The organism is Bacillus sp. LQ16, from assembly GCF_057784645.1.
The window spans coordinates 3595031-3652701 of record NZ_CM173491.1 but is presented as its reverse complement, the minus strand read 5'-3'; the positions used below and the strand labels follow the sequence as shown (position 1 = coordinate 3652701).

Genomic DNA, 57671 nt, shown 5'->3' with positions numbered 1-57671 from the left:
TTAACTTTGACTGCAAGAGCGTTTCCAAGGCCAAAGAAAATTAATCCTAAGAAAAAAAGAAAATAGCGAAAGAGAGTTAGCCTCATCTTTACAACCTCCCATATTTTATAATTATGTATGTTACCTGTTACGGTTTTAATGTACAAATATTATGTCTTTTTATCATTCGTTTAAAAATGTTAACAATGTAAATGAAATATACATCTTCACAGTCAAAAAAGTTAAAATATTTCGTTTTAAGGATTATAATGGAGAGAGAAACATAAAAGGGAGTGAATGAACTTGAAGCAAGAACTTATTGAAAGATTTACGAGATATGTAAAAATTGATACGCAATCGAATGAAGAAAGCCATACAGTACCAACAACACCAGGACAAATTGAGTTTGGTAAGTTATTAGTGGAAGAGCTAAAAGAGATTGGGTTAACAGAAGTAACGATGGATGATAATGGCTATGTAATGGCAACACTTCCAGCTAATACGGACAAGGATGTTCCTGTAATCGGATTTTTAGCTCATTTAGATACGGCAACAGACTTTACAGGGAAAAACGTCAAACCACAAATTCATGAAAATTTTGATGGTAATGCAATTACGTTAAATGAAGAGCTAAATGTTGTGTTAACACCAGAGCAGTTCCCGGAATTACCATCATATAAAGGACATACCATTATTACAACTGATGGTACAACACTGCTAGGAGCAGATGATAAAGCTGGTCTTACAGAAATTATGGTTGCAATGAACCATTTAATACATAATCCGCAAATTAAGCACGGGAAAATAAGAGTAGCATTTACACCGGATGAAGAAATTGGTCGTGGGCCAGCGCATTTTGATGTAGAAGCGTTTGGTGCATCATTCGCTTATACGATGGATGGAGGTCCATTAGGTGGTTTAGAGTATGAAAGTTTTAATGCTGCAGGTGCTAAGTTAACGTTTAACGGAACGAATACACATCCTGGAACAGCGAAAAATAAAATGCGCAATGCAACTAAACTGGCTATGGAGTTTAACGGGCATTTACCAGTAGAAGAGGTACCAGAGTATACTGAAGGATACGAAGGGTTCTATCATTTACTCTCTTTAAATGGTGATGTTGAGCAAAGTAAAGCGTATTATATTGTTCGAGACTTTGATCGTGAAAATTTTGAAACACGTAAAAATACCATTGAAAATATTGTGAAACAAATGCAAGAGAAGTATGGGAAAGATGCAGTCGTTTTAGAAATGAATGATCAATACTATAACATGCTTGAAAAAATTGAACCGGTAAGAGAAATTGTTGATATTGCATATGAAGCAATGAAAAGTTTAGACATTGAACCAAATATTCATCCGATTCGCGGAGGCACAGATGGATCACAATTATCATATATGGGATTACCGACGCCGAATATTTTCACTGGTGGTGAAAACTATCACGGTAAATTTGAGTATGTTTCGGTAGATACTATGGAAAAAGCCGTTCAAGTTATTGTGGAAATTGCAAGACGTTTTGAGGAGCAAGCGTAAAAAAGAACCAAGTAGTACGAATGTGCTACTTGGTTCTTTTAATATAGTACTCGCCACAAATAAAAAGTCGCATAAGACTCCCAATTAGCCCAGTTTGCCGCGAAATCTTTTATTTCATTTTTTGTCGGTTTATTTGCGGAACCTGTTATAAATTTAATTGCATTATGCAGACCAACATCATCAATTGGAAAAGCCGAAGGAAATCTTAAACAACGCATTAAAACATAGTTGGCAGTCCATGGTCCTATACCATGGATAGCAGTTAATTGTTTCTCAGCAACCTTTACATCTTGTGTTTGCAGTAAATCCTCTTTTGATAATTTTCTCTCTGTAATAAGCTTCGCAATACCGATTAAATATTCACATTTTCTAGTCGTCATTTTTAATTGTTGAAGATTTTCTACATGTAGATTTGCAATTGTTTCAGGTGATGGGAATATCCAATGTTTTCTACCGTCCCATTCTACATAACTTCCAAATTGCTCAACTAATCTCCTTTTTAGCGTATAAGCATATGTTAGGTTAATTTGTTGACCGATAATTCCCCAGGAAAGTGTCTCAAATAAGTCTGGAATGCCTAAAGTACGAAGGCCATAATATTGTTCAATTGGTCCTTGAAGGAGTAAATCATGTTTAGCTAATGTATAAAATGGGGCTAAATCAGTAGTTAAATCAAACCATTCTTTTACATAGTTAACTACAGCTTCACGTATCGATTTTTCAGATGTATATGGTTCTTCTAAACAACGTATTTGAATATTTCCATCTGTATTCACACTAATTTCAACTAAAGGATTTACATCTTGAACAGGGATAACTTTATAAATTTTGTTATCTTCAATATGGAACATACATTCATTGTTAGAACGTGATAGATAACGTAAATTTTCTTGGAAACAAAATTCTTTTGGAACTGCTATAGATAATGCGCTATTATATTCTGTTGTCATATGAATTCCACCTGCAACTTTTCTAATGTAAGCAATTTTTTCTTCATTTCTAATCCGCCCCTAAATCCGGTTAGTTTCCCATTCTTCCCAATAACGCGGTGACAAGGAATGGTAATAAGAAGAGGGTTAGCAGCAATAGCAGAAGCAACGGCGCGCACAGCTTTAGGTTTTTGAATTCTTTCAGCAATTTCTGTATAAGAATATGTCTTTCCATAAGGAATTTCACGTACCGTATTCCAAACAGATAATTGAAAATTAGTTCCATAAGCATCGATAGGAAATGTGAAAGTTTCTCGCTTGTTTTCTAAATACTCGATAACTTCTTGCGTATATATTTGCAAGTAATCTGGACTATGGGTCAATATATGTTGGGGCAGTTTTTTTCTAGCCCATATATTTAATTCTTCAAAGTTTTCGTCTTGTGATCCAATGAAACATAGTCCATTTTCAGTTGCAGCAATATGAAATCGCCAATTTTTATGTGTAAGTAGCGTCCAATATATATAATTATTTTTGTAGGAATTCATTATCGTATCCCTCTTTCATTTCGTTCTTTTTTCGATATTCAGTAGGAGTAAATCCGGTTTTCTTTTTAAATAAAGTTGCGAAATACTCTGGGTTTTCTATCCCGACAGCAGTACTAATTTCTTTAATAGATTGATTTGTGTGTAAAAGGTATTCGGTTGCTTTAAGAACCCTGAATTGTTGTATATATTCTATAGGAGTTAACCCTATTATTCTTTTGAAAGTACGTTGTAAATGAAAAGGGCTACCGTGACACATTTCCGCAAGCATGTCGAGAGTTAAGGATTCGTCATAATGCTTTTCGATATAGTCTTTAATTTGTTCTACCCACTCTTCATTAGGTAAAGTGATCCCATTTGGCTTACAACGTTTGCACGGGCGAAAGTTCTCACTTAATGCTTGCTCTGCATGATGAAAAATTCGTACATTGTTTCTATTCGGTATTCTTGATTTGCATGATGGTCTGCAAAAGATTCCAGTTGATTTCACAGCATAAAAGAATTTGCTATCATAGGAAGAATCATTATGAATAATTGCTTGCCAATACTCATTTGTTAATGTAACTCCTTCATTGTGCATAGAACATCACCTCTGAAATTAGTATAACCTGAATAAAGTGCGTATGTATGTATTCATAAATGTAAGAGCAAGATTACAAAGGTGAAAATATGATTGTTTTCTATTTTGTGATAGCATGAAATTTGGAAATAAACATCAAGAGGAGGGCTAAAAGTGAAGTTAATTTCATGGAATGTAAATGGTTTGCGAGCAGTTATCGCGAAAGGTGGATTTTTGGAATATCTTGAGGAATCAAGTGCTGATATATTTTGTCTACAAGAGATTAAATTACAAGAAGGGCAAATTGATTTAAATCTAGAGGGATATTATACATACTGGAACTATGCTGTGAAAAAAGGATATTCAGGAACAGCTATTTTTTCGAAAAAAGAACCGCTTTCAGTTACATATGGTTTAGGCATTGAAGAGCATGACCAAGAAGGGCGACTTATTACTTTAGAATTCGAAGATTTTTACATGATAACGTTATATACACCAAATTCAAAACATGGATTAGAACGATTAGATTACAGAATGAAATGGGAAGATGATTTCAGGTCCTATATCAAACGATTAGGTGAGAAAAAACCAGTAATTTTTTGTGGAGACTTAAATGTTGCTCATAAAGAAATCGATTTAAAAAATCCAAAAAGTAATCGTAAAAACCCTGGATTCTCTGATGAGGAACGAGAGAAATTCACATGTATTTTAGAAGAAGGATTTGTTGATACGTATCGTTATCTTTATCCTAATCAAGAAGGTGCATATTCGTGGTGGTCGTATCGTATGGGCGCGAGAGCGAAAAATATCGGATGGCGTTTAGATTATTTTGTTGTTTCGGAAAGAATGAAAGACCAAATAACAGAAGCGAAAATTAATAGTGAAGTAATGGGATCTGACCATTGTCCAGTTGAATTACATATAAATTTCTAAAAAAAGAAGTATCCATCTAACATTAGGCGGATACTTCTTTTTTAATTCAGTTTGTTAAAATTTTTCAAATCTTTCTTGAAATAATTGCATATTAAATATATACTTAGTAACGATAATCATTATCAATGAAAAATATTATCAATGGATGAGGTATAAAAGAATTATAGCTTAGGGGAAGTGAACGAGAATGAGTTCTGGATAGAATTATTAATCTAATGAAATATATATGTAAGACAAGTTTCATATAGTTAAATTTTATTGAGAATATAGTTTGGAAAATTCGAGAGGAGATATATAAAGATGAATAAGAAGTTATTTACATTAGGGATGGTTACAGTTTTAAGTGTAGGTTTAGCGGCATGTAATAGTGCGGATAAAACTTCAGGCGAGCAAAAACAACAGACAAAAGCTACGGAAACGAAAAAAGATGAAAAACGTAAAATTACATATTTAGGTAAAGAATATACAGTGCCAGCAAAAGTAGATAAAATTGCGACAGCTAGTTTAGAGTCAATGGAAGATGCGGCAGTACTTGGAATTAAACCAGTTGGTGCCATTACTGTTGGTGGTAAATTACCGAAGTATCTTGAGAAAGATTTAGAAGGTGCGAAATCTGTTGGTGAGAAAATGGAACCAAATTTCGAAACATTACTTCAATTAAAACCAGACGTTATTACATCAAGTACGAAATTCCCAGCAGAAACAGCTGAAAAGTTTACGAAAGTAGCTCCTACATTCCCGGTATCACACGTTTCAACAAATTGGGAAGATAACTTAAAGTTAATGGGAGAATTAACTGGTAAAAAAGATAAAGCAGAAAAAATTATTAAAGACTACAATTCGGACGCTGAAAAAGCAAAAGCAAAACTAGGAGATAAGTTAAAAGATAAAAAAGTACTTGTCATTAGACTAAGAGCAAATGACTTATTCCTATACCCAGAAGGAGTATACTTTAACCCTGTAATTTATAAAGATCTTGGACTAACTGCTCCAGAACAACTTAAAACGGTAAAAGCACAAGAAAAAATTTCTTTAGAAAAATTAGCTGAAGTTAATCCTGATTATATCTTCTTGCAATACGAAGCAAGTGAAAATAATAAACCGAAAGTGCTAGAAGATATTGAAAATAATCCAATTTGGCAAAGTATGAACGCTGCGAAAGAAAAGAAAGTATTTGTAAATGTTGTAGACCCAATGGCACAAGGTGGTACAGCTTGGAGTAAAACAGCATTCTTAAAAGAAGCAGTGAAAAATTTATCTAAATAATACAATAAGTAAGGTGCGTTGAATGATATGCAGAAAACAAATGCAGTACCAGTAACTATATTATGTATAGCACCCATACTCATCTTATTTACAGTTATACTTTCGATTTTGTATGGGGCAAAAAGTATTGACGCTGAAACAGTGTGGAACGCATTATTTCATTTTGATTCAAGCGATGTAAATCATAATATTATTATTACTTCACGTTTACCAAGGGTAGTTGCAGCTCTTTTAGTCGGAGCATTTCTAGCCATATCAGGAGCACTTATGCAGGGGATGACAAGAAACTATCTTGCATCCCCTTCTATTATGGGTGTGACGGATGGCGCTGCCTTTGTTATTACACTTAGCATGATTTTTCTTCCGGGAATGTCATCAATTGGTATGGTTTTATGTTCAATGATTGGTTCTGCACTAGGAGCCGGTATCGTGTTTGGTTTTGGTTCGCTCCTTCAAAATGGCTTATCACCAGTTAGGTTAGCGATTATAGGAACAGTTATTGGAACATTTTTAAGTAGTGTATCGGCTGCAATGGCTTCGTATTTCCAAATTTCTCAAAATGTTAGTTTTTGGTTTAATGCAAAGTTAGATCAAGTAGATCCTAATATCATTAAAATCACGATACCGTTTGGGATAATTGGAATAATTTTAGCACTGTTAATATCAAAATCTATTACCATTCTTTCATTAGGCGAAGAGGTTTCTATTAATTTAGGGCAACGTACAAAACTAGTTAAAGCGATGGCAATTTTATCGGTAATTTTCTTAACAGGAACAGCAGTTGCTTTAGTGGGGAAAGTTGGTTTTGTAGGTTTAATTATTCCGCACATTACCCGCTTTATAATTGGGGTAGATTATAAGTGGATTTTGCCATGTGCAGGTGTTATTGGTGGCGTTTTCTTAGCGTTATGTGACGTTTTGAGTAGATTTGTAAACTATCCATTTGAAACACCTATTGGAGTCGTTACCTCTTTAATTGGAATTCCTTTCTTCCTTTATTTAATCCGTACTAGAGGAGGAGAGCGACATGCCTAAAAGTTCAAGTCAACGTTTCGGAATGACGATGGGGATTATTATATTTTTAATACTATGTGCTATTTATATTAGTTTAACAAATGGTACGTTCGATATTACGATTATAGATGTATTTAAAACACTGTTTAGAATTGATCCAGTACCAGAACATGATTTAGTTATTTTTGAGTTTCGCCTTCCGCGCATCGTAATTGCTGGATTAGTAGGATTAGGCCTTGGTGTTGCGGGTGCCGTTATTCAAGGGATTACGAGAAATGGGTTGGCGGACCCAGGTATTTTAGGCGTAAATGCCGGAGCAGGAACAGCGATTGTCATTTTTATGTTTTTCTTTCAAGGGCAATTAAAAAGCACAGACTGGGTTTCTATTATGATGATGCCAATGTTTGGTTTAGTAGGCGGATTAGGTGCAGCTATCATCATTTATCTGTTTTCTTGGAAAAACGGTAAATTAGATTCGCAGCGACTTTTATTAACAGGGATTGCAATTGGATCAGGATTTGGAGCCTTTTCTATGTACTTATCACTCAAAATGAAGTCAACTGATTTTGAAATGGCCGCAGTGTGGGTGTCTGGAAGCATATATAGTGCGAACTGGAAGTATATTGTGGCTATGTTACCATGGCTTATTATCTTAATTCCGCTTATACAAAAGAAAGCTTATTTATTAGATTTATTTCAATTGGAAGAAACGAGTATTACAAGTTTAGGTGTTTCAGTAGAAAGAGAGAAATCGATTTTACTATTAAGTAGTATCGGGCTTGTGAGCGCATGTGTTGCTGTTTCAGGGAGTATCGGTTTTATTGGCTTAATGGCACCGCATATAGCGAAAAGGCTTGTCGGTATTCAACATAAGTATATAATTCCTACGTGCGGCGTAATCGGAATGTTTCTTGTAATTGCTTCAGACTTTATTGCGAAAACAGTTTTTACACCTGTAGAGCTACCAGTTGGAATCGTTATTTCTATTGTCGGTGTACCGTATTTCTTATATTTACTTTATAAGGCGAAAGCGTAAGAGGAGGAATAAAAGTGAGTATTTTAAGTGCAAAAAATTTAGAAACAAGTTATGAAAAGCTTACAGTGTTTCGCGATTTAAATGTGGAAATACAAGAAGGAAAAGTAACGACAATTATAGGTCCAAACGGTTGCGGTAAATCGACATTGTTAAAAACAATGGGAAGAATTTTAAAACAAAAAAGCGGTAAAGTATATTTGCAAGGACAGGATTTACATACAATTCCAACGAAAGAAATTGCGAAGCAGTTAGCTTTACTCCCGCAAACTCCAATTGCACCAGGTGAACTTAAAGTGGAAGAATTAATTTCTTATGGACGCTATCCACATCGAAATAACGTAAATAAGTTAACGACAAAAGATAAAGAAATGATTGATTGGGCATTAGATATAACGAAAACTTCTGAATTTCGAACGAGACAAATTGCAAATTTATCAGGTGGCCAAAGACAGAAGGTATGGCTAGCGATGGCATTAGCACAAGAGACAGAAGTGTTGCTATTAGATGAGCCAACTACATACCTTGATATGTCTCATCAATTAGATGTATTACAAATTGTGGAGAAGTTAAATAAAGAACATAATTGTACGGTTGTTATGGTATTACATGATATTAACCATGCAGCAAGATTTTCAGATGAAATTATTGCAATGAAGGAAGGAGAAATTGTTACAACTGGTAGCCCAGAAGAAATCATTACAAATGAAGTGTTAAAAGAAGTATTTCATATTGATGCACGTGTCATGATTGATCCGTATAACGGGGCTCCTGTTTGTTTCGGTTATGATAGCGTTGTATCTCAAGAAGAAAAAATCGAAATATATGTAACAAGTTAAAAAGGGGGGGGATAGGGTGAATACTACAGTTGAAAAACAGCAGATTATAACATCTAATACAGAGCAGTGGAAAATGTATTCAAAATTAGAAGGTAAGGAATATCAAATTCATATTTCAAAGCCGAAGCAACCAGCACCGGATTCAGGATATCCTGTCATTTACGTATTAGATGGCAATGCCTTTTTTCAAACATTTCATGAAGCAGTTAAAATACAATCAGTAAGAGCGGAAAAAACCGGTGTTTCACCAGCTATTATAGTAGGAGTGGGTTATCCAATTGAAGGCGCATTTTCAGGGGAAGAAAGGTGCTATGATTTTACGCCTAGCGTAATTTCAAAAGATGCCCCTTTAAAACCAGACGGTAAACCGTGGCCTAAAACAGGAGGAGCACATAATTTCTTTACTTTTATTGAAGAAGAACTGAAACCACAAATTGAAAAGAATTTTGAGATTGATAAAGGTAAGCAAACTTTATTTGGGCATTCTTTAGGTGGCCTATTCGCTTTGCATATACTATTTACAAACTTGAATGCTTTTCAAAATTATTTTATTAGTAGTCCATCTATATGGTGGAATAATAAATCCGTTCTTGAAAAAGAAGAGAACCTTATAATTGAATTAAACAATGCTAAGTTTGAAACAGGAGTGTTCCTTACAGTTGGATCACTTGAACGAGAGCATATGGTTGTAGGTGCAAATGAATTATCAGAGCGCCTTCTCCAAGTAAACCACGATAAACTTAAATTTAAGTTTTATGAAGCTGAAGGGGAGAATCATGCATCTGTTGTGCCGACGTCTTTAAGTAAAGGATTGAGGTTTATTAGTTACGTATAGGAAAAAAGGTAAGCAATTGCTTACCTTTTTTCCTTATTGTTTAAAGGCAATGTATCCATCAATTAAAAAACTAGTGAAAAAGCGAGTCATTTGAGTAAAGTCACATTCCTTCATGATAGTTAATAAATTAGCTTCGGAAATAGGGAATATTTCTGTTTCAAAAGAATTTTCAAATCGGTCCCAATCTTCTAATGGAATTTGATTTTGCATCATATGGTTGCGCCAAGCATGTAATTGTGTAGAAAACATACTCGTATGGGGCACACCATTTATTGAAGAGAGAAAGAATGGCGCACCAGGCTTTAGGCGACTACTGATGTCATTAATAAGTTCTTTTTTCTCCTTATTAGTTGGAATGAAGTGCAGGACAAGCATACAGGTGGCAGCGTCAAATAACTGATTTGGTAATAATGTGTGGATAGTTCCATGTACAAGATGAACATGATTTTGTATGCCTTCGTTGTTAATTCTTTTTTTAGCTAACTGTAGCATGCTTTCAGATGGATCGACACCTGTAAAATATAAATTACTATTTTGTTTGCCTATTGAGAGAATTTCTTGTCCGCCACCAGCACCTATAACTAGCAAATTGGGATTGATATTTTCTTTAGGGAGTGTAGTAAACAAGAAATGATTCATCATTTCATATAAGTGGTAGTAGCCTGGGATTTTACATGGAATTCTTTGTTCATATGAATTTACGGTAGTATCATTCCAATTCATTTTAAACCTCCTAAGTATGTGTTTTATAGGTTTATTATGAAATGAAATTATGAAGGGGAACAATCCCGTAAATCTGGGGGGGAAGAGGATGCATGAAAAAACAATGAAAGAAATTACAATGGTGGCGAATCATATAAGTTCTATAAGGTCATTTCAAGATTCATTTCTCCACTTGATACGTAAAGTCATTGATTTTGACGCCGCTTGTTTTACAACTATAGACCCGATTTCTTTTTTATCTACTGGGGCATTTACCGATGAGAGTGTTGAAAAGATTCATCCACAATTGTTTATGAATGAATTTTTAGAAGATGATTTTAATAAATTTAAATGTTTAACAGAACACTCTCCTCATGTTGCTTCTCTAAGTATGGCGACAAATGGTGAACAAAAGAAAAGTTCGAGATACCGAAATATTTTAAAACCAGCAAATTTTGGAGATGAATTAAGGGGCGTTTGTATGAGTAAGGGAAAATGTTATGGCCATCTTAGTTTATTTCGAGGAAGTACAAGTCCCGCGTTTCATATCGATGATTGTAAGTACTTAGCAACGATAGTCCCAATTGCTGGAGAGGCTTTAAAGAAGGCAGTTCCTATACCTTTTTCAGAAGAGAAGGTGATAGGCACAGGCACGATTATAGTAAGTGAGGAATTTAATGTATTATATTGGAATCAAGATGGCAGCGAGTGGCTTGCAAATCTTAGAAAGTATGAACAGTTAAATATAAAAGAAATACCAAGACCAATACGTGCAGTTTGTTCAAAAGTAAAGGCTAACGAGTATAATGTAGGGTGTATGAATAGAGAAGAAAAAGTTTGTCTACCTTTAGCCTATGGCCATTTTTTAATCATTCGGGCTAGTAAGTTAGAACATACAAGTAGTTTTCAAGATGGTTATATTGTTCTATTCGAAAGAGCAAGACCGGAAGAGATTTTTCCACTTATTATGAAAACTTATAGTTTTACAATGCGTGAGAAGCAAGTAATACGTAAAATTCTTACAGGTATGTCGACAAAGGAATTAGCCCAAGAATTTTGTATATCTATATACACGGTACAAGATCATTTAAAATCCATTTTTGAAAAGACTGGGGTAAGTAGCAGAAATGAACTTGTGTGGGAAGTATTTTCGAAGTTTTGCTTTGATGCCACTGAATGAAAATAAAACAAGTCTACAAAGATCACATGAAGTACGGTGGATGAGTTGTAGAATTGAGCTTAAAAAGGTTATGGATGAGACATTCCATAACCTTTTTAATATGTAGAATTGTCCTTTTTGAAAGTTTTGTTTCAACTTTTCGTCTAAAGAGACAAAAAGTTGTCACAATTCGGTCACAATTAGCATAAACATAAAATAGACGAAATGAACTTATTTCCAAAAGGCTTGGTTTATTACAATCAGGATTCGTAGAGCTGAAAAAGCATGGATGAAAAGTTCACTATATTCCCAAGGAGGTAGATCGTATGAAAACAATTCTTGCTATCGCTGGACTTATTTGGGTTCTATCGCATGGCATCCCAATTTATGAAGGAGAACAAATTCGCAGTGCTCTGAATAAAAATTTTAATGAATATCATATCATTGATCGGCAAGATAATGTTGTGACAGTTCGAGTGAATGATTGTTTTCATACGGTAACCGTTGAAGGAACTTCAGTAGTGAATGATACAAAAGTATGTGATCAGCAATAATTATATATGGAAAGAAAAATTCTAGGGTTAAATATCTGAAAATTAAAATTAAAACATTATAGACGAAGAATAAGCGGGGGCGGGTAATCCCCGCTTATTCTTGTTTCACTTTATTGAATTTTGATGAGAGATATAATGATTTTTTGACAAAAAGGAAAGGGTATACTGAAAATTGAGATTAAGAAGCTAATGAGTTGTTAAGAATAATCATAAAGTGAAAATATACTCTTATGGGGTATCATGCGTAGATATTTAATGCTATAATTGGTATACTCATAAAAAACAATTATTTTATTGGATGAAGAGAAACTTTAAGAAGGTGATAATATGGATCATAAAGAGCATGAAGCAGTAACACATAGATCAGAAAAAGAAAAAGAACAGATTATAAATAGATTAAAGAGAATTGAAGGACAGGTCCGCGGTATTCAAAACATGATTGAAAATGATCGTTATTGCGTAGATATTTTAGTGCAAATTTCAGCGATTAATGCAGCGATGAAAAAAGTAGGAATGGGCGTTCTCAAAAATCATACGAGTCATTGTGTTTCAGGAGCTATTAAAAATGGAAATGGTGACGAAGCAATTGAAGAATTAATGACAGTATTTGAACGTTTTTCAAAAGCGTAAAAACAAGCTAGTATTTAACTGGCTTGTTTTTTTGTTTACCCTCATATTGGATTTGGGTGTATTGTAGTGAAAAAGTGTGTGTAAAATAAACTTTTAGAAAATAATTGAAAAATCATGATACAAAACCATTGATTACCTTAGGGGGGTATGGTAAGATGTAATTGTGATTAACAAACAATGAATAAACAAGAGGAGGATTTTAAATGGAACAGTTAACATTACAAGTTGAAGGTATGTCTTGTGGACATTGTGTAAATGCTATCGAAAGCAGCGTGAAAGAGCTAAACGGTGTTGAACAAGTGAAGGTTCAATTAGCAGAAGGAACTGTTGAAGTTACTATCGACTCGTCTGCTGTAACATTAAAAGATATCGTTGCTGTAATCGAAGATCAAGGATACGATGTTCAATAATTATTTTTAGATATGGAAATAAATCGTACTTTAAATGAAGTACGATTTATTTTGCTAATAATTATACCTCATAAGGGTATATAGAGGTGAGAGACATGAATGAAAAAAAAGAGGCCAATCTTCAAATATCAGGAATGACATGTGCGGCATGTGCAAATAGAATTGAAAAAGGTCTAAAAAAAGTAGAAGGTGTTCATGAGGCAAATGTAAATTTTGCGCTTGAAAAAACAAAAATAATGTACGATCCAACTAAAACAAATCCGCAACAATTCAAAGAAAAAGTTGAATCATTAGGATATGGAATTGTAAGTGATAAAGCTGAATTTACTGTTTCAGGAATGACATGTGCAGCATGTGCAAATAGAGTTGAAAAGCGTTTAAATAAGTTAGATGGTGTGAACAAGGCGACAGTAAATTTTACTTTAGAATCAGCCACAGTAGACTTTAACCCTGATGAAGTTAATGTAAATGAAATGAAGAGCGCGATTACGAAGCTAGGATATAAATTAGAAGTGAAACCAGATGATCAAGATGCATCAACTGATCATCGATTACAAGAAATTGAAAGACAAAAGAAGAAGTTTATTATTTCGTTTATTTTATCTTTCCCATTATTATGGGCAATGGTTAGTCATTTCTCATTTACGTCATTTATTTATTTACCAGATATGTTAATGAACCCTTGGGTGCAACTAGCACTTGCAACTCCTGTTCAATTTATCATTGGTGGACAGTTTTATGTTGGGGCTTATAAAGCGTTACGCAATAAAAGTGCTAATATGGATGTTCTCGTGGCACTTGGAACGTCGGCCGCGTATTTCTATAGTGTATATTTAAGTATTCAATCTATTGGTTCTTCGGAACATATGACAGATTTATATTTTGAAACGAGTGCGGTACTTATTACATTAATTATTTTAGGTAAATTATTTGAAGCGAAAGCAAAAGGGCGCTCATCAGAAGCAATTAAAAAATTGATGGGTTTACAAGCGAAGACAGCTACAGTTGTGCGAGATGGAACAGAAATAAAAATTTTGATTGAAGAAGTAGTAGCTGGTGATATCGTCTATGTAAAGCCTGGTGAAAAAATACCAGTAGATGGTGAGATTGTAGAAGGAAAATCAGCGATTGATGAATCGATGTTAACGGGTGAAAGTATTCCTGTTGATAAGTCAATTGGGGATGTAGTAATAGGTTCGACAATAAATAAAAATGGTTTTTTAAAAGTGAAAGCAACTAAAGTAGGCAGAGATACTGCATTAGCTCAAATCATTAAAGTAGTAGAAGAGGCACAAGGTTCAAAAGCTCCTATTCAAAGGGTAGCGGATCAAATTTCAGGTATTTTTGTACCGGTTGTAGTTGTGATTGCGATTATCACATTTGCAGTATGGATGATATTTGTTACACCTGGTGATTTTGGCGGAGCACTTGAGAAAATGATAGCAGTACTTGTTATCGCTTGTCCATGTGCATTAGGTCTTGCAACGCCTACATCTATTATGGCAGGATCAGGAAGATCGGCTGAGTATGGTATTTTATTTAAAGGTGGAGAGCATTTAGAAGCAACGCACCGATTAGATACAGTTATTCTAGATAAAACAGGTACTGTGACAAACGGAAAGCCTGTGTTAACAGATATAATTGTAGCAGATGGATTCCATGAAGAAGAAATACTACGTTTAGTAGGTGCGGCAGAAAAAAATTCTGAACACCCACTTGCAGAAGCGATTGTGGAAGGAATTAGAGAAAAGAAAATTGATATTCCAAGTTCAGAAACGTTTGAAGCGATTCCTGGATTTGGTATCGAATCAGTCGTAGAAGGAAAACAATTATTAATTGGCACACGTCGATTAATGAAGAAATTCAATATTGATATTGAAGAAGTTTCAAAATCAATGGAAGAGCTAGAACGAGAAGGAAAAACAGCAATGCTTATTGCAATCGATAAAGAATATGCTGGTATAGTTGCCGTTGCAGATACTGTGAAAGATACTTCAAAAGCAGCTATCGCAAGACTGAAAAAAATGGGTCTAGACGTTGTGATGATTACAGGGGATAATACACAAACTGCTCAGGCAATTGCAAAGCAAGTTGGTATTGATCACGTAATTGCAGAAGTATTGCCAGAAGGAAAAGCAGAAGAAGTGAAAAAACTGCAAGCAAATGGTAAGAAAGTAGCGATGGTTGGAGACGGGATAAATGATGCTCCTGCTCTTGCTACAGCGAACATTGGTATGGCAATTGGAACGGGAACGGATGTAGCGATGGAAGCAGCGGATATAACGTTAATCCGCGGTGATTTAAATAGTATTGCTGATGCGATCTTTATGAGTAAAATGACGATAAGAAATATTAAACAAAATTTATTTTGGGCATTAGCTTATAACGCGTTAGGAATTCCAATTGCGGCATTAGGTTTCTTAGCCCCTTGGGTTGCTGGAGCAGCGATGGCATTTAGTTCTGTATCCGTTGTATTAAATGCATTACGATTACAAAGAGTTAAATTAAAATCTTAAAAAGCTACATTAAGTAATTGAATAGAATTAAAAAACAATACTTTGAATAAGTATTGTTTTTTTGTTCGTATAGAAATTAAAACGATATAATAAAGAAGAATTATTGAATCGTATGTAGTAGAAAAGTTAAGAGGTAGTTTGGTAAGGAGACTTATATATGTTAAAAGATATTATAATTAGAACATTTCAGAAAGAAGATTTAAAGCAAGTATTACAATTGTTCTATGAAACAGTTCATACGGTTAATGCAAAAGATTATAATGAGTTACAGCTACAGGCATGGGCACCAGATCGACTAGATAGAGAAAGCTGGTTAAAGTCTTTAGAAAAGAATATTAGTTATGTAGCGGATCATAACGGTGTGATAGTCGGATTTGGAGATTATAATGAGGATCATTACGTAGATCGTTTATTTACACATAAATATTATCAAGGGAAAAGGATAGCCTCATCGATATTACAGAAGTTAGAAAAAGAAGCAGTGAACCTAGGGCATAGGGAAATCTATACAGAAGCGAGTATTACAGCAAAACCTTTCTTTGAAAGTAAAGGTTTTATTTGCATAAAGGAACAAAAGAAACAGCATAATGGTCAGATTTTTATTAATTATGTTATGAAAAAAATATCCTTCTCATAAATGAGAAGGATATTTTTCATTATTTTACAGCTTCTTTTAGTTCTTTACCAGCTTTGAAAGCAGGTACTTTAGAAGCTGCGATTTGCATTTCTTCACCAGTTTGTGGGTTACGGCCTGTACGAGCAGCTCTTTCACGAACTTCGAATGTACCGAATCCGATAAGTTGTACTTTTTCACCAGCAGCTAAAGTGTTAGTGATTGATTCTACTACAGTTTGTACAACTACAGTAGCTTCTTTTTGAGAAATCTCAGCATTTTGTGCTACGTTTTTAATTAATTCTGTTTTGTTCATGTTTTTCACCTCATATGTAAATAATGCTATTTAAGTTGTTATTATAACGTATAAAACATTCGAGAACAAGTGTACGTACATATATTCGCAAAAAAAATGAAATTTGTAATATTTTTTAGGGCACTTTATAGACATTCCATTTAAGCGGACAGAGATTTGTTTTTCATTTCAGTCTTCTCTTGATAAGAAGGTAGTTTCTTATTATAAGATATGAAGTAAGGTAGTGCTACAAATAACATACCTCCTACTAAATTTCCAAAGAAAACAAAAATAAAGTTTGGAAAATATTCAGCCCAAGTGAAATGACCGGCAAAAATCGCGGCTGGGATGACAAACATATTGGCTACAACGTGTTGAAATCCAATCGCAACAAAAGTCATAACCGGGAACCAAATACCGATAATCTTTCCGATAAATTCTTTACTTCCCATACTGAGCCAAACAGCTAAACAAACGAGCCAATTACATCCGATTGCAGAAATAAATGCTTGCAATGGTGTATCTTGTAGTTTCGCTTGAGCGATAGAAATAGTTTTCGCTAAAAAAGCTCCTTCAGTTAAGCCAACGATATGACCGAAAAAGTAGGCTACAAATACAGCCCCTATGAAATTGCTACATGTAACAATAACTAAATTTCGTATGAAATAAAATAAAGTAATTTTCTTTTGGAGCCAGGCCATAGAAACTGTCATCATGTTACCGGTTACTAGTTCACCGCCTGCAAGAATAACGAGAATAAGACCAATAGGGAATACAGCAGCGCCTAGAAAACTAGTAAATGATCCCCAATATTTTGGCATTGTTCCAATAACATGAATATCGAGTAAATACCCTAATGCGATAAAAGCACCGCCAAATAAACCGAGAATTAGCATAGGGAGTAATGATAAATGAGCTTTTTTCCTTCCGGAATTCGCAGCAAGTTCCGTAATTTCTTCTGGTGTAAATACAGACATGAATAACCCCTCCGTAATAAAATGATGGAATGAATAGAAAAAATTCAAAAATCTACGTATTATAAAAATATGTTATGACTTCTGTATAAAATTGTCAAAGTGAATAGGGAGGGAATTACATATTAAGAACATTGTTCATGTTGTCACATTAATGTAACAATAAGGATTTAAAGTGTTTCTAGAGGTGAAAACATGCATACGAATCATGTAAAAAAAGAACGAAAAAAATCAATCATAAAGATATTTATTATTAGTTTTATAAGTATATTAATGATACCAGTAAGTTTGTATTATTATGCGACAGAAATAGAAAGAAAATTAGTAACAGTTACATGGAATGAAATAGAAGCTTCTACAATTCCTAAAGAGTTTAATAATAAAAAAATATTGCAGTTTTCAGATGTACATTTAGGACCAGAGTTTACACTGAAACAACTTGAACATTTAGTGGAGAAGATGAATGAATTACATCCAGATATAGTAGTTTTTACCGGAGATTTAATAGATAAATTTGGGTCTTATAGTGCGGAAAGAGAAGCAGCGAAGGCTATTTTGCAGAAAATTTACGCTCCCTTAGGGAAATATGCTGTGTTTGGGAATCATGATAGGGGCGGGGGCGGTAGTTTATTTTACAAAAAATATATGGAGGAAGCTGGTTTTTCTGTATTAGTAAATGAAGTGCAGAAAATTAAAGTGGAAAACGGCAAATATATTACAATATCAGGTTTGGATGATTTTCTATTAGGGAAGCCGCAAATAGATTCAACTTTAAAAAACTTGAAACAAGATGATTTCAACATGTTATTAGTACATGAGCCGGATGTTGTAACCAAAATAAATCGTTACCCAGTGGATCTTCAACTGTCAGGACATAGTCACGGAGGACAAGTCCAAATTCCTTTCGTAGGTCCATTAATTACTACCAAACTAGCTGAGAGCTATGTTGAAGGTATGTATGAAGTAGAGGGGAAGAGTAAGCTGTTATATTTATATGTAAATCGAGGTATTGGGACAACCCGAATGCCTGTTAGATTTTGGAGTGTACCAGAACTTTCAGTATTTGTATTGAAGCAAAATAGTAACTAATGTATTCAATTCCACATCATCATTCTCAATTTGATTTTGATGAACGAGATATGGTAATTTACGGTAAATAAAAACAACAATAGGTCCTATAACCTATTGTTGTTTTTTATTATTTTTGCAAGGGAAGAGTATCAAAATATGTTCTGTAATTATTAGAGAATTCAAAGTTGTTTTTTGCATCCCAATTAATAGACCAAGACATTAGGCCGCGGAATGCAGGATAGCCACTCTGGTTAGAAAGTTTATACTTTCCTCCGAACGGAACTCCTTTAATGATATAATTTAAAGCTTTTTTCATTTCAGTTGGCGAAATGTATCCACCACTTGGAGCGGCCGCTGGTGCTGCTGGAAGCCCAATCATAACTTGATCTGAGCGAAGAGCTGGGAAAATGTTATTTGGATTACCACCTACAGGAAAACCATGTAAGAGCATATCTGCCATAGCGACTTCGTAGTCTGCAGTACCTTGATTGTAGTTATTACCGTCCATTCCAACCCCGCTGCCAGCGTTGTAGTGTTGAACGTGAATGTATGTTAGTTTATCTTTCACTCCGTAAATAATTGGTAAATATGCACCCCAGATACTTCCGTATGCGCTATAACCGCCTTGAACATAAGCTGTTTCAGGAGCCATGCTTAATAGAAAATCTGGACCATAATGATCTGAGATTGTTCGAATAGCTGATATAAGATTTACGATTTGGGGAGTAGTTGGGTTTTTGAAATTAATGTCATTTCCGTTTAAGTAAATACCTGATTCAAGGTCAATATCTATTCCATCAAAACCGTATTTATCGATTAGAGATTGTATGGAATTAATAAAACGTTGCTTAGCGGCATTGTCAGGAAGTAAAACGACTCCATTTTGTCCTCCTATTGAAAGAACTACTTTCTTTCCTTTACTTTTTAAATAAGAAATATCTGATTTGAAGTCTGCATCTGTACCATACACAGGAGAAAATTCAACAGTGGAACGATCACCACCAGTTTCACCAAAAGATACATTGATTACATCCCATTTTGGTGAAACGTCTTTTAATTTAATAATGCCAGTACCGTTATCAAAGTTATGCCAGTATCCAACGAGTAATTTTGGACCTAAATTGTTTGCTGCTTGTGCTTGGAAAGGGGATAGCGGTAGAAGTATGAACATTACTAAAATACAACAAAAAAATTTGAACTTGTTTAACATATCAACACTCCTATACAAAAAGTTGTCTAGATGTATAATCTTGTTTATTTAATAATATCTGAAAATTCTCTCTTTCGTAAGAGGACTATAATTTTCTCAACAATTGTGTGTGGGAAAGTATTAAACCTAATGAAATAATTTTTGAAGGAGATTGAATTGCAATTGTTAAATTCAGAATATTTTGATATATTTTAACGTATAGAACAAAATCTTTCGCACAGTACTCTTACATAAATTTCAAAATTTAGTTTGGAAGGGGATGTACAAGAGTTGGATAAAAATCTAAAGAAAGATCTCAAAATACGCCACATTACAATGATCTCAATTGGCGGCGTAATAGGGGCTGGTTTGTTTGTTGGAAGTGGTGCCGTTGTACATTCGGCAGGACCTGGTTCTATCGTTTCATATGCATTAGCAGGACTTCTAGTCATTTTCGTCATGAGAATGCTAGGAGAAATGGCAGCTGTAAATCCGACAAGTGGTTCATTTGCAACGTATGCAAGAGAAGCAATTGGTCCATGGGCGGGTTATACAATAGGCTGGTTATACTGGTTTTTCTGGGTAATTGTTATTGCAATAGAAGCCACAGCAGGTGCTGGTATTATCCAATATTGGATTCCACAAATACCGCTATGGTTATTAAGTTTAATATTAACAATTTTATTAACGCTGACGAACGTTTTTTCGGTGAAATCATTTGGAGAGTTTGAATATTGGTTTTCTTTTATTAAAGTAATAAGTATTGTTTTGTTCCTTTGTCTAGGTCTTGCTGTTATTTTAGGATTTGTTCCAGGAACAGAAGCACCCGGCACTTCGAATTTAATTGGACAAGGTGGGTTTATGCCAAACGGTATAAGTTCGGTCTTGCTTGGAATTACTGTTGTTATATTTTCATTTATGGGATCAGAGATTGTAGCAGTAGCGGCTGGTGAATCTGCAGAACCTGTAAAAGCAGTAAAAACAGCAACAAACAGTGTGATTTGGCGTATTCTTGTATTTTTTATTGGGTCTATAGCGGTAGTTGTTACGCTACTGCCATGGAATTCAGCTAACATATTAAAAAGTCCATTTGTAGCTGTACTTGAACATATAGGAATACCAGCGGCAGCACAAATTATGAATTTTATCGTTTTAACAGCTGTACTTTCTTGCTTAAATTCAGGCTTATATACAAATTCAAGAATGCTTTTTTCAATGGCAGAAAGAGGAGATGCGCCAAAGTCATTTTTAAAATTGAACAGTAGTGGTGTTCCTGTTCGAGCGGTTTTATTTGGAACGGTCTTCGCTTATATTGGAGTTGTTTTTAGTTACATTTCTCCAGATAAAGTCTTTTTGTTTTTAGTGAATGCATCTGGCGGGATTGCGTTACTAGTTTATCTCGTTATTGCAGTTTCGCATTTAAAGATGCGTAAAAAAATGGGGAAAGTAGAACAAAAAAATTTGAAAGTGAAAATGTGGCTTTTTCCGTATGTAACGTATGTTACAATTGCTGCTATTATAGCAGTTTTAGTTGCGATGTTCGCAATTGATACTTTACGTTCACAAGCACTTTTAACAATGTTTGTTACAGTTCTTATCATACTTTCTTATTTTATTTTTAATAGAAATAAAAATAGCACAGTTTTGAATCCTAAAAGTAAGAATGAGGAATCTGTTCGATTCTAATTTTCTAATTTTCGAAGAGAGTTACACCCAGTCATTGCTATAAAAGAATCATATATAATCATAGAAACAAGTAATTACTATTGTCATAGTGGATATAAACTTTTTTCTTGACTTTTTATACGAAGGCGAGCAAAATGGTAAAAAAGGAAGGGGGGATGATGATGGAAGAGTACGTATTAGAGCTGTATAACCTGTTATATACGACAGAATGGCAAGATATTGTTTCGTTTCTAGGAATAGTATTTTGCATGAAAATTGTAATTGTATATATGGAAGAGCAAGGTATGTTCTATTCCTTCTCATCTCCGTTCGATGTGCAGCGCGAGCCGTTGCTAAACTATGCCAATGTGAATTACGAACAATTTCCTTTTGTAGTTTTCTTTATGATTCGATTTATTACAGCAATTGTAAAGAAGAAGGAAAGTGATGATGAAGAGTGCCACGCAACTTGTAAGGTAGCTAACGTTTTTTAAGCTAAATACAAGGAGGAGATTTATATGTGGTTTCGATTTCTTATGATTGGTTTCTTTTCATTAACAGCAATTTCATTAATGGGATATCAAGTGTCTGAAATTTTTCAAGCATATAGCGATACATTTTTTAACAAAAATTAATCGCGTTGCTATTTGAATAATAAAGCGATAAAATCCTTCTTAAGAAGTTTTATTAAGAAGGATTTTTTTCTTTGTTTTGTCTTGCTGTGTCAAACTATTGTCACATTTACACTGTGAATAATATGTTAAAATAGTGAGGTTACGTATACATACTTGAAGGAAGAGGGAGTGACCATTTTGGTGGATCAATCAACAAATCAGAAAAGCTATGCTCCTATTGTGATAACGCTTTCTGTAATTGTAAATGCGATTATTTTATTTTTGTTCTTTGGACCTGTTGGCTATGAAGGAGAAGTACATTTTGATGTAACGATTTTACCAATGTTAAACGCGATTTTTAATAGCTTTACGTTCGTATTTTTATTAGCAGCGTTATTCTCTATTATTAAAAAGAATGTGAAAATGCATCGTGGTTTCATCCTTGCAGCATTTACGACAACTTTACTATTTTGTGTGTCGTATTTATCGTATCATTACTTAGCACCGGCAACACATTTTGGAGGAGAAGGATTCATTAAATATGTGTATTTCATCATTTTAATTACACATATTATCCTAGCAGCAATTATCGTACCACTTGCATTGTTTGCACTTGTATTTGGTTTTACAAATCAATTAACACGTCACCGTAAAATTGTACGTTGGACAATGCCAATTTGGTTATATGTAAGTTTATCTGGTGTTATTGTGTACTTAATGATCTCACCTTATTATCAATAAAAGTCTCAGCCTTTAGGCTGGGGCTTTTTTGTTAAGCAAATCTTTTTGTGAAATGAAAAAAATATGGTATACAAAAGTATAGTTGCTTTTCAAATAGAAGGGATGGTAAAGAAATATGCAAAATTTTGTATTTCGTAATCCAACGAAACTTATTTTCGGTAAAGATCAATTAGAACAGTTAAAAACTGAAATTCCACAGTTTGGTAAGAAGGTTCTTCTCGTATATGGAGGAGGCAGTATTAAAAGAAACGGTATTTATGATAATGTGATTTCTATTTTAAAGGATATTAATGCAGAAGTATTTGAATTGACGGGTGTTGAACCGAATCCTCGTGTATCAACTGTAAAGAAAGGGATTCAAATTTGTAAAGATAATGGAGTCGAATTTATTTTAGCAGTTGGTGGAGGAAGTGTAATCGACTGTACGAAAGCGATTGCTGCTGGTAGTAAATATGATGGAGATGTATGGGATATTGTAACGAAAAAAGCATTTGCTAGTGAGGCATTACCATTTGGTACTGTACTTACTCTTGCTGCGACAGGTTCTGAAATGAATGCAGGCTCGGTAATTACAAATTGGGAAACAAATGAAAAGTATGGATGGGGAAGCCCAGTTACATTCCCGCAGTTTTCAATTTTAGATCCAGTTCATACTGCATCTGTGCCGAGAGATCAAACGATTTATGGTATGGTAGATATTATGTCACATGTATTAGAACAATATTTCCATCATGGAACGAATACAGAACTACAAGATCGTTATTGTGAATCTGTTTTAAAAACAGTAATTGAGACAGCTCCCAAGCTTTTAAGTGATTTAGAAAATTATGAGCATAGGGAAACAATTTTATATTGCGGAACGATGGCGTTAAATGGTATTTTAGCGATGGGAGTAAGAGGTGACTGGGCAACTCATAATATTGAACATGCAGTTTCTGCTGTTCATGATATACCGCATGGAGGCGGCTTAGCAATTCTATTCCCTAACTGGATGAAGCATGTCGTAGATGAAAATGTAAGTCGTTTTAAACAGTTCGCTATTCGTGTATTTGAAATAGAAACAGATGGAAAAACAGATAAAGAAGTGGCGTTAGAAGGAATTGAGGCACTGCGTCAATTTTGGACTTCGATTGAAGCGCCAGCAACATTAGCTGATTACGGTATTGGAGAAAATGAAATTGATATAATGGCTAATAAAGCGATGGCGTATGGTGAATTTGGTAACTTTAAAAAATTAAATAAAGATGATGTTCTAAGTATATATAAAGCTTCTTTATAAGTGAATTTAGAAAAGAAACCTATTTGATTGTTTGATCGAATAGGTTTCTTTTTTTGCTTTTTATAAACGTTTATGAATGTTTGTGATTATTTTTGATTGTTTATGGTTGATTTTTGTGACCGTTTTCATTATACTGTAATCAAAGAAGAGGTGAATAAAATGTTAACTCCTGAACGTCATCAAATGATATTGCAACTTGTAAAAGAACAGAAAGTTGTAAAATTACAGCAATTAGTTGAAAGAACAGAAAGCTCTGAGTCGACAATTCGCCGTGATTTAGCACAATTGGAAAAGCAAAGGTTATTAAAAAGAGTTCATGGTGGTGCCGCTGTTTTAACAGGAAAAGGGCAAGAACCAACGATGGTTGAAAAATCATCCAAAAACATTCAAATAAAACAACAAATTGCTAATTATGCGGCTAGCGTTGTTGAACAAGGTGATTGTATTTATTTAGATGCAGGGAGTACAACATTTGAAATGATTCCATTTTTAATCAATAAAGATGTTACTGTCGTTACGAATGGACTTATGCATATTGAAGCTTTAGTTGAAAATAATATTCGTGCGTATTTACTAGGCGGAATGATGAAGAGTAGGACGAAAGCTTTAATCGGTGCTATGGCACAGGAAAGTATGCAGAAGTATCGCTTTGATAAATGTTTTTTAGGTGCAAATGGTGTACATGAACAGCTTGGCTTTACAACGCCAGATCCAGAAGAAGCGCTCCTAAAACAAATGGCACTAACATTAGCAAACGAAGGATATTTCTTAATTGATGAAAGTAAGTTTTCAGAAGTTGCGTTTGCGAAAATTGCAAATGTTGAAGATGCAAATATTATTACAAACCATTTAGAAATTGATTTAGAAAAATATAAAAAACAAACCAATGTAATTGAGGCTGATAAACAATGATCTATACAGTTACTTTAAACCCATCTATTGATTATGTAGTGCAAGTTCCTTCTTTTGATTTAGGAACAATAAATCGAGCGGAGAAAGATATGAAGTTTCCTGGAGGAAAAGGAATTAATGTTTCTCGTGTTCTTCAGCGTTTAGGTGTTAAAAATATAGCACTTGGATTTACTGGTGGATTTACTGGTCAATTTATTAAAGAGGTATTACATGACGAAGGTGTAACAACAAACTTCGTCCAAGTAGATGAAGATACTCGCATTAATGTGAAAATAAAAGGGAAAGAAGAAACAGAATTAAATGGCCAAGGTCCTATTGTAACAAAAGAGCAGTTCGAACAGTTAATGAAAAAAATTGAGAGTATGCAACCTGGAGATTGTGTTGTACTCGCTGGGAGTGTACCGATCTCTATTCCAAGTACTTTTTACGAATCAATTGCTGCGTTTGGAGCTGAAAAAGGTATTCGTGTAGTAGTAGATGCAAGTGGAAGTGCACTGCAACATGTAATTAAAAATAAGCCATTTTTAATTAAGCCAAACCATCATGAACTTGGTGAGTTGTTTGGAGTGGAGCTTTCAACAGTAGAGGACGTTTTACCTTATGGAAGAAAATTAATTGAACAAGGTGTAAAACACGTTATCGTATCGATGGCTGGAGAGGGAGCTTTATTATTTACGGCAGAAGGTATATATGAAGCGACTGTTCCAAAAGGTGTTGTAATTAATTCAGTTGGGGCCGGAGATTCTCTTGTTGCAGGGTTTGTAGGCAAATATGAACAGACAAAAGATATTGAAAAGGCATTTCAATACGGCGTTGCAACAGGGAGTGCAACAGCATTTTCAGCTGATTTATGTAAGAAGGAAAAAGTAGAAGAATTATTGTCGCAAGTAATTGTAGCTAAGCGATAGGGGGAAGCAACATATGAAAATTACAGAACTATTAAAAAGGGATACAGTCATTATGGATTTGACAGCTTCAAATAAAGAAGCTGTCATAGATGAATTAGTTGAGAAATTAAACGGGGCAAATCGTTTAAATAGTAAAACGGAATTTAAAGAAGCTATTTTAAAGCGGGAGTCCCAAAGTACGACTGGAATAGGGGAAGGTATTGCAATACCTCATGCGAAGACAAAGGCTGTTAAACAACCATCGATTTGTTTTGGTAGAAGTGTAAGCGGTATCAATTATGAGTCGCTTGATGGACAACCGGCACACTTATTCTTTATGATTGCTGCAAGTGAAGGAGCGAATAATACTCATTTAGAAACGTTGTCTCGTTTATCGACATTATTAATGGATGAAGGGTTTCGCAAGCAACTATTAGAAGCGAAGGATGAAAGTGAGCTTCTTCAACTATTTGATGAAAAAGAGAATGAAAAAGAAGAAGAGATTGAAGTCGCAAAACCAGAAGGAAATGAACCGTACGTACTTGCTGTTACAGCTTGCCCAACTGGAATCGCTCACACATATATGGCGGCGGATAGCTTAAAAGCAAAAGCGACAGAGTTAGGAATAGCGATTAAAGTTGAAACGAACGGATCAACAGGTATTAAAAACGGTTTAACGAAAGAGGATATTGAACGTGCAACAGCTATTATTGTTGCGGCAGATAAACAAGTAGAAATGAATCGTTTTGCTGGTAAACATGTCATTCAAGTGCCAGTTGCTGATGGGATTAGAAAAACGGAAAATCTGCTTAAACGAGCTGTCAAACAAGATGCACCAATCTTTAAAGGTGTAAAAGAGGATGGGAAAACAGAAAGTATTGAGAGAGAAAAAGGATTAGGAATTTATAAGCATTTAATGAGCGGTGTAAGTAATATGCTTCCATTCGTTGTTGGTGGCGGGATTTTAATAGCGCTAGCATTTTCGTTTGGTGGTATAAAGGCGGAAGGTCCTTTAGCTGAATTGTTCATGTCAATTGGTGGAGGAAAAACAGGTGCATTTTTATTCCTTGTACCAATTTTAGCTGGATTTATTGCAAGCTCTATTGCTGATCGTCCTGGTTTTATGCCTGGTGTTGTAGGTGGATTTTTAGCGGCGAATGCGAATGCTGGATTTTTAGGTGGATTAATTGCTGGTTTCTTAGCTGGATATGTTGTTTTAGGGTTAAAAAGATTATTTTCAGGACTACCAGTACAATTAGAAGGAATTAAACCTGTTTTGTTATATCCAGTCTTTGGATTATTGATTACAGGAGTTGTAATGCAAAAAGTAGTAATTCCGCCTGTAGTAGCATTAAATGAAATGTTGACAGGGTGGTTAAATGGTTTAAATGGTACGAATGCTATATTACTAGGTCTTATTTTAGGTGGTATGATGGCAATTGATATGGGTGGTCCAATTAATAAAGCGGCATTTACGTTTGGTATTGCTGCAATAGAAGCACAGAATTTTGGAGTGCACTCAGCAGTTATGGCTGGTGGTATGGTACCGCCACTTGCGATTGCATTCGCAACTACATTCTTTAAATCAAAGTTTACAGAAGCGGAACGTAAATCTGGTTTAACAAATTATATTATGGGGGCATCGTTCATTACAGAAGGTGCGATTCCGTTTGCAGCTGCAGATCCGGTTCGAGTAATCGTAAGTTGTGTTGTTGGTTCAAGTATTGCAGGTGCGTTATCTATGTTATTCCAAATTACATTACCGGCACCGCATGGTGGATTATTTGTAATAGCGTTAGTAAATAAACCGTTACTATATATTTTCTCTATATTAATTGGAACAATTGTCTCGGCTATTATGCTAGGTGTTTGGAAAAAGAAAGTTCAATAACAAATAAAAAGAGAGTAGCTTTTAGTAGCTGCTCTCTTTTTATTACAAAAAAATAAGTTAACAATGGAATATTGATGTTTTTTGGTAAAAGATGTAACGAATTGTGAATTTTTTGTAACAAAAAAGTAACACTGTAATTTTTTCTGGAAAAAAGTTCTTGTGCTCGTATATGAAAAATATATGAAAACCACTGGAGATTGTATGAGAAATACATTTTATTAATATGGAAATTTATGTTACAACTCGTTAATTGTATATTACGAATGCTTTGTAATTGTGTGATTTCTAAAAATTCTAAAAATCTGTTGCTATAATGAAAATACGAAAACAAAGCAAATGGAGGCTATTCATGAAAAAATTATTAAGTATAGCAACAGCAGCAGTTTTTGGTCTTGGGATTTTTGCGGGTTCTGCTAAAGCGGAAACAATTGTAACAACAGACGTATTAAATGTTAGAGAAAACCCAAATGTAGAGTCAAAGCTTGTAGGTAAAGTGTTAAGTGGGAATACACTAGATGTTATAAATACAGAGAATGGATGGACAAAAATTAAGTTAAACGGTAAGGAAGCGTTTGTAAGTGCTGATTTTACAAAGAGCACATATTATGTAACGGCGGGCGTATTAAATGTTCGTGCTGGAGCGAATACTGATTCTGAAATTTTAGGTAAACTTAATAAAAATGATGTGATTGAAACGACGAATCAAGTTCAAAATGAATGGTTACAATTCGACTACAATGGAAAAGTCGGATATGTTCACGTGCCATTTTTAACAGGAACGGCACCTGTAATTGAAAAGAAAGAGGTTGTAGCTCAAGAAGAAGCGCCGGTTAAAAATAATACAGCAGTTAAGAATAAAGAGTCTGTTAAGAGTAACGATTCTATTAAGAATGTAGAATCAAGTAAACCTGTGGTAAAAGAAAAGCCGGTTGCAAAACCAGTTGCGAAATCTACTGAAACAAGTGCGCCTACTGGTGGTCGTGAAATTACAGTAGAAGCGACGGCATATACAGCAGATCCGAGTGAGAATGGTTCGTATGGTGGTCGTGTATTAACTGCAATGGGGCATGATTTAACAGCAAATCCAAATATGAAAGTAATTGCTGTTGATCCGAAAGTAATTCCGCTTGGATCAAAAGTATGGGTAGAAGGATATGGAGAAGCGATTGCTGGAGACACTGGTGGTGCGATTAAAGGAAATCGTATTGATGTATTAGTCGGTTCAGATGGTAGTGCTAATAGCTGGGGGCGCAAATCTGTAAAAGTGAAAGTTATACAATAGGTTATCGATATTAATATAAAAAGCGGTTGCTTGAAATTATGTAAGCAGCCGCTTTTTATGGATTATTGAAAGGGATAAATAGTTTTACCTGTAATAATTTTATATGCACTGCAAAATTGTGTTTGTATATATTCTGTATTTTTATTTTCTGGATGTGATGTTGTTTCATGGAGAGTAGAATGAAAAGCCCGTAGTAAACAATTTAGGGCGAAGTATAATTCCTCTTGTGAACAATTTTGTTCTTTTGTAGAAGTAGCTAAAATGAGGTCTTTTGTCAAAGATGAAAAATTGATGGTGGATTGTTTCATAGTTAACTCATCCTCTCGAAACTATTTTTATCATGTATATGCAGAATTGGACAAACTATGTTCTTTTTTATATGTAATTTCATGTACCGAAATGAAAGAACTTGCAATCATGACGTTAAAATTGGTAAGATTGGGTATAATCAATAGATGGAGTATATTACATAAAGAGAGTTGAATGCTATGGGAGAAGTGCAACGTGAAAAAGTTGCTGTCATCATTGGACCAACAGCTGTTGGAAAGACGAAGTTAAGTATCGATCTTGCCAAAGCGTTGAACGGTGAAATTATTAGTGGTGATTCCATGCAAATCTATCGAACGATGGATATTGGAACTGCAAAGGTAACACAAGCAGAGATGGACGGAATTCCACATTATATGGTCGATATAAAAAATCCGGAAGATTCATTTTCTGTCGCGGAATTTCAAGAACGTGTTCGCAAACATATTCGAGAAATTACAGAACGTGGTAAATTACCAATTATAGTTGGTGGGACCGGTCTTTATATACAATCTGTTTTATTCGATTATCAGTTTACAGATGATGCTGGTGATGTGATATACCGAGAGCAAATGGAAAAGTTAGCTTTAGAACGCGGTGTGGAATATGTACATAAAAAATTGCAAGAAGTAGATCCGGAAAGTGCGGAGCGTATTCATGCAAATAATGTACGACGTGTCATTCGGGCGTTAGAAATTTTCCACACGACGGGTGAAAAAATGAGTGACCAAATTGAGAAACAAGAAAAAGAGTTACTCTATGATGTTTCATTAATTGGCTTGACAATGGATCGAGAAATGCTATACGATCGCATTAACTTACGAGTGGATTTGATGATGGAACAAGGCCTATTAGAGGAAGTAGAAGGTCTGTATAATAGAGGGATACGAGATTGTCAATCTATTCAAGCGATTGGATATAAAGAAATCTATGATTATTTTGAGAATCGAGCCCCTTTAGAAGATGCGGTATCACAATTAAAGACGAATTCGCGTCGTTATGCAAAGCGTCAATTAACGTGGTTCCGTAATAAAATGGATGTCACGTGGTTTGATGTTACAGACGGTGAAAAAACGTCAGAAATTTTACGATACATAGAAGGAAAGTTACAAGTAAAGTCGAATAATAGTAAGTAGAGAAAAAGAGGAGGATTCGACATGAAGCAATCAATCAATATTCAAGATCAGTTTTTAAATCAACTCCGTAAAGAAAATACGTTTGTTACGCTGTACTTATTAAATGGTTTCCAGCTTCGTGGACTAATTAAAGGATTTGATAATTTTACAGTCCTGCTGGAAACAGAAGGTAAGCAACAGCTTATTTATAAACATGCAATTTCTACATTTGTACCACAAAAAAATGTTTCAATTGAATTAGAATAGTAATGAATTATTGTACATAACAAAAAAAGAGCGAGTTTCCTCGCTCTTTTTTTATTTGTCATAAACAATATATGATGAAATTTAAGCGATTCTAAATACAGTAAGGCGGATGTTAGTATTTCCTGTCGCAGGGATCGTAATCTCATTAAGAGTAGATTGAACAGAAATTCTTGCACCAGCTGCTAATGTTTCGATTGTAGTAAATGAAAGTGAGTCGCCTATTAAATTTGAAGAGAAATTATCAGTTGCGACTGCTCCATTAATTGAAATTCCTACTCCGAGTGGAGCGCATCCTGGCGCAGTTGTAGAAATGGATACGCTAATTACATAAATACCACCGTTAATAACAGTAACTGTATCTGTGCCGTTGAAGATAATATTGTTTACGTTAATTGCAGTACTAAAAATAAAGTTATTAAATTGCAGTACTGTTTGCTGAATATTGTTTGTTACAACAATTGTTGCTATAGGGAAGCTAGGTCCAGTTGGCCCAGTAGGTCCGGTAGGTCCACCAGAAGGTCCAGTAGGTCCAGTAACTCCTATACCAGTAGCGCCGGTAGCACCCGTTGGTCCTTGAATGCCTTGAGGTCCGGTAGCGCCTGTGTTACCTTGAACACCTTGAGGTCCAGTAGCGCCGGTAGCACCTGTGTTACCTTGAACGCCTTGAGGTCCAGTAGCGCCGGTAGCACCAGTAGCACCTGTGTTACCTTGAGCACCTTGAGGTCCAGTAGCACCCGTGTTACCTTGAACGCCTTGAGGTCCAGTGGCACCGGTAGCACCTGTGTTACCTTGAGCACCCTGAGGTCCAGTAGCACCCGTGTTACCTTGAACACCTTGAGGTCCAGTAGCACCCGTGTTACCTTGAACGCCTTGAGGTCCAGTAGCGCCGGTAGCACCCGTGTTACCTTGAGCGCCTTGAGGTCCAGTAGCGCCAGTAGCGCCCGTGTTACCTTGAACGCCCTGAGGTCCAGTAGCACCGGTAGCACCTGTGTTACCTTGAACACCTTGAGGTCCAGTAGCGCCAGTAGCGCCCGTGTTACCTTGAACGCCTTGAGGTCCAGTAGCGCCGGTAGCACCAGTAGCACCTGTGTTACCTTGAACGCCTTGAGGTCCAGTAGCGCCGGTAGCACCAGTAGCACCTGTGTTACCTTGAACACCTTGAGGTCCAGTAGCGCCGGTAGCACCAGTAGCACCTGTGTTACCTTGAGCACCCTGAGGTCCAGTAGCACCTGTGTTGCCTTGAACACCTTGAGGTCCAGTGGCACCGGTAGCGCCTGTGTTACCTTGAACACCTTGAGGTCCAGTAGCACCCGTGTTACCTTGAACGCCTTGAGGTCCAGTAGCGCCGGTAGCACCCGTGTTACCTTGAGCGCCTTGAGGTCCAGTAGCGCCGGTAGCACCAGTAGCACCTGTGTTACCTTGAGCACCCTGAGGTCCAGTAGCACCGGTAGCACCTGTGTTACCTTGAGCACCCTGAGGTCCAGTAGCGCCGGTAGCACCAGTAGCACCTGTGTTACCTTGAACGCCTTGAGGTCCAGTAGCGCCGGTAGCACCAGTAGCACCTGTGTTACCTTGAACGCCTTGAGGTCCAGTAGCACCAGTAGCACCTGTGTTACCTTGAACACCTTGAGGTCCAGTAGCGCCGGTAGCACCTGTGTTACCTTGAACGCCTTGAGGTCCAGTAGCACCGGTAGCACCTGTGTTACCTTGAGCACCCTGAGGTCCAGTAGCACCGGTAGCACCTGTGTTACCTTGAGCACCCTGAGGTCCAGTAGCGCCAGTAGCACCTGTGTTGCCTTGAACACCTTGAGGTCCAGTGGCACCGGTAGCACCTGTGTTACCTTGAACACCTTGAGGTCCAGTGGCACCCGTGTTACCTTGAGCACCTTGAGGTCCAGTAGCGCCGGTAGCACCAGTAGCACCTGTGTTACCTTGAACGCCTTGAGGTCCAGTAGCACCGGTAGCACCTGTGTTACCTTGAACGCCTTGAGGTCCAGTAGCACCTGTGTTACCTTGAGCACCCTGAGGTCCAGTGGCACCTGTGTTACCTTGAGCACCCTGAGGTCCAGTAGCACCCGTGTTACCTTGAACACCTTGAGGTCCAGTAGCACCCGTGTTACCTTGAACGCCTTGAGGTCCAGTAGCGCCGGTAGCACCAGTAGCACCTGTGTTACCTTGAACACCCTGAGGTCCAGTAGCGCCGGTAGCACCAGCAGGTCCTTGAGCACCTTGAGGTCCAGTAGCACCTGTGTTACCTTGAGGTCCCTGAGGTCCAGTAGGTCCCTGAGGCCCGCCAGAAGGTCCGGTAGGTCCGGTAACTCCTATACCAGTAGCGCCCGTGGCACCGGTAGCACCTGTGTTACCTTGAACACCTTGAGGTCCAGTAGCACCAGTAGCGCCGGTAGCACCCGTGTTACCTTGAGCACCTTGAGGTCCAGTGGCACCGGTAGCACCTGTGTTACCTTGAACACCTTGAGGTCCAGTGGCACCGGTAGCGCCAGTAGCACCCGTGTTACCTTGAGGTCCAGTAGCGCCGGTAGCGCCCGTGTTACCTCGAGGTCCAGTGGCACCGGTAGCGCCAGTAGCGCCCGTGTTACCTTGAGGTCCGGTAGCGCCAGTAGCGCCCGTGTTACCTCGAGGTCCAGTGGCACCGGTAGCGCCAGTAGCGCCCGTGTTACCTTGAGGTCCGGTAGCGCCAGTAGCGCCCGTGTTACCTCGAGGTCCAGTGGCACCGGTAACGCCAGTAGCACCCGTGTTACCTTGAGGTCCAGTGGCACCGGTAGTGCCCGTGTTACCTTGAGGTCCGGTAGCGCCAGTAGCGCCCGTGTTACCTCGAGGTCCGGTAGCACCAGTAGCGCCTGCTGGTCCAGTAGGTCCGGTAGGTCCTTGAATGAACGAAGCAGAATTAACTAGAGCAGTTTGTAATGCTGCTATTAATTTAAGAAGCTCTTGAAGTGTGCAAGGGTCAATTCGGAATAATTTTGTAATGTATAGTAAATAGTTAATGAGATTTTGAAGCTCAATAAATACAGCGCTTGCTACAAAGGTTGGATTTCTTAATATAGTTATTAAGTTTTTAATAATAGCTAACCCTTGTGCTTTCAGGGAGGAAGTAGCGTCTAGTGAACAAATAAATTTACTTAGTAGGTTCAATGTATCGATTAGATCTTCAATATTTTGGGGAGATGGATTTGCAAAAAGTGTTGGGATTATTTTTGTTAAATCAATAATAATCGCACGAAATGTTCTAAGTTGAGCTTTAGTAATTGGGATTGATGGAGTATTTGGGATTCGTCCAGCGCTACTTGGAAAGCATGGTTTGGAGAATTTGTTTTGATTGTCGTTATAACGAGACATTAAATCTCTCCTTTCTCACGAAAATGTGAACGAAACTCATCATAGTAGATGCAGAAATTAGTTAAATGGTCATAGTAAAATCGTTTGTTTAAAGAAAAAATAGAAAAAACGCCTTACAATAAGGCGTTTTTTCTATTTTCTGCGTATTGATAATATCGCTTTAATGAAATTTTTGATTTGAATCCAGCGAGCTTTATAATTTCTGATTCAGGAGTTTCTTTTTTTATTAAGTTTAAAATATAGGTGTTACGAAAATGTTGTCCTGAAATTCCTTTACGTAAATTGGCTCTAGCCACTTCGAGGCGAATCATTTTTTGTATAGCAATTTCCGTTAATGCCTTTGGTGCATCATTTTCATATACCCACCTGTATGTTCCGCGGTTAAAATCAAATGCGACAAACAATGAATCATCACTATGATACTTAGGACGAACTGGTTCTGGGATACTTTTGTAATAATTATATAGTTGTTTTTTGTCTTCTTTTGCTAATGTAATTGTTCTTTCTACACCTGCGGTTGCTGGGATTGACAATGTGTTAGTTTCAAAGTGAACGTGATGCATTGTTAATGCTGTAAGTTCCTGTAAGGATAAACCGTAGTCGATCAATAGATTTAAAATAGCAATATTGCGATCCATTAATAAAGGGCGCACAGGAAGTTGTTTTTCTGAAAGTCCTTCTAATGAAGTGACTATATACTTTAATCTTTTTTCTTCATCAGGTGAAATGAAATCTTCGTTACGAAGTGTACGGTCTGGTTGAATAGATATTTCCATATTCTTCAATGGATTGGGAATGTTTAGAAAGTGATGCATTCTATTTAATACAGTAAATACACGATGCATCGTTTTTTCTGAGTAATGTCGATTCGTTTTTAAATCGGAAAAGTAATCTTCGTAGTCTTTTGTACAAAGTGTAGCCCATATATTACTGGAAGGGAGCTTTTTGTTTTTTTCTAACCAATGTCCGAAGTCTTCAACGTCATAAACATAACGTTTAATAGTTGAGGGTTTTCGGCCTTTATTCAATAAAAAAATAGAAAAGGCTTGTATTGTATCATGGAATTCCGTTGTCTCCATAGTCCCACCACCTTAATTATTTCTTATATTATAGCAAACTTTTCTGAAAATAGGCATTTACAAGGGGGACAGGAATAATAATATTTGGTGAGTGGATAAAGTGAAACTATAATCAGTGGGGATTTTGTTCATCCTCTGCGATTATTAGTTGAACCAATCGGGCATTTACGGGCGGTTATCTCCCGCTTAAATACCAAACGTTTGCTGAATGTCGAGGTGGGAGTCTTACTGCTCGCAAATAGCGGGATAAAATGAGGTGATTGTATGGAACAATCGATGCGAAAGAAAAACAACAATCAAATTAATATTGTGTTAAACCATCGAAAGAAAATTTCTTTGCCAGCCGCAGAAAATAAAACGGTAATTTCAAATGAAACTACAATTAAACATGAAATGCTGCAGAGAATTGAAGAAGAGATGGGGAAGCTTGTTGGGATGGATGATATAAAAAAGATAATAAAAGAAATATATGCTTGGATTTATGTGAATAAAAAAAGACAAGAGAAGGGATTGAAGTCTGAGAAGCAAGTGCTTCATATGCTGTTTAAAGGGAATCCGGGTACAGGGAAGACGACTGTTGCTAGAATGATAGGAAAATTGCTGTTTGAGATGAATATTCTATCGAAAGGCCACTTGGTTGAAGCTGAACGTGCTGATCTTGTAGGAGAGTACATCGGCCATACAGCTCAAAAAACAAGAGACTTAATAAAAAAAGCAATGGGAGGTATTTTGTTTATTGATGAGGCGTATTCTTTAGCTCGAGGAGGAGAGAAGGACTTTGGAAAAGAAGCAATTGATACGCTTGTAAAACATATGGAAGATAAACAACATGGTTTTGTATTGATTTTAGCTGGATATTCAAGAGAGATGAATCACTTTCTTTCATTAAATCCAGGGCTGCAATCTCGTTTTCCATTTATTATTGAATTTGCGGATTACTCGGTAAATCAGCTATTGGAAATTGGAAAGAGAATGTATGAAGATCGTGAATATCAGTTATCAAAAGAAGCTGAATGGAAATTTAGGGATCATTTACATGCGGTGAAGTATTCGTCGCAAATTACATCGTTTAGTAATGGGCGGTATGTACGGAATATTGTTGAAAAATCAATTCGTACACAGGCGATGCGGTTGTTGCAAGAAGATACGTATGATAAAAATGATTTAATTGGAATATCGAGTATGGATTTGATGCTCGAAGAGGAGACGCACAGTACATAAACTGTGCGTCTATTTTTGTGTATAAGTTCGTTTACTCTTTTTTTGCTTTTTCTTGGTGCGCTTTATGGAAGCGTTCCATTTTAGCGCTCTTTTCGTGTGCTGAATTAGGGTCGTGTCCAAATTGGTTTACTGAACTTTTTTGAGCTCCTTTATTAACGTGGTTTGTCATTTGTATTCACCTCACTTTAAAAATTAGTATAAACATTATATAAAGAAAAAATCGTTAGAAAAGAAAAACCTCTTTACGATATGTAAAGAGGTTAGATTGCTATTTATGCATTGAACGTTCTTTCGTTTCGATACGTCTGTGCGGTAAATGCCATTTGTAATGAATAGAAACCATGCGGAAGCAAACAATTAAAATGAATAAAATGTAAAGGGCCCAATCGCTAACAATAATTTGAGCGCCAATTAAGAAACCTGCTAAAATTGTCCAAAAGGCATATACTTCAGCTCGAAGAACGAGAGGTTTTCTGCGGGCTAAAAGGTCGCGAATGATACCGCCGCCGATACCAGTTAAAACAGCTGCCACGATTGTGGCGCTAATTGGTAAATTTAATTTTTGAGCATATAATGCTCCTTGTACAGCAAATGCTGATAAGCCGATAGCGTCAGTGATATTTTCCCACTTTTTCCAATGTCTAATTAACTTATTTGGAAAAAGAAAAATAATAGTCATTGATAAAAGTGCGATTTGGAATAACATGTCTTGTTGCCAAAACGCGACAATCGGATAACCGATTAATAAATTACGAAGGGCACCTCCCCCAAATGCGGTTGCCATTCCTAAAATATACACCCCGAAAATATCATAATCCTCTTCCATTGCAACAATGGCTCCGCTTAGTGCGAAAGCGATTGTGCCTATGATGCTAAAAATCTCCCATGCCATGAATTTTCTCCCCCGCTAACTAGATGAAATGTGCTTCCTCTGCTATTATATTAGAAGGTTTAAATTTCGAAAAGGATGAGTGAACATATTTGATGGAAGAAAAAGAAAAAGTCATATTAGTAGGCTGTCAATTGCCGCAAGATGATGATGAAAAATTTATGCATTCCATGAAAGAGCTTGCATCACTAGCTAAGACTGCGAGAGCGGAAGTGTTAGTTTCAACAACGCAAAAACGACCGAAGTTTCATCCGGCTACTTACATAGGTAAAGGGAAATTAGAAGAGCTTACAATGCTAACTGAAGAATTAGAGCCGGATGTTATTATATTTAATAATGAATTAACGCCGAGTCAAATTCGGAATTTATCCTCAGTATTAGATGCGAGAGTAATTGATCGAACGCAACTAATACTAGATATTTTTGCGCAACGTGCGAAGTCGAGGGAAGGTAAGCTTCAAGTAGAATTAGCTCAGTTGCAATATACAATGCCACGTCTTATGGGGCAAGGGTTGTCCTTATCACGTCTTGGTGGTGGTATTGGAACGAGAGGACCGGGTGAGACGAAACTTGAGACGGATCGTCGTCATATTCGATCGCGTATTGATGAAATAAAGAAACAACTTGCAGTTGTTGTGGAACACCGAAAAAGATATCGTGAGAGAAGAAAAGACAATAAAGTATTTCAAATTTCATTAATAGGCTATACAAATGCAGGGAAATCGACACTGTTTAATAGATTAACGGAAGCTAATACGTTTGAAGAAAACCTTCTGTTTGCAACACTAGACCCAACGACGAGGAAGATGCCCTTACCTTCTGGTTATACAGTATTACTAACTGATACTGTTGGTTTTATACAAGATTTACCCACTTCATTAATTGCTGCTTTTCGTTCAACACTGGAAGAAGCGGGGGAAGCAGATGTTATTTTACATGTAGTTGATTCTGCGGATCCTAACTACATAGGGCATGAAAAAACAGTAAAACGATTATTATCAGAACTTGAAATTAATCATATTCCTATTATTACGTTATATAATAAAAAAGATGAATTACATCAAAACTTTATTCCGTTTCCGAAAAGTGATTTCTTAATGACTAGCGCTTTTGAAGAAAGTGATGTATTGCGTATAAAAGAAGCGATAGAAATGAAAATGAAGAAAGAAATGGATCGTTATCGAGTAGAAATCCCTCCGAGTGAAGGTAAGTTATTAACGCTTTTAAAGACGGAAACGCTATTAGCAAAGATGGAGTTTCTGGAAGATAAATTTGTATATGATTGTGCAGGGTATATTTTTACTCATTCATCGCTTAATGTGCAATTAAAGAGATTTTTAGTGGAAGAAGGAGAAAATAAAAATGTTTGATCGTTTGAAAAATGGAGAAAAAATTGCTCCAATCGTAAAAGAAGTAGAGAGTCAGATTACAGAAGTACATAAACGTGCGGATGAAGTAATTGAAAGTAATCAGTTTCGTGTATTAGAAAGTTTTCGTAAACATAAAATTAGTGACTCGCATTTTATCCCGACGACAGGTTATGGTTATGATGATATTGGCCGTGATACGTTAGAAAAAGTGTATGCTGATGTATTTGGGGCGGAAGCTGGACTTGTTCGTCCGCAAATTATTTCAGGTACTCACGCTATTTCTACAGCGTTATTCGGTATTTTACGTCCAGGAGATGAGTTATTGTACATTACTGGGAAACCGTATGATACGTTAGAGGAAATCGTTGGTGTGCGTGGGAAAGGTGTAGGTTCATTTAAAGAATATAATATTGGTTACAATGCAGTTCCGCTAACTGAAGGTGGGCTTGTTGATTTTGAAGCTGTTGCAGCAGCGATTCATAGTAATACGAAAATGATCGGTATTCAGCGCTCGAAAGGTTATGCTACTCGTCCATCGTTTACTATTTCTCAAATTAAAGAGATGATCGCGTTTGTTAAAGAAATTAAACCTGATGTTGTTGTGTTTGTAGATAATTGTTATGGGGAGTTTATTGAAGAGCAAGAGCCGTGTCATGTTGGTGCAGATTTAATGGCGGGTTCGCTTATTAAAAACCCAGGCGGGGGAATTGTAAAAACTGGTGGTTACATTGTCGGTAAAGAACAGTATGTTGAAGCGTGTGCATATCGTTTAACATCTCCGGGAATTGGTGCGGAAGCTGGAGCGTCTTTATACAGTCTGCAAGAAATGTATCAAGGGTTCTTCTTAGCGCCACATGTTGCAGGACAAGCGCTGAAAGGTGCAATTTTTACAGCTGCGTTTTTAGAAAAGTTAGGAATGAACACGTCACCAGCGTGGAATGCACCAAGAACAGACTTAATTCAATCTGTTCAATTTGATGATAAAGACCGTATGGTTGCCTTCTGTCAAGCGATTCAATATGCATCTCCAATTAATTCGCATTTTACTCCGTATGCAAACTATATGCCAGGTTATGAAGATGATGTAATTATGGCGGCGGGAACATTTATTCAAGGTGCAAGTATTGAATTATCTGCTGATGGTCCGATTAGACCACCGTATGTTGCATATGTGCAAGGTGGATTAACGTATTCGCATGTTAAAATTGCGATTTGTTCTGCGATTGATGAATTGATTGAAAAGAATTTATTAACAATTTCTTAAAGGGGAGCTGTCGATATCGGCAGCTTTTTTCGTATAAAAGTAACGATTTATGCGATTAGAAAAAAGAATGAAAAAATTTATAAAAAAATCATGTAAGAAAAGCTAACATCTATTGACACTAAACATAACATGTTATAAAATGAGAAGCAGTTAAGGCGAAGGAGGAACTGAAAAATGAAAGAAGATAGACGTTCTGCCCCGCTGTTTCCAATTGGTATTGTTATGGATTTAACACAATTGTCTGCACGTCAAATTCGCTACTATGAAGAGCATAATCTTGTTTCTCCAACCCGTACAAAGGGGAATCGTAGATTATTTTCATTTAACGATGTAGATAAGTTGTTAGAGATTAAAGATTTGTTAGATCAAGGCTTGAATATGGCTGGTATTAAGCAAGTGTTACTAATGAAAGAAAATCAAACAGAAGCAGTGAAAGTAAAAGAAGAAACGAAAGAAATTTCAAAAACTGAGCTTCGCAAAATACTTCGAGATGAACTACAACATACAGGTAGATTCAATCGAACTTCATTGCGACAAGGTGACATTTCAAGATTTTTTCACTAAAGATAACTGATTCTGAAGGCGATTAGAGGGACTAAGGAGGAATTTATAATGTCTAGATACACAAAAGAAGATATTTTCCGTTTGGCGAAAGAAGAGAATGTAAAGTATATCCGTTTACAATTTACGGACCTTTTAGGGGTAATTAAAAACGTAGAGATTCCAGTGAGACAATTAACGAAAGCTCTTGATAACAAAATGATGTTTGATGGATCTTCGATTGAAGGTTTCGTACGTATTGAAGAATCTGATATGTATTTATATCCTGATTTAGACACTTGGGTAATTTTCCCTTGGACAGCTGAAAAAGGTAAAGTAGCTCGACTAATCTGTGATATTTACAATGCAGATGGCACTCCATTTGATGGAGACCCACGTAACAATTTAAAACGTGTGTTAAAAGAAATGGAAGCTTTAGGGTTTTCAGACTTCAATCTTGGACCAGAGCCAGAATTCTTCCTATTTAAGGTTGATGAAAAAGGAAATCCAACATTAGAACTAAACGATAACGGTGGATACTTCGACCTTGCGCCGATGGATCTAGGGGAAAACTGTCGTCGTGATATCGTTCTTGAACTTGAAGAAATGGGATTTGAAATTGAAGCATCTCACCATGAGGTTGCTCCAGGGCAGCACGAAATTGACTTTAAATATGCAAATGCAATTCGCTCATGTGATGACATTCAAACATTCAAACTTGTTGTAAAAACAATTGCTCGTAAACATGGTTTACACGCAACGTTTATGCCAAAACCACTATACGGTGTGAACGGTTCAGGTATGCACTGTAACTTATCATTATTTAAAAATGGTGAGAACGTATTCTTTGATGCAAACGGTGACTTACAATTAAGTGATGATGCTCGTCACTTCATCGCAGGTATTTTAAAACATGCACCAGCATTTACAGCGATAGCAAATCCAACTGTAAACTCATATAAACGTCTAGTACCTGGATATGAAGCGCCTTGTTACGTAGCATGGTCTGCACAAAACCGTAGCCCGTTAGTACGTATCCCTGCATCTCGTGGTATTAGTACACGCGTAGAAGTACGTAGTGTTGACCCAGCTGCAAATCCATATTTAGTAATGGCTACATTATTAGCTGCAGGTCTTGATGGAATTAAAAACAAATTAACTCCACCAGCTGCAGTAGACCGTAACATCTATGTAATGACAAAAGAAGAGCGCGAAGAAGCAGGTATCGTTGACTTACCAGCAACATTAGCGCAAGCATTAGTTACATTACAATCTAATGAAGTAGTATGCGGTGCACTAGGAGAACACTTACTTGAGCACTTCATCGAAGCGAAAGAGATTGAGTGGGATATCTTTAGAACACAAGTTCACCAATGGGAACGCGATCAATATATGTCTCTTTACTAAGAGGCTTGAACCCTTGATACAACTCGTATCAAGGGTTTTTTAATTCCCTATTATTACAATTTTATATGGTTGCAAAATGAAAAACAGCCACATAAAAGCCTTGATACTACGGTATCAGGGCTTTTTTAGTGAAGTTATTGGATATGTTAACTACTAGATAATGGATTGTTTTTGGTTATTTTGAATCATGTTACTAAGAAAATCTTTTCAAAAGAATTGATCTTATCTTTTTTAATCACTTGTGCTAAAACTTAATAATTCTTTACTGCCTTGTACAACGCGAGCGATGATTTTTATGTCCTCATCTGCAAGGCTATAAGTTTGTGGCTTGTGAATCAGATTATTACTCAATGATATTAACGTAATGATGCTCAGTTATAACACAGTCTTATTCAGAATTTCGTTAGTTCATTTTCTAAATTTAGGGAATAAATATAGCTTAGTACCTTGCAATAAATAATACTAAGTGGTATATTATGGATAAAACAGGTACCGTGTATTGAACAGTACTAAGATAGGAAAGGAGGATAACACTTGAACGTTCAGTTTAAAAAAGGTGTGCTTGAACTTTGTGTATTAGCACTTGTAAAACGTAAAGATAGTTACGGTTATGAACTTGTTCAGCAAATTTCTAATAAATTTTTAATATCGGAAGGGTCAGTATATCCTTTGTTACGTCGTTTGACGAAAGAAGGGTATTTTCAAACGTATTTAAAGGAATCTACAGAAGGGCCACCTCGTAAATATTATCAATTAACAGAGCAAGGGGAGACGCAATTTCATTTGTTGGTAACAGAATGGCGTGATTTTGCGAAAGGGGTACAAGAAATTATTGAAGGGGTGGAATGGGATGAGTAAAGAAGGGTTTCTTAAAGAATTATCAAGTTATCTTAGAAAGTTACCAGAGGAAGAGAGGCAAGATATTTTATTGGATTATGAAGAGCACTTTCAGTTTGGACTAGAAGAGGGGAAAACTGAATCAGAAATAATTCAGGGCCTTGGTTCTCCGAAAGTAATCGCAAAAGAGTTACTTGCGATGTATCGCTTCGATGAAATGAAAAAAAATCCATCGACTTCAAATGTGACAAGAGCTGTTATGGCAGCGATTGGACTTAGTTTGTTTAATTTTATTATTGTGTTAGGCCCGTTAGTCGCAATTGTTGCTTTTATATTTTCTTTTTGGATTGGTGGTATTGCTAGTGTAGTAACACCATTTTTCGTTATTGGAAAAGTATTTATGGGTACTTTTATATGGTTGGATCTTTTCGTTAGTATAACGTTTGTTGGAGTAGGTTTATTGTTGTGTATTATCGCTTTTTATAGTACAAAGTGGTTTAAGAGATTGTGTGTACGATATGTAATATGGAACTTCAAAATGATAAAAGGAGAGTAAATGATGAAAAAACTATTTTTAATCGCTATCGCTTGTATCATTATTGGAGTAATAGGAATTTCCCAAACATATGAAAAAGCAGTACAAACTGCTGAAAAAGGCGATAAAGAAGATGTAATTAAAAACGAAACATTAAAAAATATAGAAGTTAAGTTAGATGCCGGAGATATTGTTATCCAAAAATCTCCTGATTCTTCTTTTTATGTAAAGCAATCAGGAGATGTACGTAAACAAGAGATTCGTATTGCAGAAGATGGTGACACATTAAAAATTATTGGGGAAAGAGAAAAAGGTGCTTCATTTGATTTTTCTTTTTATGATTTTAGGTTTCAAACGTCTAAATTGACTCTCCTTGTGCCCGAACGCTCTTATCAAGATGTAAAAGTAAATTCATCTGCTGGACAAATCGAAATGAGTGATGTGAAAAGTGATAGCGTAAGTGTTAGAACACTTGCTGGAGAAGTAGAGTTGAAACAAGTAACGGCTAAGAATGTGGAGGGATCGACAAAAGCTGGTGAGGTGAACTTTAAGAAGGTATTAGGGAAAGTGACCGCAAAAACAACAAGTGGGGAAATAAATATTCAAGATCATGATTCCAAGTATAATCTAGAAGCAAGTTCAACTGCGGGAGATATAGATATTACTTTATCGGAAAAACCACAAGATGCGGTAATTACTGGGCAAAGTGCTGCCGGAGATGTAACAATTTTTAATGAAGAAAATAATAACGTAACAATTGGCAATGGTAGTAAAAAGATTAGCGGTAAAACGGCTGCGGGAGATGTGACGATTGAAACTCGTTAATAAGAAATAGAATGTATGGAAATCTATCAAAATACAAAAAAGAAGATAATTACCGTATATAAATAAGGTAATTATCTTCTTTTTATTATTTTTAATGTAAATCACGATATACGCCAATTACTTTCCCGATAACTGACACTTGTTTTAAAATGATAGGTTCTAATGAAGAGTTTTCTGGTTGTAGACGGAAATGGTCTTTTTCTTTATAGAAACGTTTAACAGTTGCTTCGTTATCTTCTGTTAAAGCGACTACAATTTCACCATTATATGCAGACTGTTGTTGGCGAACAACAACTAAATCTCCATCGAAAATACCAGCTTCAATCATACTATCTCCAGAAATACGTAACATGAACACTTGGTCTGCTCCAGCAACAATACTAGCTGGAAGTGGGAAATGTTCCTCTACGCTTTCGACCGCTGTAATTGGTAAACCGGCAGTAACTTTTCCGACAATTGGAACTTGAATAACAGATTGTGTTTCCGTATCCATTCGGTCTTCACCTAAAATTTCAATGGCACGTGGTTTTGTTGGATCGCGTCGAATGTATCCTTTTTCTTCTAATCGTGATAAATGTCCGTGCACTGTAGAACTAGAAGCGAGGCCGACTGCTTGACCAATTTCACGTACGGAAGGTGGATATCCTTTTTCTTGTACTTTTAGCTTAATAAAGTCGAGAATGTCTTGCTGGCGTTTCGTTAACTTTTCCATGTTTTCTAACACCTCGTTTTCTTTCATTTTTCTTATTAATAAGTATAACATGTGAAAAAACATTCTACAAACATAAGTTCGAACAAATGGCGGATTTATGTTACACTATAGGGAAATAATAGGGAGAAAGAGGGGTTCAAAATGAATGCAATTATTTATGCACGTGTGAGTACAACGAAAGAAGCGCAAGAAACATCATTATTACGTCAAAAAGATGAATTATTGCATTTAGCTGAGCGCTATCAAATGAATGTTACTAAGGTGATTGAAGAGCAGGCTAGTGGATATACAATTGAACGTGACGGTATATTAGAGGTGCTGGATACAATTCGAGACGAACAAATTGATGTGTTACTTATACAAGATGAAACGCGCCTTGGTAGAGGAAATGCGAAGATCGCATTAATGCATTGTTTACATAAAGAAGGCATAAAAGTATATACGCATACACATAATGGTGAATTACAATTGTCGGATTCTGATTCGATGGTATTAGATATTATTGGTATTGTTGAAGAATATCAAAGAAAGATTCATAATTTGAAAATTAAACGAGGTATGCAACGTGCAGTAGAAAAAGGTTATCGTCCAGAAAATAATTTAAAAAATCGTCATTTAAGTGTAGGAAGAGAGAAAAAAGAAGTGCCAATTGAGGAAATTGTACGTTTGCGAAAAAGTGAACTCACGTTTGAAGAAATTGCAGCAACATTACGTGGATTTGGTCATAATGTTTCAAAGGCGACTGTACATCGTAGATATGTAGAGTATACGAAGCAATTGCTTGATAAAGAAGAGTAACTATTGTATGATAATAATCAGTTTTGATTAGAAGGGGGATTCGAGATGATTAATCACGAACTCGTTGAACGCATTAACTTCTTAGCGAAAAAAGCAAAAGCTGAAGGTTTAACTGAAGAAGAGCAACGTGAGCGTCAATCGCTACGTGAACAATATTTAAAAGGATTTCGTCAAAATATGTTAAACGAACTTAAAGGAATTAAAGTTGTTAACGAAGAAGGTACAGATGTCACACCGACGAAATTAAAAGCTTTAAAAAAGCAAGATAATGCAAAATTAAATTAAAAGATGGGCGAAGCCCATCTTTTTTTATTTGTAAAAATCGTTATTTAATAACTTTCCAGTTGTTATTAACTGTTGCTTCTATCGTTTTATGTTCCAATATATAATTAGCGATAAGTTCAGACATATCTGTGGGTATATCTTTTACTACCGGTTTGTTTTGAAACATAAAGAAATTTCCCCCGCCACTTGCACGATAATTATTCATTACAACTTCATATTCTTCATTCATATTAAGAGGAGCACTGTTATGCTGTAAAGATTCTACTCTTTCACCAATTGGTTTTGAAATGTTTAATACATATGAAATCCCTTCCCACATATCATAATTATAATGTTGTGGTTTTGGTTCTATGTAGGTAGGACTTACGATGATGGATCCATCTGTTTTTAATGTGAAATAAGAAGCAGAGAGTTCAAGAGCGGCTTTTATATCAGCTCCAGTTATTCTAATTACTTTTAATGTGTTTGGATAAATATAATTAGAAACGATGTCACGCATTGTTACATGTTCCGGGAAACCTGGAGATGTATTATGGAACAAACTTGTACAAGAAATTGATACCTTAGCTATATCCATCTGTATTTTATTTATGAATTCGATAAAAGGATGATCGTGCAAACGAGTTTGCATAGCATCTGAAATTTGCATGTCCCCCTGAATGATTCCAATAGGTTGATCAAGCCACTTTTGTGTTTTCTCTTCGTAATCGGCTACCAATGAAAGTACATCTTGGTCCGCTTCAATTCCTTGTACAGATAATAATTCAGAAGAGCTCTCTTTTTTTACCCATTTACGTTTCGCTTTTTCGAATGTTACTTTTACTTTGCCGACTGAGTGTCCATTGCATCCGGTCTGTAAAATTGTTACACCGTTAGCCATTGTGTGAGAAATTTCTCGGTGTTGATGACCTGTTAGTAAAAGATCTATGCCTTCAATTTCATGGCACATTGCATATCCTTGGTTTTCACCTGTTAACACTTCAGTAGGTTCCCCGGTTTGTAAATCTTTTTCAAATCCACCGTGATAGGCTACGACTAATAAATCGGGTTTCTCATGTTCGCGAATATAAGAAACCCATTTTTTTGTAGTCTTTAATGCATCTTCAAATAGTAAATCTTTAATGTGATGGGCCTGTTCCCAATTTGGGATGTAATGTGTTGTTACCCCTAAAATAGCGATTTTTATATTGGATTCAATCTGTTTGATTAAATAAGGTTTTCCGAAATAAGGTTTGTTTATGTTTTTATCTAATATGTTTGCTGATAGGTACGGGAAGTTCGCAGTAGTCACAGCATTATTTAATATATTCATCCCGTAATTAAATTCATGATTGCCGATAATTGCAGCGTCATATTGTAAGTAATTCGCTAATAAGGACATTGGATTTTTTTTGTTTTTTTCGTATGTAACGTAATGATAAGTAAATGGTGTTCCTTGAATAAAGTCGCCATTATCAATTAAAAGAACGTTTGTATTTTGGGAACGTTCTTTTTTTATAAGAGTAGAAATTTTAGCTAAACCAAGTTCTGCTGGGGAGTTATCTTGGTAGTGAATAGGATAAACAGTGCCATGTATATCGCTTGTTAATAAGATGTTTAAAGTTACAGTTTGATTTTGTTCCAATATGACTCACCTTTTCTATTGTTATCTTCCAATTAATCATATCAAATATGTGAAGTGAATTTTGATGTGAATGTATAGAATGTGTAAAGATTCTGTAAATAACCAATTGTGTATCAAAATATGTGATATATTTCTTCATGTTTACGGAAGGTTATTTTATAACAAGAAAAATGGAGGCATTAATATGTTGAAAAAAGTTTTTGCAATGAGTACAACAGTTGTACTAGCGGCCGGATTATTAAGTGGCTGCGGGACGAAAGAGTCCAGTGCAAGTAAAAATGAAGATACGAAAAAAGGTTATGTACCAAAGACCTTAAATGTTCAATTTGTTCCTTCTCAAAATGCGGATACGTTAGAGGCAAAGGCAAAACCATTGGAAAAGCTATTAAGCGATAAATTAAATATTCCGGTAAAAGTTAGTATTTCAACGAACTACAATACAATTGTAGAAGCGATGGCATCTAAACAAGTAGATGTAGGATTTTTACCGCCAACAGCGTACGTATTAGCACATGAAAAGAAGGCTGCAAATGTAATTTTACAAGCACAACGTTTTGGAGTAGAGGATGAAACAGGAGCTCCTACAAAAGATTTAGTAGATTATTATAAATCTGAGTTTGTTGTTAAAAAAGACTCTAATATAAATAGTGTAAAAGATTTAAAAGGTAAAAAGATTGGTTATCAAGACGTAACATCATCAGCAGGGTATGTATGGCCTGCAGCTGTTCTATTAAAAGAGGGAATTGATCCGTTAAAAGATGTGAAACCTGTTACATTAAAAGGTCACGATCAGTCGCTTATTGCTCTTTTAAATGGTGACGTAGATGCAGCTGTTGTATTCCAAGATGCTCGTAATATTGTAAAAAAAGATTATCCGAATATATTCGAGCAAACGAAAATAGTGAAATTTACGGAGAAAATTCCAAACGATACGATTTCGGTACGTTCTGATTTAGATGAAGAGTGGAGCAAGAAATTACAGGATGCTTTCATTGAAATTGGAAAAAATGAGGAAGGCCGTAAAATCATTAAAGAAGTATATTCTCATGAAGGATATATTAAATCTGATGATAGTAAATTTGATATTGTTCGTGAATATGGAAAGACAGTGAAGACGCAATAATACATAGTGAAATGGCGGCTAGCCGGAAGGTGTGAGATTTCAGTTAGTTTGCCGTTTTTTAGTTATTGATAATACATTGAAAGTAGGTAAGATGTGTGATAGAGTTTCGAAATGTTTCCAAAATGTATCCGAATGGCACAAAGGGATTGAATAATATAAATTTAAAGATTCAAAAAGGTGAGTTTATTGTAATGGTCGGATTATCCGGAGCTGGAAAATCTACACTTCTCAGATCCGTAAATCGTCTTCATGAGATTACCGAAGGAGAAATCATTATTGAAGGTGAGTCTATTACTTCTGCGAAAGGAAAAGGATTAAGGCGTATGCGCCGGGATATCGGTATGATCTTCCAAAGTTTTAACCTTGTAAAGCGATCAACAGTATTAAAAAATGTATTAGCTGGTCGTGTTGGATATCATTCCACATTACGTACAACGTTAGGTTTGTTTCCGAAAGAAGATGTGGAGCTCGCATTTCAAGCATTAAAAAGAGTGAATATTTTAGAAAAAGCATATGCGCGTGCTGATGAATTATCAGGAGGACAACAGCAACGTGTATCGATAGCTAGAGCATTGGCGCAAGAAGCAAAAATCATATTGGCAGATGAGCCTGTTGCATCGTTAGATCCACTTACGACAAAGCAAGTGCTAGATGATTTGAAAAAAATTAATGAAGATTTTGGAATCACGACAATTGTAAATTTACATTCTATTGATTTGGCTAGACAATATGCGACACGCATTATCGGATTACATGCAGGAGAAATTGTTTTTGACGGTTTAGTAGAAGAAGCAACGGATGAAAAATTTGCTGAAATTTATGGGGACGTTGCTCAGAAAAGCGAATTATTAGAGGTGGCAGTAAAATGAATGACGTGACGATATATTCAAATGAAATACCGAAGCCGCCGAGTAAATTGAAACATATGTTAACGTTTATTTTAGTTATTTTAATGCTGTGGAGTAGTAGTGTACAAGTAGATGCATCATTTTCAAAACTGGTAGACGGTTTTCCAAATATGGTAGATCTATTGAAAGAAATGGTGCCACCTGATTGGAGTTATTTTCAAGTTATTACAACAGCGATGTTAGATACAATACGTATGGCGATTATTGGGACGACCTTAGGAGCGATTTTAGCTATTCCACTTGCATTGTTTGCAGCAAGTAATGTGTTTACTAACACATTTTTATACAGTCTAGCTCGAATGATTTTAAATTTTATACGAACAATACCAGATTTATTATTGGCGGCTATTTTCGTAGCGATTTTTGGAATTGGGCCACTTCCAGGTATTTTGGCTCTTACTTTTTTTTCAATTGGACTTGTAGCGAAATTGTTGTATGAATCAATTGAATCAATTGACCCTGGCCCACTAGAAGCGATGACAGCTGTAGGGGCTACTAAGGTACAATGGATTGTTTATGGAGTCATTCCACAAGTAAAAGCACACTTTGTTTCCTATGTACTATATACATTTGAGGTGAATGTACGTGCAGCGGCTGTCCTAGGTTTAGTAGGAGCAGGTGGTATTGGACTATATTATGATCGTACACTTGGATTTTTACAATATCAACAAACTGCTTCTATAATTATCTATACCCTTATTGTTGTTTTGTTAATTGACTACATTAGTACATTGTTGCGGGAGAAACTATAATGAATAGAACGACGATGATTGTGCCAAAACCGAAGAAACCGAGTATATATCGCTGGATTATTTTAATAGCACTTACAGTTGTATATGTATGGGCCTTTTCAGGAGTACCATTAGAAGGGATAAAGGACACAGCAGGTGAAATCACGAAAGCAATTATGACAGGGATATTAAATCCAGACTGGTCGTATGTATCTTTGCCAGATGGTGAAGATTTATTACATGGATTAATTGATACGTTGGCAATTGCGATATTAGGTACATTTATTTCTGCATTTTTATCTGTTCCGTTTGCCTTTTGGGCGGCAACGAATATGAGTAGTGGAAAATTAACTTCAGGATCTGGGAAATTTGTACTTAGTTTTGTTCGTACGTTTCCTGAATTAGTTATGGCTCTTTTATTTATAAAAGCTGTTGGTCCAGGCTCTTTTGCAGGAGTATTAGCTTTAGGATTACATTCTATTGGAATGTTAGGGAAACTATATTCAGAAGGAATTGAAAACATAGATAAAGGACCGACGGAAGCGTTGCTAGCAACAGGAGCAAACCGTTTTCAAATACTTTGGTATGCAGTGTTACCACAAGTGTTACCAGATTTTCTATCGTATACGTTATACAGATTTGAAATTAATGTAAGATCCGCTGCGATTTTAGGGGTTATTGGAGCGGGAGGGATTGGTACACCTTTAATTTTTGCGCTGAGTTCACGGAATTGGTCTCGTGTTGGTATTATTTTATTAGGTATTATTTTAATGGTAATTATAATTGATTTGATTTCAAGTTCGATTCGGAAACGGATTGTTTAACTTATTTGAAAAGCATCGAAGTTAGATGCTTTTTTATGTTTTTAAAAACGTATTTAAAAAAGTAAGAATAGAAGAAATTTGTATAAATATACAGATAATTCTCTTTCTTTTTAAAATAAAAATAATGAAAAAGTATGTCATATTGAATGCCCATACATTCCCGGAAACATTGATTTTTTTATAAAAAATCAAAAAAATATCAACATATTTGTCGATACATGTTGTATAATCTTGCGTGGGAAGCTATCATATAAATGTATAAAACGTTTACTAATATAAGCGAAGGGAAGAATAGCATGTCACATTCAATCGAACAACTTTCTATCAACACGATTCGCACATTATCCATCGATGCGATTGAAAAAGCAAACTCTGGTCACCCAGGAATGCCAATGGGTGCAGCACCAATGGCTTATACATTATGGACTCAATTTATGAAACACAATCCAAATAACCCAACGTGGTTTAACCGTGATCGTTTCGTATTATCTGCAGGTCATGGTTCAATGTTATTATACAGCCTACTTCACCTATCTGGTTATGATGTAACAATGGATGACTTAAAGAACTTCCGTCAATGGGGAAGCAAAACTCCAGGACATCCTGAGTACGGTCATACAGCTGGTGTAGATGCAACGACTGGTCCACTTGGACAAGGTATTGCAACTGCTGTAGGTATGGCAATGGCTGAAAGACATTTAGCTGCTAAATATAACCGTGATGCGTATAATGTAGTAGATCATTATACATACGCTATTTGTGGTGATGGAGATTTAATGGAAGGCGTTTCTGCTGAAGCATCTTCATTAGCTGCTCATTTACAATTAGGTCGCCTTGTTGTGCTTTATGATTCAAACGATATTTCATTAGATGGCGATTTAAATCGTTCATTCTCTGAAAGTGTAGAAGATCGTTACAAAGCATACGGATGGCAAGTAATCCGTGTTGAGGATGGAAACGATATTGAAGCAATCGCGAAAGCAATTGAAGAAGCGAAAGCTGACGAAAAACGCCCAACGCTAATTGAAGTAAGAACGACAATTGGTTTCGGTTCTCCAAACAAATCAGGAAAATCAGCTTCACATGGTTCTCCACTTGGTGTAGAAGAAACAAAATTAACGAAAGAAGCATATGCTTGGACTGCTGAGCAAGATTTCCACGTAGCAGAAGAGGTATACGACAACTTCCGTAAAACAGTACAAGATGTTGGTGAAACTACGCAAGCTGAGTGGAACACTATGCTAGGTGAATATGCACAAGCATACCCAGAATTAGCAAACGAATTCCAAGCAGCAATGAACGGTCAACTTCCAGAAGGTTGGGAGCAAAACTTACCAACTTATGAATTAGGATCAAAAGCAGCAACTCGTAATTCTTCTGGTGCTGTAATTAATGCAATTGCAGAGTCTGTACCATCATTCTTCGGTGGATCTGCTGACCTTGCTGGTTCTAACAAAACATACATGAATAACGAAAAAGACTTTACAAGAGATGATTACAGCGGTAAAAACATTTGGTACGGTGTACGTGAGTTCGCAATGGGTGCAGCAATGAACGGTATTGCATTACATGGCGGTTTAAAAACTTACGGTGGTACGTTCTTCGTATTCTCTGATTACTTACGTCCAGCAATTCGCCTTGCAGCATTAATGCAATTGCCAGTAACGTATGTATTCACACATGACAGTATCGCTGTTGGTGAAGATGGTCCAACACATGAACCAGTCGAGCAATTAGCAGCGCTTCGTGCAATGCCGAACGTTTCTGTTATCCGTCCAGCTGATGGTAACGAATCTGTTGCAGCTTGGAGACTGGCTTTAGAATCTACAAACAAACCAACTGCTTTAGTATTAACTCGTCAAGACCTTCCAACATTAGAAGGTGCAAAAGATGATACGTATGAAAAAGTAGCAAAAGGTGCATATGTAGTTTCTGCAAGCAAGAAAGAAACGGCTGATGTTATCTTACTTGCAACTGGATCTGAAGTAAGCCTAGCTGTTGAAGCTCAAAAAGCATTAGCAGCAGACGGTGTTGACGCAGCTGTTGTCAGCATGCCATCTATGGATCGTTTTGAAGCTCAAACTGCAGAGTACAAAGAATCTGTATTACCAAAAGCAGTAACAAAACGTTTCGCAATCGAAATGGGTGCTACATTCGGATGGCACCGTTACGTAGGTCTTGAAGGAGATGTGTTAGGTATCGATACATTCGGTGCTTCTGCTCCTGGTGAGAAGATTATGGAAGAGTATGGATTTACTGTAGAGAACGTTGTTCGTAAAGTAAAAGAAATGCTTTAATGATTTCAGAAAAATCTCTCCGGCATGGAGAGATTTTTCTATGTAAATGAGTTTTTTCGACAGAAAAAGTTTTTTATCTCTCCGCAGTCAGACAATCATTGCAAATTTTCTTATATATAATGAAGAGAAAAGGTTGTCCAGATTGGGAGGGGAAAAATGAAAACGTATGAATTGTATTTAATTCAAGAGGATATTGCGAAATCTTATTTTGGTCGTGAATATTTGTTTTTTGATTTATTTGCTCGATTTTCAGAATCTGGGTCCCTTTCGGAGAAAAAAGTGTTATATAAACAAATGATGTATATAACAAAACCATTGCAAGTAATGAAAATTCATCATAAATTAGAACAAGCTTTGCGCGTTCTTGGTAAATATGATAGAACACATCATACACATACACTTTATACGGGAGCGGAGTACGGTGAAATAATGGTGAAACCGCACTATATTCGTATGAATACCTCTGGAAATGTCTCTATGGAAACGACTTTCTTTGAGGTGTTAAGAAAGTGTGAATTAACATTTTTAGCTATGGATTATGAAAATACAAAGTACGGATGGCTGAATCCTCTAAAACAAGTACGAACATATGTGTAAAAATGTCGAATTGTATCTTGTCTTATTGAAAAGGTTTTAGTACACTGTAAGGTAGACAACATGAAGGAGGAAAATATATGCCAATTTGGTTAGGTATTCTAGTGGGCGTAGTAGCACTAGTAGCAGGCGTGGCGTTAGGATTTTTCATTGCCCGCAAATACATGATGAATTACTTACAAAAAAATCCACCAATTAACGAACAAATGTTAAAAATGATGATGATGCAAATGGGACAAAAACCTTCCCAAAAGAAAATCAATCAAATGATGAGCGCAATGAACAAGCAACAAATGAAATAAGCGCTAAAAGACACTCGCTAAGAGTGTCTTTCTTTTTGTTAGTTACAGTTTTTAAAACTTTTAAAAATTCTGTATTTTTGATAAACTGAAAACATCGCTCATTTTAAGGGAGGAGGAAAAAAATGAAAGTGTTTATGAATTTAGCGTGGTTTTTTAAACAAGAAAAACGAGCATACATAACCGGAATTATTTTATTATTTGGCGTTGCACTTTTAGAACTTGTAGCACCAAAAGTAATTGGAATCGTTGTAGATGAAATTAATGATGGAACATTGACGACCAATAAGTTACTAAATTGGGTTGTACTATTAGTAATTGTAGGTATTACGATGTACATATTACGTTACATATGGCGTATTATGATTTTCGGGTCTTCGTTAAAATTAGCTCGCCAATTACGAAAAAATTTATATGAACATTTTACAAAGATGAGTCCATCTTTCTATCAGTCAAATCGAACAGGTGATTTAATGGCACATGCGACCAATGATATTCAAGCAATCCAGCAAACTGCTGGAGCGGGTGTTTTAACGCTTGTTGATTCATTAGCTGTTGGGGGATGTGTACTCGTAGCGATGGGTTTTACAATTAGTTGGAAGTTAACATTGTTAAGTTTAATTCCGATGCCGATTGTAGCCATTTCGACAAATTATTATGGAACGTTATTACATAAAAGGTTTCATAAAGCACAGCAATCGTTTTCGGAAATTAATGATAAAGTGCAAGAGAGTATGAGTGGAATGAAAGTGATTCGATCGCTTGGGCAAGAGAAAGAAGATTTGCAGGCGTTTCGAAAAAAATCAGAAGATGTTGTGCATAAAAATGTGTTAGTTGCACGTATTGATTCGTTATTTGATCCGACAATCGCTCTTATCGTTGGATTTTCTTTTTTAATTGCAGTATGTTACGGATCGGTATTAGTTGTAAGAGGTGAATTAACAGTAGGTGATCTCGTTACATTTACGACATATTTAGGTACCCTCGTTTGGCCAATGTTAGCGTTTGGATGGTTGTTCAATATTATGGAGCGTGGGCGTGCTTCATATGACCGTGTAGAAAAAATTCTTTCACAAAAATCAGATGTAGTAAATAGAGAAAATGCTGTACATACAATAGCGAGCGGTAATGTTTCGTTTGCTGTTGATTCATTTTCGTATAAGAAAAATGAACTGTTACATTTAAACGATATTCACTTTGATTTGAAGAAGGGCGAAACGCTAGGAGTTGTAGGACGTACAGGTGCAGGGAAAACGACTTTATTAAAATGTTTAATCCGTGAGTATGATCATTTTAATGGTGAATTAAAAGTTGGGGAGCGAGATATTCGAGATTTAACACTTCATGGTGTCCGTTCTGCTATTTCATATGTGCCGCAAGATCATTTTTTATTTTCAGCAAGTATTGGTGAGAATATTGCCTTTGGAAAGGCGGATGCTACATATAATGAAATTACCGAAGCTGCAGAGATTGCTTGTATTCATAATGATATCCTCCAATTTTCAGAAGGATATGAAACAGTAGTAGGGGAAAGAGGCGTTTCGTTATCTGGTGGTCAAAAACAGCGAATCTCTATTGCTCGTGCTTTATTAACAAATGCTGAAATTTTAATTTTGGATGATTGTTTATCAGCGGTAGATGCAAAAACAGAAGAGACAATTTTAAGTGCCTTAAAGAGGGAAAGAGCAGGGAAAACGACGATTATTACTGCACACCGATTAAGTGCAATTCAGCATGCCAATCTTATTCTTGTTGTTGATGAAGGTAGAATTGTACAAAGAGGTACACATGAGGAATTAATGAAGGAAAACGGCTGGTATAAAGAAATGTATGAAAGTCAGCAATTAGAAGCTTTAGTTGAGAAAGGAGGCGTATGATGGTAGAGAAGAAGCGAAGTGATTTAAGTAGATTGCTTTCTTATATGAAGCCATATAAAGGGTTGCTATCTTTAGCATTTATCTTTTTAGTTGGTGCGACAGTAACGGAAATGATGGGGCCTTTTTTAATTAAACAATTCCTCGATGAACACCTAGTACCGCGGGATTTTGAACGATCAGCACTCGTTACTTTATTTGTAATTTACATAGTTGCTCATTTATTAAAAGTATTATTTACGTATTTAAATCTATTGTACTTTCAGAACATTGCTTTTAAGATTGTTCAAGATATGCGAGTTGAAGTATATGAACATGTTCAAAAGCTATCATTAAGTTTCTTTGATCGTACGCCAATTGGTACGCTCGTATCTCGTATAACGAATGATACGGAAGCGATTAAAGATTTTTATGTCAGTGTATTATCAACATTTGTGAAAAATGTAGTCTTTTTAGTAGGTATTTTAATAGCGATGTTTTTATTAGATGTAAAATTAGCGTTATTTTCTCTCGTATTAATTCCGATAATGTTCGCGATTATGGTATTATATCGCCGGAAAAGTGCAGCTTTTTATTTAGAAGTACGTAATCAACTAAGCGTGTTAAATGCAAAATTGAACGAGTCCATACAAGGAATGAATATTGTTCAAGTGTTCAGACAAGAAAAACGTATGAGAAAAGAGTTTGAAGAAGTGAATAATAAACATTATAGTGCAGGGCGACGTACATTGAAGTTAGACGCATTACTTTTACGACCAGCTACGGATTTAGTACATATTGTAGCTATTGCTTTAGTACTAGGTTTATTTGGGATTGATGCTTTAAAGAGCCCTGTTGAAGTAGGCGTTTTATATGCTTTTGTTAACTATATACATCGTTTCTTCCAACCTGTAAATGAGATGATGATGAAATTGTCCTTTTTCCAACAGGCACTTGTTTCGTCATCACGTGTATTTCATTTAATGGACGAGAAAGATTTAGCACCGGTTCAAAAAGGCAATGAGAATCCTCAAGTTGTGGATGGAGATATTGAATTTAAAAATGTTACTTTTTCGTATGATGGAAAGCGTGACGTTTTAAAAAATGTATCATTTCACGTGAAACAAGGGCAAACGGTTGCTTTTGTTGGGCATACTGGTAGCGGAAAAAGTACGATTATGAATTTGTTAATGCGATTTTATAATCTTAAGTCAGGAAATATTGTAATAGACGGTGTAGATTTAGAAAAATTTGAAGAACGAGAAATTAGAAAGAAAATAGGACTCGTATTGCAAGATGCATTTTTATTTGCTGGAAATGTAAAGCAAAATATTCGTATGTATAATGAAGAAATTACGGATGAAGAAGTAAAAGAAGCTGCTCGATTTGTGCAAGCGAATACGTTTATTGAAAAGTTACCAGAGCAGTATGAAACAGAAGTAGTAGAAAGAGGTGCAGCATTTTCAAGCGGTCAACGACAATTAATTGCTTTTGCTAGAACGATAGCAACGAATCCGAAAGTATTAGTATTAGATGAAGCAACAGCTAATATCGATACAGAAACAGAAGAGGCTATTCAAACAGCGTTGCAACAAATGCGAAAAGGTAGAACGACGATAGCCATTGCGCATAGGTTATCTACAATTCAAGATGCAGATCAAATTTTTGTGATGCATGATGGAGAGATAGTAGAAAGAGGAACACATCAAGAATTACTAAGTGAGCAAGGTTTGTATTATAATATGTACTTGTTACAAAA

Annotated in this window: 58 protein-coding genes (2 of these 58 running past the window's edge); 43 read left to right on the top strand and 15 right to left on the bottom strand. The window is 36.0% G+C overall.

Going from position 1 to position 57671, the window contains the following annotated elements; translation table 11 throughout:
* Positions 1-86, bottom strand: partial view of a YczE/YyaS/YitT family protein gene (locus AC3EMB_RS18285; RefSeq protein ID WP_001241256.1) — the beginning only. It extends 553 nt beyond the left edge of the window; the window shows 86 of its 639 coding nt (coding positions 1-86); it begins with the start codon at positions 84-86; its stop codon lies off the left edge, out of view.
* A 196-nt stretch (positions 87-282) separates the two neighbouring features.
* Here AC3EMB_RS18285 and pepT point away from each other — a divergent pair, with 196 nt between their 5' ends.
* The gene (gene pepT / locus AC3EMB_RS18280) at positions 283-1515 is read left to right on the top strand and encodes a peptidase T (protein ID WP_488517215.1); all 1233 of its coding nucleotides are present in this window, start codon (positions 283-285) and stop codon (positions 1513-1515) included.
* A 38-nt stretch (positions 1516-1553) separates the two neighbouring features.
* Here the strand turns inward: pepT and AC3EMB_RS18275 are convergent, their stop codons facing one another.
* Genes AC3EMB_RS18275 through AC3EMB_RS18265 form a run of 3 tightly spaced genes read right to left on the bottom strand, consistent with a single transcriptional unit; the run spans position 1554 to position 3569 of the window.
* Positions 1554-2465 (bottom strand): DNA glycosylase, encoded by a 912-nt coding sequence (locus AC3EMB_RS18275; protein WP_488517214.1) that lies wholly within the window; start codon positions 2463-2465, stop codon positions 1554-1556.
* Positions 2462-2992: a methylated-DNA--[protein]-cysteine S-methyltransferase gene (locus tag AC3EMB_RS18270; RefSeq protein ID WP_001089840.1), complete on the bottom strand. Its 531-nt coding sequence runs from the start codon at positions 2990-2992 to the stop codon at positions 2462-2464. The genes AC3EMB_RS18275 and AC3EMB_RS18270 overlap by 4 nt, the downstream gene beginning before the upstream one ends.
* Complete coding sequence (locus AC3EMB_RS18265) at positions 2973-3569, bottom strand: bifunctional transcriptional activator/DNA repair enzyme AdaA (RefSeq protein ID WP_000551322.1); 597 nt, start codon at positions 3567-3569, stop codon at positions 2973-2975. The genes AC3EMB_RS18270 and AC3EMB_RS18265 overlap by 20 nt, the downstream gene beginning before the upstream one ends.
* Before the next feature lie 153 nt (positions 3570-3722).
* On the opposite strand from AC3EMB_RS18265, the gene AC3EMB_RS18260 reads away from it, so the two are divergent.
* From AC3EMB_RS18260 to AC3EMB_RS18235, 6 genes are all read left to right on the top strand, one after another.
* Positions 3723-4481 (top strand): exodeoxyribonuclease III, encoded by a 759-nt coding sequence (locus AC3EMB_RS18260; RefSeq protein ID WP_445117289.1) that lies wholly within the window; start codon positions 3723-3725, stop codon positions 4479-4481.
* Positions 4482-4781: 300 nt separating this feature from the next.
* Complete coding sequence (locus tag AC3EMB_RS18255; RefSeq protein WP_001035498.1) at positions 4782-5747, top strand: iron-hydroxamate ABC transporter substrate-binding protein; 966 nt, start codon at positions 4782-4784, stop codon at positions 5745-5747.
* Positions 5748-5774: 27 nt separating this feature from the next.
* Positions 5775-6782 (top strand): FecCD family ABC transporter permease, encoded by a 1008-nt coding sequence (locus AC3EMB_RS18250; protein ID WP_001173064.1) that lies wholly within the window; start codon positions 5775-5777, stop codon positions 6780-6782.
* Entirely contained in the window at positions 6775-7797 is a 1023-nt protein-coding gene (locus AC3EMB_RS18245; RefSeq protein ID WP_488517213.1) for a FecCD family ABC transporter permease, read from the top strand. Before AC3EMB_RS18250 ends, AC3EMB_RS18245 begins: the two co-directional genes overlap by 8 nt.
* Positions 7798-7811: 14 nt before the next feature.
* Positions 7812-8633, top strand: coding sequence for an ABC transporter ATP-binding protein (locus AC3EMB_RS18240; RefSeq protein ID WP_000025764.1), 822 nt, complete (start codon positions 7812-7814; stop codon positions 8631-8633).
* Between the two features lie 16 nt (positions 8634-8649).
* Positions 8650-9468: an alpha/beta hydrolase gene (locus tag AC3EMB_RS18235; protein WP_001098699.1), complete on the top strand. Its 819-nt coding sequence runs from the start codon at positions 8650-8652 to the stop codon at positions 9466-9468.
* A 33-nt stretch (positions 9469-9501) separates the two neighbouring features.
* Here the strand turns inward: AC3EMB_RS18235 and AC3EMB_RS18230 are convergent, their stop codons facing one another.
* Positions 9502-10191: a class I SAM-dependent methyltransferase gene (locus AC3EMB_RS18230; protein WP_001104345.1), complete on the bottom strand. Its 690-nt coding sequence runs from the start codon at positions 10189-10191 to the stop codon at positions 9502-9504.
* Between the two features lie 88 nt (positions 10192-10279).
* Between AC3EMB_RS18230 and AC3EMB_RS18225 the strand changes: the two genes are divergently transcribed.
* From AC3EMB_RS18225 to AC3EMB_RS18200, 6 genes are all read left to right on the top strand, one after another.
* On the top strand, positions 10280-11350 hold the full coding sequence (locus AC3EMB_RS18225; RefSeq protein WP_488517212.1) for a helix-turn-helix transcriptional regulator: 1071 nt from the start codon (positions 10280-10282) through the stop codon (positions 11348-11350).
* Positions 11351-11655: 305 nt separating this feature from the next.
* The gene (locus tag AC3EMB_RS18220; RefSeq protein WP_000849103.1) at positions 11656-11883 is read left to right on the top strand and encodes a hypothetical protein; all 228 of its coding nucleotides are present in this window, start codon (positions 11656-11658) and stop codon (positions 11881-11883) included.
* 327 nt (positions 11884-12210) lie between these two features.
* Positions 12211-12513, top strand: a complete 303-nt coding sequence (locus AC3EMB_RS18215) for a metal-sensing transcriptional repressor (protein ID WP_000349637.1) — start codon at positions 12211-12213, stop codon at positions 12511-12513.
* Between the two features lie 203 nt (positions 12514-12716).
* Positions 12717-12923, top strand: a complete 207-nt coding sequence (gene copZ, locus AC3EMB_RS18210) for a copper chaperone CopZ (RefSeq protein ID WP_000436973.1) — start codon at positions 12717-12719, stop codon at positions 12921-12923.
* A gap of 95 nt (positions 12924-13018) precedes the next feature.
* Positions 13019-15439 carry a heavy metal translocating P-type ATPase gene (locus AC3EMB_RS18205; protein WP_071729863.1) on the top strand — a complete coding sequence of 807 codons (2421 nt, stop codon included), beginning with the start codon at positions 13019-13021 and terminating at the stop codon, positions 15437-15439.
* A gap of 157 nt (positions 15440-15596) precedes the next feature.
* On the top strand, positions 15597-16076 hold the full coding sequence (locus AC3EMB_RS18200; protein ID WP_069356102.1) for a GNAT family N-acetyltransferase: 480 nt from the start codon (positions 15597-15599) through the stop codon (positions 16074-16076).
* A gap of 19 nt (positions 16077-16095) precedes the next feature.
* Here AC3EMB_RS18200 and AC3EMB_RS18195 read toward each other — a convergent pair whose 3' ends face one another.
* Together AC3EMB_RS18195 and AC3EMB_RS18190 are read right to left on the bottom strand one after the other, a co-directional pair.
* Positions 16096-16368 (bottom strand): HU family DNA-binding protein, encoded by a 273-nt coding sequence (locus AC3EMB_RS18195; protein WP_001043904.1) that lies wholly within the window; start codon positions 16366-16368, stop codon positions 16096-16098.
* A gap of 140 nt (positions 16369-16508) precedes the next feature.
* The gene (locus AC3EMB_RS18190) at positions 16509-17324 is read right to left on the bottom strand and encodes a formate/nitrite transporter family protein (RefSeq protein WP_423097337.1); all 816 of its coding nucleotides are present in this window, start codon (positions 17322-17324) and stop codon (positions 16509-16511) included.
* Between the two features lie 192 nt (positions 17325-17516).
* Here AC3EMB_RS18190 and AC3EMB_RS18185 point away from each other — a divergent pair, with 192 nt between their 5' ends.
* Positions 17517-18410, top strand: coding sequence for a metallophosphoesterase (locus AC3EMB_RS18185; protein WP_000557324.1), 894 nt, complete (start codon positions 17517-17519; stop codon positions 18408-18410).
* Positions 18411-18519: 109 nt separating this feature from the next.
* Here AC3EMB_RS18185 and AC3EMB_RS18180 read toward each other — a convergent pair whose 3' ends face one another.
* Positions 18520-19602 (bottom strand): chitinase, encoded by a 1083-nt coding sequence (locus AC3EMB_RS18180; RefSeq protein ID WP_000932433.1) that lies wholly within the window; start codon positions 19600-19602, stop codon positions 18520-18522.
* Positions 19603-19872: 270 nt separating this feature from the next.
* On the opposite strand from AC3EMB_RS18180, the gene gabP reads away from it, so the two are divergent.
* The 8 genes from gabP to entD all read left to right on the top strand — a co-directional run bounded on the left by gabP (position 19873) and on the right by entD (position 28852).
* On the top strand, positions 19873-21267 hold the full coding sequence (gabP, locus tag AC3EMB_RS18175; protein ID WP_000360114.1) for a GABA permease: 1395 nt from the start codon (positions 19873-19875) through the stop codon (positions 21265-21267).
* Positions 21268-21401: 134 nt separating this feature from the next.
* Positions 21402-21740 carry a hypothetical protein gene (locus AC3EMB_RS18170; RefSeq protein ID WP_003271231.1) on the top strand — a complete coding sequence of 113 codons (339 nt, stop codon included), beginning with the start codon at positions 21402-21404 and terminating at the stop codon, positions 21738-21740.
* 318 nt (positions 21741-22058) lie between these two features.
* Complete coding sequence (locus AC3EMB_RS18165) at positions 22059-22601, top strand: DUF420 domain-containing protein (protein WP_000228315.1); 543 nt, start codon at positions 22059-22061, stop codon at positions 22599-22601.
* Between the two features lie 115 nt (positions 22602-22716).
* Entirely contained in the window at positions 22717-23880 is a 1164-nt protein-coding gene (locus tag AC3EMB_RS18160) for an iron-containing alcohol dehydrogenase (RefSeq protein WP_001179068.1), read from the top strand.
* 159 nt (positions 23881-24039) lie between these two features.
* Positions 24040-24792: a DeoR/GlpR family DNA-binding transcription regulator gene (locus AC3EMB_RS18155; RefSeq protein WP_000957288.1), complete on the top strand. Its 753-nt coding sequence runs from the start codon at positions 24040-24042 to the stop codon at positions 24790-24792.
* Entirely contained in the window at positions 24789-25700 is a 912-nt protein-coding gene (gene pfkB / locus AC3EMB_RS18150) for a 1-phosphofructokinase (protein ID WP_000640854.1), read from the top strand. The genes AC3EMB_RS18155 and pfkB overlap by 4 nt, the downstream gene beginning before the upstream one ends.
* 13 nt (positions 25701-25713) lie before the next feature.
* Complete coding sequence (locus tag AC3EMB_RS18145; protein WP_423117223.1) at positions 25714-27570, top strand: PTS fructose transporter subunit IIABC; 1857 nt, start codon at positions 25714-25716, stop codon at positions 27568-27570.
* 349 nt (positions 27571-27919) lie between these two features.
* Positions 27920-28852, top strand: a complete 933-nt coding sequence (gene entD, locus AC3EMB_RS18140; protein ID WP_423117224.1) for a cell wall-binding protein EntD — start codon at positions 27920-27922, stop codon at positions 28850-28852.
* A gap of 62 nt (positions 28853-28914) precedes the next feature.
* On the opposite strand, the gene AC3EMB_RS18135 is transcribed toward entD, so the two are convergent.
* Positions 28915-29160 carry a hypothetical protein gene (locus tag AC3EMB_RS18135; RefSeq protein ID WP_000814431.1) on the bottom strand — a complete coding sequence of 82 codons (246 nt, stop codon included), beginning with the start codon at positions 29158-29160 and terminating at the stop codon, positions 28915-28917.
* 180 nt (positions 29161-29340) lie between these two features.
* On the opposite strand from AC3EMB_RS18135, the gene miaA reads away from it, so the two are divergent.
* Positions 29341-30294: a tRNA (adenosine(37)-N6)-dimethylallyltransferase MiaA gene (gene miaA / locus AC3EMB_RS18130; protein WP_000504953.1), complete on the top strand. Its 954-nt coding sequence runs from the start codon at positions 29341-29343 to the stop codon at positions 30292-30294.
* Positions 30295-30315: 21 nt separating this feature from the next.
* On the top strand, positions 30316-30540 hold the full coding sequence (hfq, locus tag AC3EMB_RS18125) for an RNA chaperone Hfq (RefSeq protein ID WP_000813896.1): 225 nt from the start codon (positions 30316-30318) through the stop codon (positions 30538-30540).
* A gap of 81 nt (positions 30541-30621) precedes the next feature.
* Here the strand turns inward: hfq and AC3EMB_RS18120 are convergent, their stop codons facing one another.
* A complete protein-coding gene (locus AC3EMB_RS18120) occupies positions 30622-33897 on the bottom strand; it encodes a Gly-Xaa-Xaa repeat protein (protein WP_488517211.1) in 3276 nt (1091 codons plus the stop codon).
* 113 nt (positions 33898-34010) lie between these two features.
* Positions 34011-34976 (bottom strand): tyrosine-type recombinase/integrase, encoded by a 966-nt coding sequence (locus AC3EMB_RS18115; protein ID WP_000450330.1) that lies wholly within the window; start codon positions 34974-34976, stop codon positions 34011-34013.
* A gap of 264 nt (positions 34977-35240) precedes the next feature.
* Between AC3EMB_RS18115 and spoVK the strand changes: the two genes are divergently transcribed.
* A complete protein-coding gene (gene spoVK / locus AC3EMB_RS18110) occupies positions 35241-36197 on the top strand; it encodes a stage V sporulation protein K (protein WP_000438177.1) in 957 nt (318 codons plus the stop codon).
* A gap of 31 nt (positions 36198-36228) precedes the next feature.
* Here the strand turns inward: spoVK and AC3EMB_RS18105 are convergent, their stop codons facing one another.
* Both AC3EMB_RS18105 and AC3EMB_RS18100 read right to left on the bottom strand, forming a co-directional pair.
* A complete protein-coding gene (locus AC3EMB_RS18105; RefSeq protein WP_000181505.1) occupies positions 36229-36366 on the bottom strand; it encodes a hypothetical protein in 138 nt (45 codons plus the stop codon).
* A 99-nt stretch (positions 36367-36465) separates the two neighbouring features.
* Positions 36466-37089 (bottom strand): trimeric intracellular cation channel family protein, encoded by a 624-nt coding sequence (locus tag AC3EMB_RS18100; RefSeq protein WP_000312267.1) that lies wholly within the window; start codon positions 37087-37089, stop codon positions 36466-36468.
* Positions 37090-37181: 92 nt separating this feature from the next.
* On the opposite strand from AC3EMB_RS18100, the gene hflX reads away from it, so the two are divergent.
* From hflX to AC3EMB_RS18065, 7 genes are all read left to right on the top strand, one after another.
* Positions 37182-38456, top strand: a complete 1275-nt coding sequence (hflX, locus tag AC3EMB_RS18095; RefSeq protein ID WP_069356097.1) for a GTPase HflX — start codon at positions 37182-37184, stop codon at positions 38454-38456.
* Positions 38449-39720: a methionine gamma-lyase family protein gene (locus AC3EMB_RS18090; protein ID WP_069356096.1), complete on the top strand. Its 1272-nt coding sequence runs from the start codon at positions 38449-38451 to the stop codon at positions 39718-39720. The genes hflX and AC3EMB_RS18090 overlap by 8 nt, the downstream gene beginning before the upstream one ends.
* A gap of 174 nt (positions 39721-39894) precedes the next feature.
* Positions 39895-40284 carry a transcriptional repressor GlnR gene (gene glnR, locus AC3EMB_RS18085; protein ID WP_000656783.1) on the top strand — a complete coding sequence of 130 codons (390 nt, stop codon included), beginning with the start codon at positions 39895-39897 and terminating at the stop codon, positions 40282-40284.
* Positions 40285-40332: 48 nt separating this feature from the next.
* The gene (glnA, locus tag AC3EMB_RS18080) at positions 40333-41667 is read left to right on the top strand and encodes a type I glutamate--ammonia ligase (RefSeq protein WP_000092763.1); all 1335 of its coding nucleotides are present in this window, start codon (positions 40333-40335) and stop codon (positions 41665-41667) included.
* 534 nt (positions 41668-42201) lie between these two features.
* Positions 42202-42525: a PadR family transcriptional regulator gene (locus AC3EMB_RS18075; protein ID WP_001102628.1), complete on the top strand. Its 324-nt coding sequence runs from the start codon at positions 42202-42204 to the stop codon at positions 42523-42525.
* Positions 42518-43060: a DUF1700 domain-containing protein gene (locus AC3EMB_RS18070; RefSeq protein ID WP_000031386.1), complete on the top strand. Its 543-nt coding sequence runs from the start codon at positions 42518-42520 to the stop codon at positions 43058-43060. The genes AC3EMB_RS18075 and AC3EMB_RS18070 overlap by 8 nt, the downstream gene beginning before the upstream one ends.
* Entirely contained in the window at positions 43061-43864 is an 804-nt protein-coding gene (locus AC3EMB_RS18065) for a DUF4097 family beta strand repeat-containing protein (RefSeq protein WP_001986547.1), read from the top strand. It begins immediately after the preceding gene.
* A 91-nt stretch (positions 43865-43955) separates the two neighbouring features.
* Here the strand turns inward: AC3EMB_RS18065 and lexA are convergent, their stop codons facing one another.
* A complete protein-coding gene (lexA, locus tag AC3EMB_RS18060) occupies positions 43956-44576 on the bottom strand; it encodes a transcriptional repressor LexA (protein ID WP_000413738.1) in 621 nt (206 codons plus the stop codon).
* A gap of 141 nt (positions 44577-44717) precedes the next feature.
* Between lexA and AC3EMB_RS18055 the strand changes: the two genes are divergently transcribed.
* Together AC3EMB_RS18055 and AC3EMB_RS18050 are read left to right on the top strand one after the other, a co-directional pair.
* The gene (locus AC3EMB_RS18055) at positions 44718-45374 is read left to right on the top strand and encodes a YneB family resolvase-like protein (RefSeq protein WP_000991471.1); all 657 of its coding nucleotides are present in this window, start codon (positions 44718-44720) and stop codon (positions 45372-45374) included.
* Between the two features lie 45 nt (positions 45375-45419).
* A complete protein-coding gene (locus AC3EMB_RS18050; protein WP_000607015.1) occupies positions 45420-45659 on the top strand; it encodes a DUF896 domain-containing protein in 240 nt (79 codons plus the stop codon).
* Positions 45660-45699: 40 nt separating this feature from the next.
* Here AC3EMB_RS18050 and AC3EMB_RS18045 read toward each other — a convergent pair whose 3' ends face one another.
* Positions 45700-47283 carry a bifunctional metallophosphatase/5'-nucleotidase gene (locus tag AC3EMB_RS18045; RefSeq protein ID WP_000437462.1) on the bottom strand — a complete coding sequence of 528 codons (1584 nt, stop codon included), beginning with the start codon at positions 47281-47283 and terminating at the stop codon, positions 45700-45702.
* A gap of 184 nt (positions 47284-47467) precedes the next feature.
* Between AC3EMB_RS18045 and AC3EMB_RS18040 the strand changes: the two genes are divergently transcribed.
* From AC3EMB_RS18040 to AC3EMB_RS18000, 9 genes are all read left to right on the top strand, one after another.
* Entirely contained in the window at positions 47468-48406 is a 939-nt protein-coding gene (locus AC3EMB_RS18040; protein ID WP_000915066.1) for a phosphate/phosphite/phosphonate ABC transporter substrate-binding protein, read from the top strand.
* 95 nt (positions 48407-48501) lie between these two features.
* A complete protein-coding gene (phnC, locus tag AC3EMB_RS18035; protein ID WP_000569232.1) occupies positions 48502-49275 on the top strand; it encodes a phosphonate ABC transporter ATP-binding protein in 774 nt (257 codons plus the stop codon).
* The gene (gene phnE, locus AC3EMB_RS18030; RefSeq protein ID WP_001000774.1) at positions 49272-50066 is read left to right on the top strand and encodes a phosphonate ABC transporter, permease protein PhnE; all 795 of its coding nucleotides are present in this window, start codon (positions 49272-49274) and stop codon (positions 50064-50066) included. The genes phnC and phnE (AC3EMB_RS18030) overlap by 4 nt, the downstream gene beginning before the upstream one ends.
* Entirely contained in the window at positions 50066-50869 is an 804-nt protein-coding gene (gene phnE / locus AC3EMB_RS18025) for a phosphonate ABC transporter, permease protein PhnE (protein WP_001082388.1), read from the top strand. The genes phnE (AC3EMB_RS18030) and phnE (AC3EMB_RS18025) overlap by 1 nt, the downstream gene beginning before the upstream one ends.
* Before the next feature lie 296 nt (positions 50870-51165).
* Positions 51166-53166 (top strand): transketolase, encoded by a 2001-nt coding sequence (gene tkt, locus AC3EMB_RS18020; protein ID WP_016512442.1) that lies wholly within the window; start codon positions 51166-51168, stop codon positions 53164-53166.
* 156 nt (positions 53167-53322) lie between these two features.
* Positions 53323-53763 (top strand): sporulation inhibitor of replication protein SirA, encoded by a 441-nt coding sequence (gene sirA, locus AC3EMB_RS18015; protein ID WP_000860652.1) that lies wholly within the window; start codon positions 53323-53325, stop codon positions 53761-53763.
* A 77-nt stretch (positions 53764-53840) separates the two neighbouring features.
* Entirely contained in the window at positions 53841-54062 is a 222-nt protein-coding gene (locus AC3EMB_RS18010) for a YneF family protein (protein ID WP_001123317.1), read from the top strand.
* Between the two features lie 122 nt (positions 54063-54184).
* On the top strand, positions 54185-55936 hold the full coding sequence (locus AC3EMB_RS18005) for an ABC transporter ATP-binding protein (protein ID WP_488517210.1): 1752 nt from the start codon (positions 54185-54187) through the stop codon (positions 55934-55936).
* Positions 55936-57671, top strand: the 5' portion of a protein-coding gene (locus tag AC3EMB_RS18000; protein ID WP_000229518.1) for an ABC transporter ATP-binding protein. 28 nt of this gene lie beyond the right edge of the window; the window shows 1736 of its 1764 coding nt (coding positions 1-1736); it begins with the start codon at positions 55936-55938; the stop codon falls past the right edge of the window. Before AC3EMB_RS18005 ends, AC3EMB_RS18000 begins: the two co-directional genes overlap by 1 nt.

Bases quoted from the DNA above. Each gene is read 5' to 3' on its own strand.
- AC3EMB_RS18115 (WP_000450330.1), bottom strand. From the start codon at position 34,976: ATGGAGACAACGGAATTCCATGATACAATACAAGCCTTTTCTATTTTT.
- phnE (WP_001000774.1), top strand. From the start codon at position 49,272: ATGAATGACGTGACGATATATTCAAATGAAATACCGAAGCCGCCGAGT.
- AC3EMB_RS18135 (WP_000814431.1), bottom strand. From the start codon at position 29,160: ATGAAACAATCCACCATCAATTTTTCATCTTTGACAAAAGACCTCATT.
- AC3EMB_RS18155 (WP_000957288.1), top strand. From the start codon at position 24,040: ATGTTAACTCCTGAACGTCATCAAATGATATTGCAACTTGTAAAAGAA.
- tkt (WP_016512442.1), top strand. From the start codon at position 51,166: ATGTCACATTCAATCGAACAACTTTCTATCAACACGATTCGCACATTA.
- lexA (WP_000413738.1), bottom strand. From the start codon at position 44,576: ATGGAAAAGTTAACGAAACGCCAGCAAGACATTCTCGACTTTATTAAG.
- AC3EMB_RS18275 (WP_488517214.1), bottom strand. From the start codon at position 2,465: ATGACAACAGAATATAATAGCGCATTATCTATAGCAGTTCCAAAAGAA.
- AC3EMB_RS18215 (WP_000349637.1), top strand. From the start codon at position 12,211: ATGGATCATAAAGAGCATGAAGCAGTAACACATAGATCAGAAAAAGAA.
- AC3EMB_RS18265 (WP_000551322.1), bottom strand. From the start codon at position 3,569: ATGCACAATGAAGGAGTTACATTAACAAATGAGTATTGGCAAGCAATT.
- glnA (WP_000092763.1), top strand. From the start codon at position 40,333: ATGTCTAGATACACAAAAGAAGATATTTTCCGTTTGGCGAAAGAAGAG.
- AC3EMB_RS18100 (WP_000312267.1), bottom strand. From the start codon at position 37,089: ATGGCATGGGAGATTTTTAGCATCATAGGCACAATCGCTTTCGCACTA.
- AC3EMB_RS18010 (WP_001123317.1), top strand. From the start codon at position 53,841: ATGCCAATTTGGTTAGGTATTCTAGTGGGCGTAGTAGCACTAGTAGCA.
- AC3EMB_RS18170 (WP_003271231.1), top strand. From the start codon at position 21,402: ATGGTAAAAAAGGAAGGGGGGATGATGATGGAAGAGTACGTATTAGAG.
- AC3EMB_RS18050 (WP_000607015.1), top strand. From the start codon at position 45,420: ATGATTAATCACGAACTCGTTGAACGCATTAACTTCTTAGCGAAAAAA.
- AC3EMB_RS18070 (WP_000031386.1), top strand. From the start codon at position 42,518: ATGAGTAAAGAAGGGTTTCTTAAAGAATTATCAAGTTATCTTAGAAAG.
- AC3EMB_RS18065 (WP_001986547.1), top strand. From the start codon at position 43,061: ATGATGAAAAAACTATTTTTAATCGCTATCGCTTGTATCATTATTGGA.
- glnR (WP_000656783.1), top strand. From the start codon at position 39,895: ATGAAAGAAGATAGACGTTCTGCCCCGCTGTTTCCAATTGGTATTGTT.
- AC3EMB_RS18270 (WP_001089840.1), bottom strand. From the start codon at position 2,992: ATGAATTCCTACAAAAATAATTATATATATTGGACGCTACTTACACAT.
- pfkB (WP_000640854.1), top strand. From the start codon at position 24,789: ATGATCTATACAGTTACTTTAAACCCATCTATTGATTATGTAGTGCAA.
- AC3EMB_RS18230 (WP_001104345.1), bottom strand. From the start codon at position 10,191: ATGAATTGGAATGATACTACCGTAAATTCATATGAACAAAGAATTCCA.
- hfq (WP_000813896.1), top strand. From the start codon at position 30,316: ATGAAGCAATCAATCAATATTCAAGATCAGTTTTTAAATCAACTCCGT.
- hflX (WP_069356097.1), top strand. From the start codon at position 37,182: ATGGAAGAAAAAGAAAAAGTCATATTAGTAGGCTGTCAATTGCCGCAA.
- AC3EMB_RS18145 (WP_423117223.1), top strand. From the start codon at position 25,714: ATGAAAATTACAGAACTATTAAAAAGGGATACAGTCATTATGGATTTG.
- AC3EMB_RS18255 (WP_001035498.1), top strand. From the start codon at position 4,782: ATGAATAAGAAGTTATTTACATTAGGGATGGTTACAGTTTTAAGTGTA.
- AC3EMB_RS18195 (WP_001043904.1), bottom strand. From the start codon at position 16,368: ATGAACAAAACAGAATTAATTAAAAACGTAGCACAAAATGCTGAGATT.
- copZ (WP_000436973.1), top strand. From the start codon at position 12,717: ATGGAACAGTTAACATTACAAGTTGAAGGTATGTCTTGTGGACATTGT.
- AC3EMB_RS18205 (WP_071729863.1), top strand. From the start codon at position 13,019: ATGAATGAAAAAAAAGAGGCCAATCTTCAAATATCAGGAATGACATGT.
- AC3EMB_RS18105 (WP_000181505.1), bottom strand. From the start codon at position 36,366: ATGACAAACCACGTTAATAAAGGAGCTCAAAAAAGTTCAGTAAACCAA.
- AC3EMB_RS18180 (WP_000932433.1), bottom strand. From the start codon at position 19,602: ATGTTAAACAAGTTCAAATTTTTTTGTTGTATTTTAGTAATGTTCATA.
- miaA (WP_000504953.1), top strand. From the start codon at position 29,341: ATGGGAGAAGTGCAACGTGAAAAAGTTGCTGTCATCATTGGACCAACA.
- AC3EMB_RS18200 (WP_069356102.1), top strand. From the start codon at position 15,597: ATGTTAAAAGATATTATAATTAGAACATTTCAGAAAGAAGATTTAAAG.
- AC3EMB_RS18160 (WP_001179068.1), top strand. From the start codon at position 22,717: ATGCAAAATTTTGTATTTCGTAATCCAACGAAACTTATTTTCGGTAAA.
- AC3EMB_RS18090 (WP_069356096.1), top strand. From the start codon at position 38,449: ATGTTTGATCGTTTGAAAAATGGAGAAAAAATTGCTCCAATCGTAAAA.
- AC3EMB_RS18005 (WP_488517210.1), top strand. From the start codon at position 54,185: ATGAAAGTGTTTATGAATTTAGCGTGGTTTTTTAAACAAGAAAAACGA.
- spoVK (WP_000438177.1), top strand. From the start codon at position 35,241: ATGGAACAATCGATGCGAAAGAAAAACAACAATCAAATTAATATTGTG.
- AC3EMB_RS18040 (WP_000915066.1), top strand. From the start codon at position 47,468: ATGTTGAAAAAAGTTTTTGCAATGAGTACAACAGTTGTACTAGCGGCC.
- AC3EMB_RS18190 (WP_423097337.1), bottom strand. From the start codon at position 17,324: ATGTCTGTATTTACACCAGAAGAAATTACGGAACTTGCTGCGAATTCC.
- AC3EMB_RS18185 (WP_000557324.1), top strand. From the start codon at position 17,517: ATGCATACGAATCATGTAAAAAAAGAACGAAAAAAATCAATCATAAAG.
- phnE (WP_001082388.1), top strand. From the start codon at position 50,066: ATGAATAGAACGACGATGATTGTGCCAAAACCGAAGAAACCGAGTATA.
- AC3EMB_RS18120 (WP_488517211.1), bottom strand. From the start codon at position 33,897: ATGTCTCGTTATAACGACAATCAAAACAAATTCTCCAAACCATGCTTT.
- AC3EMB_RS18055 (WP_000991471.1), top strand. From the start codon at position 44,718: ATGAATGCAATTATTTATGCACGTGTGAGTACAACGAAAGAAGCGCAA.
- sirA (WP_000860652.1), top strand. From the start codon at position 53,323: ATGAAAACGTATGAATTGTATTTAATTCAAGAGGATATTGCGAAATCT.
- AC3EMB_RS18245 (WP_488517213.1), top strand. From the start codon at position 6,775: ATGCCTAAAAGTTCAAGTCAACGTTTCGGAATGACGATGGGGATTATT.
- AC3EMB_RS18225 (WP_488517212.1), top strand. From the start codon at position 10,280: ATGCATGAAAAAACAATGAAAGAAATTACAATGGTGGCGAATCATATA.
- AC3EMB_RS18250 (WP_001173064.1), top strand. From the start codon at position 5,775: ATGCAGAAAACAAATGCAGTACCAGTAACTATATTATGTATAGCACCC.
- AC3EMB_RS18220 (WP_000849103.1), top strand. From the start codon at position 11,656: ATGAAAACAATTCTTGCTATCGCTGGACTTATTTGGGTTCTATCGCAT.
- entD (WP_423117224.1), top strand. From the start codon at position 27,920: ATGAAAAAATTATTAAGTATAGCAACAGCAGCAGTTTTTGGTCTTGGG.